Origin of the sequence: Microbispora oryzae, assembly GCF_017896165.1 — a bacterium.
Taxonomy (GTDB): domain Bacteria; phylum Actinomycetota; class Actinomycetes; order Streptosporangiales; family Streptosporangiaceae; genus Microbispora; species Microbispora oryzae.
In genome coordinates this window covers 57,672-104,792 of sequence record NZ_JAFCNB010000024.1, presented here as the reverse complement: position 1 = coordinate 104,792, position 47,121 = coordinate 57,672, and the positions used below count along the sequence as shown (strand labels likewise).

Genomic DNA, 47,121 nt, shown 5'->3' with positions numbered 1-47,121 from the left:
GTCACCTCCACCCCATCCGGCAGCGACACCTCCGCGAACAACTCATCCCCACGCCGCCACACCGCACGAACACCCTGAAACGCCGGCCCATACTCATAACCACGCTCCGCCAACGCCTCATAACCCCGCTCGACCCCCACCGCCACCGCACCCTCCGGCGGCCACACCCCCGCCCACCCCGCCACACCCACGACCGGACCCGACACGGAGCCGGCGTCGGCGGTAGAGGCGGCATCGGTGAGCACGCCGGACAGGTGGCGGGTCCAGCCCGTCTCGTGGTCGTCCTCCGGGCGCGAGTGGACCCGCACCGCACGAGCACCGGACGTGTCGGGCGGCTCGACGACGACCTGGACGGCGACCGCGCCCTTCCTGGGCAGCGTCAGCGGCGCCTCGAACATGAGCTCCTCGGCCAGTTCGCAGCCGACGCGGGCGCCGGCCTCCAGGACGAGGTCGGCCATGGCGGCGCCGGGCAGTACCACGGCCCCGGAGACCGCGTGGTCGGTGAGCCACGGCGTGGCGGCGACCGAGAGGCGGCCGGTCAGCACCGTGGGCCCGTCGCCGGCGAGGTCGACCGCCGCGCCGAGCAGCGGGTGGGCGGTCTCCTCCAGCCCCGCCTCGGAGACGGCGGCGGCGCGCGGGGGCGGCGCGAGCCAGAAGCGCTCACGTTCGAAGGCGTAGGTCGGCAGTGTGACGGCGCGCCCGCCGCGATACAGGGCGGGCCACTCGACCCCCGCACCGGCGGTCCAGGCCCGGGCCAGGCAGGCCACGAGCGCCTCGGCCTCGCCGCTGTCCCGCTGGTGGAGCGCGGCGACGACCGCGTCGCGGGTGACGCAGTCGTGCACCATCCCGGCGAGCACCGCCCGCGGGCCCACCTCGACGTAGACGGCGGCGCCCTCCTGTTCCAGCCGCTCGACCGCGGCGTGGAACATGACGGGCCGCCGGATCTGCTCCAGCCAGTACGCCGAGGTGGTCCAGTCGTCTTCCAGGACACCGGTGAGGCCGGTGACGGCGGCCGTCCGGGGCCGGTCGAAGGAGACCGCGTCCAGCTCCGCGGCGAAGCCGGACAGCATGGGCTCCATCAGCGGCGAGTGGAAGGCGTGGCTGACCGACAGCCGCCGGACACGCCGGCCCTGATCGCGCCACCGCGCGGCGGCATCCGTGCAGGCGTCCGCGGCGCCGGAGAGCACCACGGCGCGCGGTCCGTTCACGGCGGCGACGGCCACCTGGCCGCCCAGGCCCTCCAGGGCCGCCGCGGCCTCCTCGGCGGTCGCCTCAACCGCGATCATCGCGCCTGCCGTGGTGATCCCCTGCATGAGCCGGCCGCGTGCGGCGATGAGGCGGGCGGCGTCGGCGAGCGACCAGAGGCCGGCGACGTGGGCGGCGGCGAACTCGCCGACCGAGTGTCCCGCGACGGTCGTGGGGGTGAGCCCGAGCGACTCCAGCATCCGGTGGGCGGCCACCTCGAAGGCGAAAAGCGCGGGCTGGGTGTAGGCGGTCTCGTCCAGCAGGGCCGCCGCGGGGGTGCCGGGGGCGGCCCACATGACGGAGCGCAGCGGCCGGTCGAGGTGCGGGTCGAGCGCCGCCCACGCCTCCTCCAGGGCTGCGGCGAAGACCGGCGAGACCGCGGCGAGGTCGCGGCCCATCCCGGGCCGCTGCCCGCCCTGGCCGGTGAACAGGAAGGCCACGTGGGGCCGGTCGCCCGCCACGCCCTCGGCGGCCGCGGGGCCGTCGTCGGCGAAGGCGGCGAGCCCGGCCACGAGTTCCTCGCGGTCCCGGCCGAGGATGACCGCCCGGTGGCGGAACGCCGAACGGGTCGCCGCCAGGGAGTAGGCGACGTCGGCCGCCCCTGGGCCCTCTCCGGCGCTCTCTCCGGCTGTCGTGAACGCGTGCAGCCGCCGGGCCTGCCCGCGCAGCGCGCCGGGGGTGTGACCGCTGATCGGCCAGGCGAGCGGCCCGGCGTACGACTCGCGCACCGGTTCCGGCTCGAATTCCGGCTCGGGCTCGGGCTCCTCGATGACGACGTGGGCGTTGGTGCCGCTGATGCCGAACGACGAGATCCCGGCGCGGCGGGGCCCCGTCCCGCGCCGCCATTCAACGGCCTCGGTGAGCAGTTCGACCCGGCCCGCCGACCAGTCGACGTGGGGGGTGGGCTCGGCCACGTGCAACGTCGGCGGAAGCACGCCATGCTCCATCGCCTTGATCATCTTGATCACACCGGCCACCCCGGCCGCCGCCTGCGTATGCCCGATGTTCGACTTCACCGACCCCAACCACACCGGACGACCACCCACCCGATCAGACCCATACGTCGCCACCAACGCACGCGCCTCGATCGGATCCCCCAACGTCGTCCCCGTCCCATGCGCCTCCACCACATCCACATCCGCCGCACCCAACCGCGCATCCGCCAACGCCTGACGAATCACCCGCTCCTGCGCCGGACCACTCGGCGCCGTCATCCCATTACTCGCCCCGTCCTGATTGACCGCCGACCCCCGCACCACCGCCAACACCCGACGCCCATACCGCCGCGCATCCGACAACCGCTCCAAAACCAGCACACCCACCCCCTCCGACCACGCCGCACCATCCGCGGTCGAAGAAAACGACTTACACCGCCCATCCACCGACAACGCCCGCTGCCGGCAGAACTCGACGAAGGCGTCCGGGGACGCGAGCAGCGCGACGCCGCCCGCCAGCGCCAGCGTGCACTCCTCGTCACGCAGCGCACGTACGGCGAGGTGCAGCGCGACCAGCGACGACGAACACGCCGTGTCGATCGTCAGGGACGGGCCCTCCAGCCCGAGCGTGTACGACACCCGGCCGGACAGGACGCTCGGCGTGCTCGACGAGAGCAGGGTGCCCTCAAGGGCCGGGGGAACCGCGCCGTGCACGAAGCGCGACGAGTAGTCGTTGTACATGGATCCGGCGTATACGGCGGTGCGGCTGCCGCGCAGCGTGCCCGGATCGATCCCCGCCCGCTCCAACGACTCCCAGCACGACTCCAAAAACAACCGATGCTGCGGATCGGTCGCCAGAGCACTCCGCGGACTCATCCCGAAAAACGCCGCATCGAAATCACCCGCGTCATGCAGAAACCCACCATGCCGCGTATACGACTTCCCCACCGCATCCGGATCAGGGTCGAACAACCCCTCCACATCCCAACCCCGATCCACCGGAAACTCCGAAATGGCATCCCCACCCGACGCCACCAGATCCCACAAACCCTCCGGACTCGACACCCCACCCGGATAACGACACGCCATCCCCACCACCGCGATCGGCTCATGCCGCCGATCCCGATCCTCGGCCAGCTGCCTGCGGCTCTCCTTGAGCTCGACGGTGACCCGCTTCAGGTACGCGCGCAGCTCGTGCTCACTCGCCATGATCCGGCCCTTCCGACGTCGACCTCAGCGGCGACGTCATGATCCGGTTGTCGATCAACGCGAAGATTTCCTCGTCAGAGGCGGAGACGATCTCCGGGGTGGCGGCGCGCGGCCCGGCGGGCGCGGAGCCCGCGCCGGCGACGGCCGGATCGGCGCCGAGTCTGGTCAGCGTGTCCCGCAGGATGGTCACGAGCCTGCCGCGCACCCCGTCGTCCGCGTCGCCGGCGGCGCGGAGGATCGCCTCGGCCTCGTCGGCGACGGCGCGCAGCGCGTCCTCGGGAGAGGGCCGCTCGGGAGCCAGCGCGGTGTGCAGGTAGCCGGCCAGCGCGGTGACCGTGGGATGTTCGAACACCAGCGTCGCGGGCAGCCGCAGCCCGGAGTCCGCGGTGAGCCGGTTGCGTAGCTCGACCGACGTGAGCGAGTCGAACCCCAGCTCGTTGAAGGCCCGGTCGACGTCGATCCGTTCGGGGCTGTCGTGGGCGAGCACGCTCGCGACGTGCCCGCGCACCACGCCAACCAGGTGGGCCCGCGCCTCGGCCTCGTCGAGCGCCGCCATCCGGGCCGCCAGCCCGCCGATGTCGCCGGTGCCCGCGACCGCGCCGGATGTGTTCCCCTGTGTCCGTGCCGTTCGCGGTGCCGTAGGCGGCACGGCCGTACGCGCGGGTGTGGGCACCAGGCCGCGCAGCGGGGCGGGCAGCTCGCCCGCCTCCGCCCTGGCCCGCAGGCCGGCGCGGTCCCAGGCGGCCGCGACCAGCACCGGGCCGGGCGCCGCGAGCGCGGCGTCGAAGAGTTCGAGCGCCTTCTCCGCGGCGAGCGGGGCGACGCCCGCCCGGGCGAGCCGGGCGACGTCGGCGGGAGCGAGCGTCCCGCCCATGCCGGACGGCGCGTCCCAGAGGCCCCAGGCCACCGACACCGCGGGCAGACCCGACTCATGGCGGTCGAGGGCGAGGGCGTCCAGGAAGGCGTTCGCGGCCGCGTAGTTGCCCTGGCCCGAGGTGCCGATGAGCCCGGCGACCGAGGAGAACAGCACGAACGGTCCCACCGGCCGGTCACGGGTCAGCTCGTGGAGGTGCCAGGCCGCGTCGGCCTTGGCCGCGAGCACGGCGTCCACCTGCGCGCCCGACAGCCGCTCCACCACGGCGTCGTCGAGGACTCCGGCCGCGTGGACCACCCCGCCCAGGACGGGGATCGAGTCGAGCAGGGCGGCCAGCTCCGCCCGGTCGGAGACGTCGCAGGCCGCGACGCGCACCTGGACGCCCAGCGACTCGAGTTCCGCGGTCAGCTCAGCGGCGCCGGGCGCGGCCGGGCCGCGGCGCGAGGCCAGCACCAGCTCGCCCACGCCGTGCCGGGCCGCCAGGCGGCGGGCCACCAGCGCCCCGAGGCCGCCGGTCCCGCCGGTGACCAGAAACGCACCCGCCACAGCGCCAGACACAGAGCCGGAAGGGTCGGCGGGCTCGGCGGGGGTCCGCCGCTCGGCCAGCCGGGGTGCGGTGAGCCGTCCGCCGACGGCACGCAGTTGCGTCTCGCCCGACGCGACCGCCGCGGCGAGCGCCTCCCAGGAGGTGAAGCCGTCCGGCAGCTCCGCGAGCGCGAACCGCCCCGGCTGCTCGGACTGCGCGGAGCGCACCAGGCCCCACACCGCCGCGCTGGCCACATCTCCCGGCCGGGTCGCGAAGACCAGCCGGGCCGAGGCGAACCGCTCGTCGCCCAGCCACTCCTGGACGAGGTCGAGCGCCTGGCGGACGGCGTCGTGCGCCGCATACGGGAGATCGGCCGGGTCTCCGCCGCAGGGGGCGAGCACGAGGCGGGGGACCTCGCCCGCGCTGATCTCCGCCAGGGAGGCGAGGTCGTAGTAGCGGGGCGCGTCGAGCCCGGCGAGATCCGGTCCGGCGTCGAAACCGCCGTAGCCGACCACCGCCCACCGCTCCGCGCCGACCGGGGAGGGCGCCACCTCGGCCCACTCCAGGTCGTACGAGACGGGGGCGGCGCCCGCGCCCTTCGGCACGCGCCGCAGGGCGAGGGTCTCCACCTCGCCGAGCCAGGCCCCTGATCCGTCGAAGAGGGTGAGTGCGACGGCGTCACCGCCGCGCGCGGTCAGCCGGACCCGCAGGATCTCGGCGCCGCGAGCCGCGATCGTGACCCCGTTCCAGGCGAACGGCAGCAGGAGCGTGCCGGGGTCGTCGGCCGCGTCGAGCACGACCAGGTGCAGCGCGGCGTCCAGCAGCGCGGGGTGCACGGTGAAGCGGCCGGCGTCGCCGCGGACGGCCTCCGGCAGCGCCACCTCGGCCCACGCGTCGCCCGAACCGCCGTCCCGCCAGGCGGCGCGCAGCCCCTGGAAGGCCGGGCCGTAGCCGTAGCCGCGCTCGGCCAGCCGGTCGTAGAGGTCGCCGAGGTCGATCGGCTCCGCTCCGGGCGGCGGCCACTGAACCGATGCGCCGCGCACCGTGGAAGAACCGGTGGAAGAACCGGTGGGAGAACGGGTGGAAGAACCGGCGGCGGGGGCGGCGCCGAGAACGGCGGCCGCGTGCCGGGTCCAGGGCTCACCGGGGTCGCCGGCCGGGCGGGCGAAGACGGCCAGGCTCCGGCGGTCGTCCTCCCCCGGGCCGCCCACGGCGAGCTGGATCTCGGCCCCGCCCGTGTCGGGCAGGAAGAGCGGCGCCTCCAGCGTCAGCTCCTCGACCGCGACGCATCCGGCCGCCGCCGCGGCCTCCAGCGCGAGTTCGGCGAAGGCCGTTCCGGGCAGCAGCACCCGGCCGTCCACCGCGTGGTCGGCCAGCCAGGGCGCGGCCGTACGGGACAGCCGTCCGGACAGCAGCAGCCCGCCGTCGGCGGCCACCGGCACGGCGGGGCCGAGCAGCGGATGACGGGCATCCGACGGCCCGTCTCCCACGGGGTCGAGCCAGTAACGCGTCCCGTCGAAGGGGTACGTCGGCAGCGTGGCGTGGCTCGCGCGACCGGGGCCGAGCACGGCCGTCCAGTCCACGCCGGCGCCCCGCGTCCACGCCTGGCCGGCCGACAGCAGCAGGCGGCGGAGGCCGCCGTCGCCGCGCCGGAGGGTGCCGGTCGCGCCGCCCGGCACGCCCGCCGCCTCCAGGACGTCCTCGACGTGCCCAGCCAGCACCGGATGCGGGCTCACCTCGACGAAGACGGAGGTCCGCGCGGCCGCGGTCTCGACGGCCTGCCGGAACCGCACCGGATTGCGCAGGCCGGTGAACCAGTAGCCGGGCGTCAGTTCTCCGGCGTCGACGAACCGTCCCTCCAGCGAGGAGCAGAACTCGACGTCCGCGAGACGGGGGCGGATGCCGTCGAGAGCGGTCAGCAGTTCCTCGCGCAGCGCCTCGATGTGGGGCGTGTGCGCGGCGTAACCGATCGCCACCCGCCGCGGCTGGACGCCCGCGTCGCAGGCGGCGGCGAACTCGTCGAGGGCGTCGGCGTCCCCCGCGACCACGGAGCTGGCCGGGCCGGTGTCAACGGCGAGCCACAGCCGGCCGGCCCACGGCTCCAGCAGGGCCTGCGCCCGCTCGGCCGGGATCGACACCGCGACCATCCCGCCGATGTCGCCGAGCCGGGCCAGCGCGCGGGCCCGCAGCGCCACCACCCGGGCCGCGTCCTCCAGCGACAGCGCCCCGGCCACGCACGCGGCGGCGATCTCGCCCTGGGAGTGCCCGAGCACCGCCGCGGGCGCGACTCCCAGCGACCGCCACAGCTGGGCCAGGGAGACCATCACGGCGAACAGCGCCGGCTGGATGACCTCGGACCCGTCGAGGTCCGGAGCGACGCCGGCCCCGCGCAGCACATCGGTCACCGACCATCCGGTGTACGGGCGGAGCGCGGCGTCGCACCGTTCGATCGAGGCGCGGAAGACGGGACTCACCTCGAGCAGCCCGGCGGCCATCCCCGCCCACTGGGATCCCTGTCCCGGGAAGACGAACACGGGCCGGGCGTCCGGAGCCGCCACCCCGGTCGTGACGGCGGGGTGGGGGACGCCCTCGGCGACGGCGGCGAGCCCGGCGGCCAGTTCGGCGTGGTCCGCCGCGACCACCACGGCCCGGTGCGGGAACACGGCGCGCCGCGCCAGCGCCCGCCCGGCCGCGGCCAGAGCGGCCCTGACTCCGACCATGTCTCCGGCCTCGGCTCCGGCCAGGTCTCCGGCCGCTTCTCCGGGCACGCCTTCGGCCGCTTCTCCGGGCACGTCTTCGGTCTCGGCGGCGGGGCCCGCGATCTCCGCCGCGTGCCGGGCGAGCCGGGCTGCCTGGGCACGCAGCGCCGCGGCGCTCTTGGCCGAGAAAGCCCAGACGATCGGGGCTCCGTCGGCTGTGTCGCCTGTGTCCCCAATGCCGCCGGTGCCGCCGGTGCCGCCGTCCGGCGGCTCGATCTGGGGCGCGTTCTCCAGGATCACGTGGGCGTTGGTGCCGCTGATGCCGAACGAGGACACCCCCGCCCGCAGCGGCCGGTCGGCGGGGAGCCGCACCTCACGTGTCAGCAGCGCCGCCCCGCCTGACGCCCAGTCGACGTGCGGAGTGGGCTCGGCGACGTGCAGGGTCGGCGGCAGCGTACGCCGCCGCAGCGCCTCCACCATCTTGATCACGCCGCCCACCCCGGCGGCGGCCTGGGTGTGCCCGATGTTCGACTTGAGCGACCCCAGCCAGACCGGATCTCCGCCGTCGCGGGCCGCGCCGTACTCGGCGATGATCGAATCGGCCTCGATGGAGTCGCCGAGCCGGGTGCCGGTGCCGTGCGCCTCGATCGCGTCCACCTCGCCGGCCGTCAGCCGCGCGTCGGCGAGCGCGCGCCGGATGACCTCGCGCTGGGCCTGCCCGTTCGGAGCGGTGAGCCCGTTGCTCGCGCCGTCCTGGTTGATCGCCCCGCCCCGGATGACTCCGAGCACGTGGCGACCGTTGCGGCGGGCGTCGGAGAGCCGTTCCAGCAGCAGCATTCCGGCGCCCTCGGCCCAGCCGGTGCCGTCCGCGGCGGCGGAGAACGCCTTACACCGGCCGTCGGGGGCGAGGCCGCCCTGCCGGCTGAACTCCACGAACATGCCCGGCCGCGCCATGACGGTGACCCCGCCGGCCAGCGCGAGCGAGCACTCGCCGCGCCGGAGCGCCTGCGCGGCGAGGACGATCGAGACGAGCGATGACGAGCAGGCGGTGTCCGTGGTCATCGCGGGGCCGCGCAGCCCGAGCGTGTACGCGATCCGGCCGGAGGCCACGCTGAGCGCGGTGCCGGTCAGCAGGTGGCCCTCGACCGCTTCCGCGGGCCGGTCGAGCCGTGGGCCGTAGTCGGACGCCATCGCGCCGACGAAGACCCCGGTCGCCGAGCCGCGCAGCGAGGCCGGGTCGACGCCGGCCCGTTCGACGGCCTCCCAGCAGACCTCGAGCAGCACCCGTTGCTGCGGGTCCATCGCGAGCGCCTCGCGCGGGCTGATGCCGAAGAAGGCGGCGTCGAACCGGCCGGCGTCGCGCAGGAAGCCGCCCTGCCCGGTGTCGCTGGTGCCCGACCTGACGGGGCCGTCGGCGAACAGCGCGTCGAGGTCCCAGCCCCGGTCGGCGGGGAAGTCGCCGACCGCGTCGGCCGCCTCGGCCACCAGCCGCCACAGGTCCTCGGGGGAGGTCACCCCGCCGGGGTAGCGGCAGCCCATGCCGACGATCGCGATCGGGTCGCCGTCCGTACCTGACGGGCCGGACGGGCCGGCGACGGCCTGCTCGCCGGCGCCGGCGAGCAGCGCGTGCAGGTGGCCGGTCAGCCGGTCGGGCGTGGGGTGGTCGAACAGCAGCCCGGCGGGCAGGCGCAGCCCGGTCGCGGCGCGCAGCCGGTCACGCAGCTCCACCGCGGTCACGGAGTCGACGCCGAGATCCTTGAAGGTCCGGCCCGGCTCGATCGCCGTGGGGTCGGCGTGGCCGAGCACGCGAGCGGCGGCGGAAAGGACGAGCGCGCGCAGCTCCTCCCGCGAGGCAGCCGGGCCCGGGGGCGGCGAAACCGCCGGTTCCGCGCTCGTTTCCGGAGTGGCCGGCTCCCGGTCCGCCGTGGGACGCGGGGCGGCCGACGGCGCCGCCGAGCCGAACGTACGTCGCTGGAAGGGATAGGTGGGCAGGTCGGCGAGGCGGGCGCCGGGTTCGGTGCAGGGGCCGGACCAGTCGACGGGCGCGCCGCTCGCGAACGCCCGGGCGAGCGAGCGCAGGATCCGCTCCCGGCCGCCCTCACCTCGGCGCAGCGTGCCCACGACGGCCACGTCCGCGCCGTCTTCGTCGGCCGTCTCCTCCAGCCCGGCGACCAGCACGGGGTGAGGGCTGCACTCCACGAAGAGCCCGCAGCCGATTTCGAGCGCCGCCCGCACGGCCGGGGCGAACAGCACGGGGTGGCGCAGGCTGCGATACCAGTAGGCGGCGTCGAGCCCGGCGGTGTCCACGGGCTCGCCGGTGAGTGTGGAGACGAACGTCGTGGGCACGCTCACCGGGCGGATCGGGGCGAGGGCGGCGAGCACGTCGTCGCGGACCCGCTCCACCTCCGGGGAGTGGGAGGCGTAGTCGACCGGGACGAGCTTCGTCCGGTAGCCGTCCAGCCGGGCCGCCAGCTCGCCGAGGGCGTCGCGCGGCCCGGAGACCACGTAGGAGCGCGGGCCGTTGTACGCGGCCACGCCGGCCCGGTCGGGCAGTGCCCGTTCGAGGACGTCCAGGGGCGCGGCGACCGACATCATGCCGCCACCGCCGGTGATCGCGCCGATGGCGCGGCCGCGCAGCGCGACCACGCGGGCGGCGTCGGAGAGCGTCAGCGCCCCGGCGACGGTGGCGGCGGCGATCTCCCCCTGGGAGTGGCCGACAACGGCGTCAGGCTCGACGCCGTGCGCCCGCCACACCTCGGCGAGCGCCACCATGACCGCCCACAGCGCCGGCTGCACCACGTCGACCCGGTCGAGGCCCGGCGCCGCGGGCCGCTCGCGCAGCACGTCCATGAGGGCGAAGCCGGTGAACGGTTCGAGGGCCTGGGCGCACTCCTCCAGGCGCGCCGCGAAGACGGGCGACGACGCGAGCAGCTCGCCGGCCATCCCGGGCCACTGCGAACCCTGGCCGGGGAAGACGAAGGCGCGGCGCCCGCCGGTCGCGGCGCCTGTGACAAGGTCGTCGTGGGGGCGGCCGTCGGCGAGGGCGCGCAGCGCGTCCAGGCGCGTGCCGGGGTCGGGCCCGAGGACGACGGCGCGGCGCTCGAAGACCGCGCGGGTGCGCACGAGGCTCAGTGCGACGTCCGCCGGGGCCAGGTCCGCGGCGGCCGCCGCGAGGCGGCGCGCCTGCTCGCGCAGGGCCGGCTCCTCCCGCGCGGACAGCACCCAGGGCGCCACGTCGTGAGGGGCGGAGGTCTCTCGGGCGGCGGCGTCTGCGAAGGCTGTGTCTCGGACGGCTGGGCTCTGGGCGGCTGGGTTCTGTGCACCGCACGGCGCCGGGGGCTCGGCGAGGATGAGGTGGCAGTTGGTGCCGCCCATGCCGAACGCGCTGACGCCCGCGACGAGCGGCCGGGGTTCCTGCCCGTCGTCCCCCGGCCAGGCCCGCGTCTCCCGTACGACGCCGAGCCGCAGCTCCTCCAGCGGGATCTCCGGGGGCGGCGAGTCGAAGTGCAGGCTGGCGGGCAGTTCCCGGTGCTTCAGCGCGAGCACCACCTTGAGCAGACCGGCCGCGCCGGCCGCCCCCTCCAGGTGGCCGATGTTGGTCTTCACCGAGCCGACCAGCAGTGGGTCGTCCTGCGGACGTCCCGGGCCGTAGACGGCGCCGAGCGCCGCGGCCTCCACGGGATCGCCGGCCCGGGTGCCGGTGCCGTGCAGTTCGACGTATCGCACCTCGGCGGGCTCCACGCCCGCCCGCGCGCAGGCCAGGCGGATCACCTCCGCCTGGGCTGGGCCGCTGGGCACGGTCAGGCCCTCGCCGCCGCCGTCGTTGTTGACGGCGCCGCCGAGGATCACGGCGTGCACGACGTCCCCGTCCGCGAGGGCCGCCGTCAGCGGCTTCAGCACGACCAGGGCGCCGCCCTCGCCGCGTACGTAGCCGTTGGCGCGGGCGTCGAAGACGTGGCAGCGGCCGTCGGGCGACAGCGCGCCGAGCCCGGCGATCGCGTCGGTGGTATCGCCGAGCAGGTTGAGGTTCACCCCGCCGGCCAGCGCGACCGCGCTCTCGCCGCGGCGCAGGCTCTCGCAGGCCATCTCCACCGCCACGAGCGACGACGACTGGCCGGTGTCGAGGACGAGGCTGGGGCCGCGCAGCCCGAGGAAGTACGAGACCCGGTTGGCGATCATCGCGCGGTTGGCGCCGACGTAGGCGTGCCGGGCGGTCCCGGCGCCGCGCCGGTCCTGCAGGGCGGCGTGGTCGTTGGAGATCGCGCCGAGGAACACCCCGGCGGCGCTGCCGCGCAGGTGGGCGGGGGCGACGCGGGCGCTCTCCAGCGCCTCCCAGGCGAGCTCCAGCACCAGGCGCTGATGCGGGTCCATCGCCGCGGCCTCGTTGGGCGAGATGCCGAAGAAGGCCGCGTCGAAGCCGTTCACGTCCGCGAGGAAGCCGCCGCGGCGGTGCCCGGTGGCACCGGCCCAGCGGTCCTCGGGCACGTCGGTCACCGCGTCGGCGCCGCCGCGCAGCAGCCGCCAGAACGCGGCGGGATCGTCGGCCTGAGGGAGCCGGCAGGCCATGCCGACGACGGCGACCGCCCCGGGCCTCTCCCTCCCGGGCCCCTGAAGAGACTCTCCAACCATCAATGCGCCCACCTCAAGCCGGATTCGCGGAACGACGGTGAAGAAATTCGCTATTTCACGTCATTCGCGACTCTAATGACGACGGCCGATCCGGCACATGGAGGCGGGCTGGCACATTGTTACCGCCGCTATTTACCAGTGCCGCCTTCTTGACCCGGACGCGCGCGGACGCGGTGAATTGGCGGGACCGAGAAAAAGCCGCGAAGGGAATGACCATGCCGGTCGAGGCGCCGCTCAGCAACGGACAGCTGTTCAGTTGGCGCGACATCGAGCGGTATCCGGAGGACTGGCTGCACGAGGCGAATCTCCCGGCGACGTGGGACCTGCGCGGCCTGACGACGGAGCAGGCGACGGGCGCGCTGCGGCGGCTCATGGACCGGCACGAGGCGCTGCGCACCACCTACCACGTACGCGACGGGATCCCCTTCCAGCGGATCCACGACGACGCCGAACCGCCGATCGCGCTGGTCGACCGGATCGTCACCGACCCGACCGAGCACGAACGGACCAAGGCGGAGCAGGCGGCGGTGCCGTTCCCGATGGCCGGCGACCTCAACTGGCGGGGACTGCTGGTGAGCTCCCGAGGCGCCCCGATGTACCTGAGTCTCGTCTTCTCCCACCTGATCGTGGACCTGTGGTCCATCCAGCATCTGGAAGACCAGTTCAAGGCGCTGGTGGCCGACCCGCGGGCGACGGCCCCGCTCGGGCCGGCCCCCCGGGCGCTGGCCCGGGCGCAGCGCGCGGAGTCGTGGCGGCCCCGGCAGGAGCAGTCCGAGCGCTACTTCAGGGACGTCATGAGCGCCGGCCTCATGGACCGGCTGCCCACGCTTCCGTCGCGAGCCAGGCGCAACCGGCTTGAGCTCACGCTGCGCTCGCGCCGCCTGGGCGGGCTGGCGTCGCAGGCCGCGCGGCAGCACGGCGTCACCGCCCCCGCCGTCGTGATGGCGTTCGTCGCCGCGGGGCTCGCCCGCCATCTGGGCACCGCCGACGTCACGATGAGCCTGATGTCCTCCAACCGGTTCGCCCAGGAGGACCAGCACGTCATCGGCACGATGAACCAGCTCGTCCCGTTCGTCACCACGGTGGGCGAGGGGGCGACGCTCGCCGAGCACGTCCGGCGGCTGCACTGGGCCGGGGCCAAGTCCTACCGCTACTCCTGCTACGACTTCGACCGCGTCGCCGCACTGGCCGCCGAGCACACCGCCGGAGCCGGGCGGCGCCCGGACCACGACTGCTGGATGAACCACCTGTTCCGCGCGTGGTTCAACTACATCCAGATGGACCGGCGCCCGTCCGACCCCGCCGACCAGAGCCCCGCCGAACTGGTCTGGACACCCCTCGCCCAGCAGTACGGCCAGGCGTTCCGGGTGCGGGTCGCGGTGGAGAACGGGCAGACCAACCTGCACATGCTGGCCGATCCCGACGTCCTGCCCGCCGCCGCGATGACGGACATCTTCCGCACGCTGGCGCTGGGCGTGCAGCTCGCGGTGACCGACCCCGGCCGCCGCGTCGCCGATCTGTGGCGCGGCGCGGCCGACCTGCCGCCCTCGCTGTTTCCCCGCGAGATCCCCGAGCCGGTCGCGCGGGTCGCCGCCGCCGGTGCGGCCTGATCCCCGTCGCGCGCCGACGTCCCAGAGACGCCCTCCGCTTCCGCCCCCGTCAGGAGACGAGTCGTGGCACGCACGCTCTACCAGTGGTTCGCCGACTCCGCGGCGCGCTTCGGCGACGAGCCGGCCCTGGAGGTCGGCGGCGACGCCCTCACCTACGCCGAGCTGGACGCGTGCGCCGCGCGCCTGGCGTCCGCCATCGCCCGCGCCTGCGGCGGCCCGCCGCGGCGGGTCGCCCTGTACGCGTCCCGCGACGTCCTCGCGTACGCCGGTTACCTGGCCGTGCAGCGGCTCGGCGCGGCCGCGGTGCCGCTGAACCCCGCGATGCCCGACGCGCGCAACCGGGCCGTCGCCGAGGCGGCCAGGCCCGACATCGTCGTCGCGGGGACGGGCGGGCCGGTGCCGTCCGGGCTGTGCGCCCCCGTGCTGCGCGTGGACCCTGTGCTGCGGGCCGACCCCGTGCTGCTCGACCCCGTGCCGCACGGTTCCGGCGACGCCTCCGGCGGTCCGGGGCCGGTGGCGGCGGACCCCGACGACCTGGCGTACGTGCTGTTCACATCGGGCTCCACGGGTGTGCCCAAGGGCGTGCCGCTGCGGCATCGCGGCGTCGACGCGTACCTGTCGCACGTGATCCCGCGCTACGAGCTGGGCCCCGGCTGCCGGGTCTCGCAGACCTTCGACCTCACCTTCGACCTGTCCGTCTTCGACATGTTCGCCGCCTGGGGCAGCGGCGCCGCCCTGGTCGTCCCGCGCGGCTACGACCTGCTCAAACCGGTGTCGTTCGTGGCCCGCGAGCGGCTCACGCACTGGTTCTCCGTGCCGTCGGTGATCTCGATGGCCACGCGCCTGCGGCGGCTCACGCCGGGGTCGATGCCCTCGCTGCGCTGGAGCCTGTTCTGCGGTGAGCCGCTGACGCTGCGGCAGGCCGAGGCGTGGCGGAGGGCCGCGCCCGCCGCCGTGCTGGAGAACCTGTACGGGCCGACCGAGATGACCATCTCGTGCACCCAGTATCGGCTGCCCGAGGATCCGGCCGCCTGGCCGGCCACGCCCAACGGCACCGTCCCGATCGGCCTGCCGTACCCCGGGGTGGAGCACGTCGTGCTGGACGGCGACGGCGAGCCGGCCGAGGAGGGCGAGCTCTGCCTGCGGGGGCCGCAGCGCTTCCCCGGCTACACCGATCCCCGGGACAACGAGGGGCGGTTCGCCGGGGATCCCGGCCTGTCCCCCGATCCGGCCATCGGCGCGGGGCCCGCGGTCCCGCCGGAGCTGTGGTACCGGACCGGAGACCGGGTGGCCTGGCGCGACGGGGTCCTGGTGCATCTGGGCCGGCTCGACCAGCAGGTCAAGATCTCCGGGCACCGGGTCGAGCTGGGCGAGGTCGAGGCCGTGCTGCGCGGCCTGCCGGGGGTGGAGGAGGCGGTCGTGCTCGCGCTGCCGGGTGAGGACGGGGAGCCGGAGCTGCGGGCCGCCTGCACCGGTTCTTGCCTGGACGGGGTGACGCTGGCCAAGGGGGTGGCGGAGGTGCTGCCCGGTTACATGGTGCCGCGTACGGTCACCTCACTGGAGCGGCTGCCCCTCAACGCCAACGGCAAGATCGACCGGCGTGCCGTCGCCACCGCGCTGACCGGCTGAGGCGCCGGGGCCGGCGGACGACTCGCGGGCCAGGTCGGCGAGCCGTTTGAACCCGTCGCCGGGCTCGCCACCGGCGTCCACCGGCAGGTCGAACCCGGAGAACCCGTCGAGCCCGGCGAATCCGCCGGGCTCCGCGAATGGGGCGAAACCAGTGGACCCGGTGGGCCCAGTGGAACCATCGAACCCGGCGAACCCGGTGAACTCCGTGGTCTCCGTGAACTCCGTGAACTCCGTGAACTCCGTGAACTCCGTGAACTCCGTGAACTCCGTGAACACGGACAGGGCCCGCCACAGGGACCCGACGGTGGCGAACGTCTCCTCGTTGAACAGCTCGTCCGGCAGCGCGACGCCGTAGACGCCCTCGAGGTCGGCCAGCAACCGCACCACGCCCATGGAGTCGAGGCCCAGGCCGGCCAGATCGTCGTCGTCGGCCAGCTCCCCCGCGTCCGCGTACGGCAGATGCTTGCGGAGAATGCTCTGGAAGTGGTCCGGAATTTCTGACATCGTGGCACGCCCATCTGACCGAGGAATCCACTCCGTCCAGCATCCGGGAATGCCCGGAATCGGGTCAAGGCGAATAACTGGCAGCTATTCGCGGGTCCAACCTGCCAGCGGAACGCTGTTGTTATCGCGGGGCCGAGGGCGAACCCTTAATCGTATTCACGTGTAATTCGCCGGCGTGGAGGCCGAAGTGCCCGCTGTGAAGTCCGCGAACCTCTGCTGGGGTCAGCGCTACATGTGGCTGAGGGTCCACCGGCTCCCTCCCCGGCAGCAGCACGAGACGCACGTCGTGATGCGTTTCGCGATTCCCGAGGGCCTGACCCTCGCCGGGTGCCGCGCCCTGCTGACCCACTTCGTCCGCAGGCACGAGGCGTTGCGGACCACCTATCACGTGGAGGGCCCCGAGCAGCGGGTGCATCCGCCGGGTCCCTTCGCCGCCGTGGTCGCCACGACCGAGCGGGACGGCACCCCGGCGCCCGCCGAGGTGATCGACCGTCTGCGGACCGAGCCGTTCGACCTCGCGCACGAGTGGCCGATGCGGGCCTGCCTCATCACCCGGGGCGGCGCGCCCAGGCAGGTCGTGCTGGTCTTCAACCACCTCGCCGTCGACGTCTGGACGCTCGGCGAGTTCGAACGGGAGCTGGGAGCGCAGGCGACCGGCCTCGCCACCCGCCGCCCGGTGACGCCGCCCCCGGTGCGCCACCAGCCGGCCGACCTCGCCCGCTACGAGACGTCCGCCGACGCGGCCGTCACGGCGGCGGGCGCCCTGGCGTACTGGCGGGACGAGATCGCGCGGCTGCCGGCCGACCCGTTCGCCACCCGCCGCGCGCCCGCGCCCCCCATGGGGCCGGAACCGGGGCCGGAACCGGAGCCCGCCGGAGCGGCCGCGCCCCGGCCCCCGGCCGCCACGCACGCCACGCTGATCTCGCCGGCCCTGCTCGCCGCCGGGCGGCGGGTCGCGGCCCGCCACGGGGTGTGGCCGTCGCTGGTGCACATGACCGCCTACACCGCGATGACGGCGGCCTACACCGGCGAGGAGACGGTCAGCCATCTGGTGTTCGTCGGCAACCGCGAGTCCCACCCTTTCACCGACGTGCTGACCTGCATGTTCTCGCCCGTTCCGGTACGGGTGGACTGCTCGGGCGACCCGCCGTTCGGCGAGCTGCTGCGGCGGGCCGCCGCAGCGCTCGACCGGGCCAGGGCCCACGCGTACCTGCCGTACGACGAACTGGTCGAGCTGCTGTCACGGGAGGGCTCCCGCCGCGGCCGGGCAGTGCGGCTGGGGTCCGAGGTCAACTTCATCAAGCAGTCGGGCGAGGCGTACGGCGGCGGGCGCACGGCGCTCACGTGGCACCCGGCGCCCGAGGCGTGGGCCCACTACGGCGGCGACGCCTACCTGCGCGTGGACGAGTGGCCCGACGCGGTCGCGCTGTCGCTGCAGGCGTCCGCCGCGGTGCTGGACGCGGCGGCCGTCGAAGGGTTTCTGCGCGGGCACGAGGCCCTGGTGCTCGCCTGCGACGATTCCGCGGCCGAGCCGCGCGTCAGCGACGCCGCCGCGCTGGCCGCGTTCGCCCCCCGCGATTCCGGCGGACCGGCCACCCCGTCCGGGCGGGGTGACCGGAGCGACTGGACCGACCGGGACGGCGCCACCGCCGGGCCGGCCCTCACCGCCCTGACCGAGGCGGTGTGCCGGGCCAACGGCCTGGCCGCCGCCGATCCCTCGGGCAGCTACGTCCTCGCCGGGGGCCGCGTCCTGCGGATCCCGGGCGTGCTCGCCGACCTCGCCGCGCGCGGCTGGTCGGGGCTGTCCCTCGGCGACCTCGCCGGCCCCGCGCCGCTCGGCGCGCTCGCCGGCCGGCTCGTCTCACCATCGGCACTCATGCGACTCGGAGTGAAGTCATCATGAACCGCACACTCAGTGGAAGGGTGACCAGCGGTCACCGGCTCGTGTCCTCCGAGCGTGAGCTCCGTGAGGTGATCCGGCGGGAGCTTCCCGCCGGCGAGCTGGACGGCCTGGTCGTCATGGGCGGCCACTTCATGCTGTTCGAGGAGGAGTCGTCGGGACGGCTCGTCCCCGGCGTCATCGAGGAGCAGCGCGACGAGGTCATGCGCCGCCGCATCGAGGGCCGCGTCGGCGTCTTCCCCGGCTACACCTGGGACCTGTCGATCGATCTGGCCCGCTCCTACACGGCGGCCGGCGTCGACGCCCGGCTGCTCCTGCTGATCAACGACTGGCAGTACGTCCCCTCGGCCGGGCGGTCGGCGAGCGAGCTGCGCGCCGAGTTCTTCGCCGGCCTCACCGCGCTGCCTCCCTCCTACGAGGAGGCGCTGCGCGCCGCCGGCCTGCCGACCGACGTCGTCCTGCCGAGCCGCAAGCACCCGCTGGCGTTCCCGGAGACGTGGCTGAAGTATCGCTTCCAGAAGGCGGCCGACCGCTTCGTGAAGCAGGGGCTGCTGGAACGGCGCTACCTCGACGGCGCGCGGCACGACACCGAGGTGGCCTTCCTCGACGGCGACGGCAACTACCGCACGCTGATCAGCTGCGGCGTCACCGGCTGCGCCGGGGAGATCACCGAGATGATCTCGGAGGTGCACCGGGCCGGTCACCGGTCGATCCTGATCTTCGCGCCGGGCGAGTGCCTGCAGCCGGTCAGGACCGGCGTGGACATCGCGCTGAACCTCTACGAGCTGTCCGGCATGCGGATCGTCATCGCCGATCCCGGCGGCAGCGGCGAGATGTCCGCGGACGAAATCTACGGCAAGCTCGTGAACGTCTGCACCTTCCGGAGCTGACCACCATGAAGATCATCTACTTGGACGGCTGCGCCACCACGGCGGTCGACGACGAGGTGCTCGACGCCATGCTGCCGTACCTGCGGGAGGACTTCGGGAACCCGTCCTCGCCGCACGTCCTGGGCAAGCGGGCCCGGCGCGCGGTGGACGCCGCCGCCGCCTCGGTGGCCGCGCTGGTCGGGGCGGATCCGGAGACGATCGTCTTCACCTCGGGGGCCACCGAGAGCAACAACATCGCGCTGCTCGGCGCCTTCGCCCACGACGACCGCGCCCCCGTCAACGGGGTGTTCTGCCCGATCGACCACAAATCCTCGCTCGCGGTCGGCCGCGCGCTCGCCGGACGCGGTGTCGACGTCAGGACCGTGCCCATACGGCCCGACGGCCGGGTGGACCTCACCGGTCTCGCAGGCCTGCTCGACCTGCACACCCGGGTCGCGACGGTCGCCTGGGTCAACAGCGAGATCGGCGCCGTGCAGCCGATCGCGGAGGCGGCGGCCCTGTGTCACGAGGCCGGGGCGCTGCTGCATGTGGACGCGGCACAGGCCGCCGGCCGCATCCCGATCGACGTGCGCGCGGCGGAGATCGACACGTTGTCCGTCTCCGGGCACAAGATCCACGGCCCCAAGGGCGTCGGCGCCCTCTACGTGCGGCCCGAGATCCGCCACCGGCTGCGGCCGATCATGTTCGGCGGCGGCCAGTACGCGCTGCGCAGCGGCACGGTCCCGACCCATCTCGTGGTCGGCCTCGGCGCCGCCTGCGAGCTGGCGCTGCGGCGGCGGAACGACGACTGGAGCCGGGTCCGCCGGCTGCGCGCCACCGCGCTCGACATGCTGACGACCGGGATCGAGGGCGCGCGGGTGAACGGCGACCCGCATGGGGGCGTGCCCCACGTGCTCAACGTCGTGCTGCCCGGCGTGCGCGGCGAGAGCCTGGTCTCCAGCCTCCACGGGGTGGCGCTGTCCACCGGCTCGGCGTGCAACTCCGACTCCCAGGAGCCGTCGTACGTGCTGACCGCGATCGGGGTGAGCCCGGAGGACGCCAACAGTTCGATCCGGATCTGCCTCGACCCCCGGATGCCGCACGAGGATCTGGTGCGCGGGATCGAGCTGGTCGTCGAACGGGCGCGCGGCCTGACCGGTGCCGCGGCGGCACGCTGAGCGCCCCCCTGCGCTCGGCGCGGCCGCGCCGGCTACGCGCTGGGCAGGAACCGCCGCGCCGCCTGGACCCCGGCCTGGAACCTGCTCGTCGCGTCCAGGTCGCGCATGAGAGTCCCGATGTGCCGGCGGCAGCTGCGCACGGACATGCCGAGCTTGCGGGCGACCACCTCGTCGGTGTAGCCCTTGGCCATCAGCGCGGCGATCGCCTGCTGCAGGTCGTCGGCCACGTCGGCGTAGCCGAACCCGACGCCCTCCAGCGGGGTCGCCGTCTCCCACATGTGGTTGAACATGTCGAGGAAGAACTGGGCGATGCCCTGGTTGTGCACCCGCGCCACGCTCACCTCCTCCTCGTTCATACCGAACATGACCACCAGCGAGCGGTCGAAGACCAGGGCCGACCGCGGGATGTGGCTGAGCGTGTAGATCACCGCGCCCGCGTCGGTCAGGCGCTTGAGCCGCATCCGGGTCGCCACGTCGCCCCGGTTGCGGTGCTGGCAGATGATGCGGACGGCCACCCCTCTCGCGAGCAACGCGAGGAACGGCTCCACCAGGTCGTCGGCTCCGCCGGAGCCCGTCTGGAGCACGAGGACCTCTTCGCGGCAGGCGTCGCCGGCCGTCTTGAGGAACCCGCGGACCTCCATCGCGCCGACCAGGTAGTCGACCGCCGCTCCGGGCGCGGCCGTGACCGCCCCGGTCCAGTCGGGCTGGAACACTCCCACCCGCTCACGGATCTGGTCGATCAGCTCGCGCCGCAGGTAGATCTCCCGCTCCACCGAGGAGACCAGCGAGGCGGCGGCGAGCTGCGGGTCGACCGGCTCGAACCGGCGGCCCACGTCGTCGGCCACCCGCAGGAGCCGGATCTCCAGCAGGTGCTCCACCGCACGCGCCACTCCTGCAACCTCGACGCCGAGGTCGGCGGCCGCCTGCTCGATCCCGTCGATCGCGCCCCTCCGGGAGGCGTACCTGTACACGTCCGTCACGTAGTCACCGCCGGCGGCGAAACTGCCCGCGGACATCGTCGTCATTGTCATGGACTTACCCCCTTGCTATCGGTGATGCCTTCTTCCCTTTCAGGAGGCGGCCCGGGTGGTGCGGCCGAACACCACGAGGGCGCCGCCCAGCACCAGGACGGCCATCCCGGTGAGCACGGCGAGCTGCGGCAGCACGGCGGCGACACCGGCGCCGGGCCGCTCCAGCGCGAGCAGCGCGTCCATTCCCCAGGCGTGCGGGAACAGGTGACCGGCGGCGTTGATGATCGCCCCGGACGACTCGCGCGGCCACAGGCAGCCGCCGAGCATGCCGAGCACGACGCCGATCGGCGGCCCGATGGCGGGAGCCTGGTCGGGCGAGCGCAGCAGCGCTCCGACGAGGACCGCGGCGCCCGTCGCCACCAGCGAGAACGCCGCCACCACCGCGGCCACCGCCGCCGGATCGCCCCAGGTGACGCCGAACGCCACCGCGGAGATCACGATGATCAGCGCCGCCTGGGCGGCCGCCACGAGGAAGCGGGTCAGCACCTCGCCGAGCAGCACCGACCGCCGCCGCACCGGGGCGGTCAGGGCGCGCTGCAGGATGCCGATGCGGCGGCTCTCGACGAGGGCGGACGCGACCGCCATCGAGTTGATGAAGGTGAAGAGCAGCAGGTTGGCCGGGGCGGTGTAGGCGAACCCCCGCGGGTCGCCGGTGGCCGCCGTCGTGGCGGTGACCGCCACCCGGCCCGACTCCGCCTGCGCCCGCCGGACCAGCTCGGCCGCCCGCGTGGGAGAGGCCCCGGCGGCGGTCGCGGCGCGGGTGGCCTCGAGCACGGCCGCCACGCGGTTGACGGCCGCGTCGACCGCGCTGCGGGCCGCCATGCCGCTGCCGTTCATCTGCGTCATGATCAGGCGGACCCGGGAAGAGCCCGGCGTGACCACCACGCCTGCGGCCAGCGAACCCTCCCGCACACCGGACCGCAGCTCCGCCTCCCCGCCCATCCGGGTGACGGTCAGGTCGGGCCGCCGTTCCAGCTCGTCCACGACGGCGGCGGAGACGGGATCGGTGCCGGCGGCCACCACGCCGAGGGGCAGCCGGGACGATCCCGACGTGCCGCCGCCGAGCGCCATCCCGATGAAGACGATGGAGACGAACGGCATGATCACCATGAAGAACAGCCCGACCCGGTCGCGGGAAAGACGGCGCAGGTTCGCGGCGACCAGCGCGAGCACCGGCCGCGGCCGCCCCCGCGGCGGGACCGGTGACGAGGCCGGTGACGAGGGCGGGGACGGCGTCATCGGAGCAGTCCTTTCCTGAGGCCCCACACGGCCAGCCCGCCGGTGACCCCGGCGATCAGGCAGAGCGCCCCGATCGGCCCGGCGACGGCGGCCATGCCGTCGGCCCAGCCCATCCAGCCCGCCCGGTCCGCCCCGGCCAGCTCGGTCAGCGCCGTGGACGTCCAGGCGTTGGGGGTGAGCCGGGCCACCTCGCGCAGCGGCCCGGGAAGGGAGAAGAGCGGCACGAGGCTGCCGCCGAGGAACGCCATCACGAACGAGACCATCATCAAGGTCCCGTCGGCCTGGGCGTCGGTCCTGACCCGGCTCGTCACCAGCATGGTGATCGCGGTGGCCGCCAGGACGTGCGCGGCCAGCACGGCGAACACCGCCGGAGGGGAGCCCCAGGTCGTGCCGAAGATGAGCGTGGACGCGGCCCAGTTGAGGCAGGCGCCGGTCAGGGCCAGCGCGAACCCGACGGCCGCCTTGCCCGCCACGGGCACCCAGGCCGGCACGGGAGCCGCCCTGATCCGGTCGAGGGTGCCGTGCCTGCGCTCGGTGAGCAGCCCGCGCATCGACGCGCCGACCACGAAGAAGGCGAAGAGCGCGGCCATTCCCGCGCCGTAGTAGACGGACAGGTCGATCTTGCCGCCGGTGAGCGGGTCGTCGCCGAGCTCCAGCGCGGGCCCGGCGGCGCCGTTGCGCTCCACCAGGTCCTTGACGTCGTCGCCGGACACCCCGGCGAGCAGCGCGGCCCGCACGGCGAGCGTCCGGGCGTCGACCAGCGCCGAGATCCGGTCCACGATCGCCCGCGCCACGACCCCGGCCAGGGGCGACTCCGGCGAGGTGAGCACCCCGATCCTGCCCCCCTCCCCGGCCCCGACGCTCGTGCTGAACCCGGCGGGGAAGACGATCGCCGAGCCGATCGCCCCCGAGTCGAGCTCCCGCCGCGCCTGGTCCTGGCCGGGCAGGTCGCGCAGCGTCACGACGCCCCGCAGCTCCTTCGCCGACAGCAGTTCATGCCGCACCCCCGCAGGGAACTGGCCGCCGTCGAGGTCGACCATCCCGATGGTGGCCCGCAGCGGCGGATCGTCGCCGCCGAGGGCGAAGCCGAACAGCGTGGCCAGTGTGATGGGCACGGCCACCGCGATGACGACGGCGGTGCCGTCCCGCAGGCGGGCGCGCAGCTCCAGCGCGCTCACCGTCAGCAGGGCACGCCACGCCGCCGTCCACCCGCCGCGCCGCCTGCCACGCCAACCGGCGCGCCGCCCGGCCGGCGGCTCGTCGCCCAGGGCCGCGTGCTCCCCCGCCGGCGGCCCGGCGCCCACCGCGGCTCTCACCCCGGCTCCCACCCTGGCTCCCACCGTGTCTCCCATCGTCAGTCCCGCAGGCTGCTGCCGGTCAGGTGCAGGAAGGTCGCCTCGAGGTCGGGCTCGACGACCTGGGTGGCGGTGACGGTCGCGCCGCCCTCGACCGCCGTGATCAGCGCGGGCAGCAGGTAGCGGCCGCCCTCCGCGATCAGCCGTACGGAGGAGGGGCCGGTCCGCACCGCCTCGATCACGCCCTCGACCGCGCGCAGCCTGGCGAACGCCGCGTCGACCTCGCCGTCGAGCACGAGCTCGACGGTGTCGGCCGCGCCGACCAGCGAGATCAGCTCCTGGTGGGTGCCGTCGGCGATGATGCGGCCGTGGTCGATGATCGCCGCACGGTCGCAGACCCGCTCGATCTCCTCCATGTAGTGCGAGGTGTAGAGCAGCGCCATGCCGTCCGCGACCAGACGCTCCACCCCGTCGAGGATGGCCTTGCGGCTGTGCGGGTCGACGCCGACGGTCGGCTCGTCGAGGATCAGCACTTCGGGCCGGTGCAGGAGCGCGGCCCCGATGTTGATGCGGCGCTTCATGCCGCCGGAGTAGGTGCCGAGTTTGGCGTCCGCCCGGTCGGCGAGGCCGACCAGGCCGAGCACCTCCGCGATCCGCCCGGTCAGCTCGCGCCGGGGCAGGCCGTAGAGGCGTCCGAAGAAACGCAGGTTCTCGCGGCCGGTCAGCTCGGGATAGAGGGCGATCTCCTGGGGGACGTAGCCGATGCGCGCCTTGGCCGTGATCGGGTCGGCGGCGAGGTCGGTCCCGCCCACTCGTACGGTGCCCGTGTCCGGCCGGACCAGGCCGACCAGCATCGAGATCGTGGTGGTCTTGCCCGCGCCGTTCGGGCCCAGCAGGCCGTACGCCTGTCCCGGCGCGACGCTGAAGCCCACGTCGTCGACGGCGACGACGTCGCCGTACCTCTTGCTCAGCCCGGCGCAGGCGAGCGCGGGCACGGCCCCGGCCGTCTCGGCGTCCGTCCGGGTCCCCGTCGCCTCCGGCGCGTGGGTCGCGGCGCTCACCGCCGCCACCCCGTCGCCGCGCCGTCAGGCGGGCCGTCGGGCGGGTCGAGCAGCTCAGCCGGCTCGCCCTTGCCCGCCCGGTTGCCCGCGAAGACCTGCCGGGCGAGGTCGGCGCCGAGCTGGAAGTCGAGCGGGGTGTTACCGGCGATCCGGTTCCACAGCACGTGGTTGCCGAGCGCGTCGTCGCCGCCCCAGTCCTTGGAGGAGCCCATGACGAATCCGGCCCCCATGACCGAGGCGCCGGAGGGATGGTTGTCGTGGATGTCGTTGTCCACCAAGGTCACCCCGTGGGTCCCGATCAGCGCCAGGCCGACGCCGGAGATCGGCGGCCCGGCCGCGCCGAGCCCGCCGGGCTCCGCCCCGGCGGCCAGGCCGTTGCCGTAGAGGTCGTTGCCGGCGACCAGGCAGTCGCGGACTCCGCCCTCCGGTTCGCCCTCGTAGACCTGGTTGAGCAGCATGACGCCGATCGCGTTGCCGTGGCAGGCGTTGCGCGCCACCCGGACGCCGGAGGAGTTGTCGACGAAGATCCCGAAGGCGTTGGCGGACGACGCGTTGTGCTCCACGACCGAGTCGGAGGAGGGGCAGAAACTGAGCGCGATCCCGCCGTACTGGCTGCCGGAGGCGCGGCAGCCCACCACCCGGCAACGGGTGGACTCGCGCAGGTAGACGCCCCAGACCGCGTTGTCCACCGCGGTCACGTCCACCACCTCGACCCCGGCGGCCGAGTGGGCGTACACGCCCGCGCCGGAGAAGCCGCGCACGGTCAGCCCCTCGATCCGCACCCCGGCCACGGCCGGCCCGTGCACGGTGACCCCGCTGACCACGTCCGCCTCCGCGTCGTGCAGCCGGGGCACGTCGGCCGCCGCGCCGCCGCCGGGCACGAGCACGGTCCGCTCGGGGCCCGCGCCGGCCAGCGTGACGCCGCCGTGCCTGATCCACACGCTCTCGGCGTACGTGCCCTCCGCGAGCAGGATCCGGGCCCCCGGCCCCGCGGCGTCCACCGCCGCCTGGATCGACTCGCCGGGCGGCACCCGTGTCTCCTCGCTCATCGAGCGGCTCCTTCCCGGTCCCGTACGGGGTCGTCGCGGCCGGGTCCGGCCGCGCGGTAGATGATCGCCAGGGACACGACCAGCCCGTCGCCGCGTCCCCACCGGGCCGCGCCCGCCACGTCCGGCATGTCCGGCACGTCCGGCATGTCTGGCACACGCGCGCCGGACGCCGGGCGCAGCCGCGCGCCGGCGGCCCGCCCGCAGGCGCCGCGCACCGCGTAGCCTGCGGCGCCGGTCAGCTGCAGTCCCGTGGCCGCCGCGAGGTCCTCGGCCGCCTCGTCGAGCAGCCGGGCGGCCCAGCTCTCCGGCCGTTCCGCCACCGCCTCGAAGTCGTGCCAGGCAAAACCGGGGGGCCGGCCCCCCACGGCCTTGATCAGGCTCTCCTTCACAGAGAACGCGGCGCTGCCAGAGCCCGGGCCGCGCTCGGCCGGGCCGGTGACGACGCGGCCGAAGGTCTCCCCGCCCCTGGACACCGCCCGGTCGAGCCGGTCGGCCGCCACGATGTCCACACCCATCAGCACGGGTCCCACCAGCCCGGGTCCCATCGGCACGGGAGGCCCGCTCATGCCGGCACTCCGGCGCAGCGGCCGAGGAACGCCTCCAGGGCTCCGGTGTACTCGTCGGCGCACTCGACCATCGGGATGTGACCGCTGTCCTCGACGACACGCACCTCGTTGCCCGGGTAGTCGGCGAGCACCTCCAGCCACGGATCGAGCGGGGTCATCCGGTCGTGCCGTCCCCACACGTACATGGCGGGACAGGTGACCCGGTCGAGCGCCGGTCTGACCCGGTACGCGCGGGTGGCCTTGAGGCTCCTGGCCATGCTGACCATCGCCTCGGGACGGCGCAGCATCGTGCCGACCTCCTCCATCCGCTCGGCGGAGAAGAGGCTCCGCCCGCCGTGGAAGAGGGCCGCCACCATCCGTTCGCCGAACTCGTCGCCGAACGGCCGCACGCTGCCACGGCGGTCGAAGCTGAGGCCGACGTCGGGGTCGGCGGTCAGGCCGGGGGCGCCGCTGACCACGATGCCGCGGACCCGGTCGGGCCGGCGGCCCGCGAGGTCGATCGCGACCAGGCCGCCCAGCGAGTTGGCGCAGACGACGACGTCGTCCACCCCCGCGGCGTCGCAGGCCCGCAGCAGCGCGTCGCCCAGCCGCTCGATCGAGCCGGCCACCTGGCGGGGCAGCGCGCAGATCGCCTCGTTGGTACGCAGCACCGGCCAGCCCGCCCGCCCCAGCCGGGCGAACGGATGGTCCCAGATCCAGCCACCGGCGAACAGGGCGGACATGAAGGCCACGGCCGGCCTGCCGCTGTCGCCGGGCCGGTTCTCGGCGGTGAAGTCCATCATCGACGCTCCAGTCGGTCGGCTTCGGCACGGCCCGGCGGCCGGGCCGCGGGGTCAGAGCATGGGGGCGTGGCCGGGTTCCCAGCCGCAGGCGCAGGCCGCCCCGGTGCCCACGGCCACCACCGCGGCGCAGTCCGGGCAGCGGGCGTAGTCGCGGATGACGGAGGGCAGCCACACGCTCGTGTGGACGCGGGTGCAGAGCCCGCCCTTGAAGAAGCGGCGCACGGCCCGCTGGTGCGGGCGCGCGTGGACCGAACGCAGTGACTCGGGCCGGTCGAAGGCGGTCAGCGTGAACTTGCGGTCGCCGAGGTCGAAGGTGGACACGCCGAGGAAACCTCGGGCCGCGGCGAGCGACTTGACGATCTCCACGCTCAGCAGGTCGGCGTCGGCCGCCTCCGCGTCGTCGCGGATCTCCAGCCAGGTCAGGGCCAGCGCGCCGGGCCGTTCCGTCCGTCCGGTGGACACGCGGGCGCTCACCCCGAACTCCCTCGTCCCGTCGGCCTCGGGGAAGAAGCGGGCCCGGTAGCCGAGGGCCTCGGCCACCTCAAGGCGGTCGTAGCAGCGCCGCACATGGACACCGTCCCCGTCGCGGGTCACCAGGTCGGTGCCGCGCACCTCCACGGCGCCGCCCGTCGCGGGCATGCCCAGGTACGCCTCGCGGTGGCCGGCGCGCAACGTCCAGGAGACGGCCGCCGCGTCCGCGTCGCCGGTGATCACGTCCGCTGTCAGGCGCAGGTCGCGGAAGCGGGTCAGCACCGACGTCGCGTGCGCCCGCAGCCGCTCCCCCGTGAGCGGCCCGCCCGTGTCGGGGTCCGCGTAGGAGGCGATCCCCGCCGCGACGGCGTCCGCGTCGCCGGCGCACCACGCCTCCAGATGGTGCTGTGCGATCTTGCGCGCGTCCTCGTGCCCGCTGGGCCGACTGTGCCGACTGGTCATGTCACCGGTCCTCGTCGTCGTGCTGGTCCTCGTGCTGGTTGACGCGCTGGTCTGCGTGCTGGTCTGCGTGCTGGTCCTCGGGGAGGGCCGCGGAGAGCAGCGCCACGGCGAGCGCCCACTGATCGGTGTGGCTGATCGAGAGGCGGATCCGCTCGCCGGGCCGCTCAAGCGCGGCGAGGGAGCCGCCGAGCCGCACGGCCGGGGGGTGCCCGTCCCGGCAGGCCGCGGTGGCCCGGCAGGCCGGGGTGGGCCGCGGCAGCACCTCGACCCGGCCGAGATGCTCGGCGGTGGAGGGCAGGCCGAGCAGGCGCAGCACGGCCCGCTTGCCGGCCAGCCGTCCCGCCCAGTGCTGCAGCGCGGCGCCGGCCGACCTGACGCATTCGGCCGGGGTGTAGACGTCTTCCAGGCGCAGCCCGCCGAGGAGTTCGCGGGGGCGTGCCAGCCCCGCGTAGCCGACGACCGCGCTGCCCCACCGGTTCACGCGGCCACCGTCCTGGGGAGCCGTCTGAGCGTGCCGGGGTCGGCGAGGCTCAGGCACCGCGCTCCGGCCCGCCGGGACAGCCCGGTCAGCACCTTGCTGTCGCCCACCTCCACGCCGGGGGCGGTCTCGTCCACGACGGCGACCGTACGGGTCCACCGGACGCGGCCGGTCAGCTGCGCGATCAGCGCCTCACGCAGGACGGCGACGTCCGTGGTCGGCTCGCCGGTCACGTTGGGCACCACGGGGACGACGGGCGGCCGCATGGGCGAAGCCCGCACCGCCTCGGCCCAGCCGTCGACGGCGGCCGCCATGAGCGGGGAGTGGAAGGCGTTGCCGACCGCCAGCGTGACGATCTTGCTGGCCGCGGTGGCGAGCTCCGCAAGCCGGTCGAGCGCGGGCACCGCGCCGGAGACGACGACGTGACCGGGGGCGTTCTCCAGCGCCACCACGACCGGCTCTCCGGGCGCGGAGGCCGCCTCGGCCAGTTCCTCGACCCGGCCGACCGGCAGGCCCATCACCGCGCGCATCCCCCCGGTCTCCCCCACCCCGGCCATGAGGCGCGAGCGGGTCTCCACCAGGCGGACGGTGTCGGCGAGGCCGAGCACGCCCGCCGCGTGCAGCGCGGTCAGCTCGCCCACGCTGTGCCCGGCGACGACCGCGGGCGCGTAACCCTCCTCGTCGAGCACGGTCAGCGCCGCGAGGTTGCACGCGGTCACCGCGATCTGCGCGTGCTCCGTGGCGACCAGCCGGGCGAGCGGCCCGCGCGCGCACACCGGCGAGATCGGCCGCGACAGCAGCGCGTCGACCTCCCGCAGCCGGTCGTGCGCCGCCGGTCTGCGGCGCAGCCAGCCGCCCATGCCCACGCGGACCGTGCCCTGGCCGGGGAACAGGTAACCGAGCATGCCGAGCATCACGTCTCCCCTCCGTCCGCCCGCGCCGTCAGAGCCGGCGCCGCGGGCGCCGCTCCTCGTGGGCGGGGCGCTCGGTCCCGAGGAAGCCGAGCAGCAGCTTGTTGACCTGCTCCGGCGCGTCCAGCGGCAGCCAGTGACCGGCGTCCTCGACGCGTTCGTAGCGCCAGGGCCCCTTCACGTACTTGCCGGAGGCCGCCATGCCCTCCTCGAGCAGGGCCCTGTCGCCCGCGCCCCAGACGCCGAGCGTCGGCGCGAGCACGGGCGGGAACGGCCGCGCGGGCCGCAGTTCGGCCGCGGGCGAGCGGTTGGCGCGGTACCAGTTGAGCCCGGCCGTCAGCGCCCCGGGCCGGGCGAGGTCGCGCAGGTAGCGGTCGTAGTCGCCGTCGCGCCCGAATATCTCCTTGAGCAGCCGCCAGCCGTTGCGCCGCAGCAGCTCCTCGCTGACCCCGGGGAACTGGTACAGCAGCATGTACCACGACGCGGCCCGCTGCTCCAGGGACGGCGTGCTGAACACCCCGGGATGCCCCACGGACAGCACGGCCAGGTGATCGATCCGGCGCGGCATCAGGAACGCGTACATCCAGGCGATCGCGGCGCCCCAGTCGTGGCCGACGATGTGCGGCCGCCTGATCCCGAGGTGCATCGTGAGCGCGACGACGTCGTTGACGATGGTCTGCATGCCGTACGACTCGACGTCCTGGGGCTTGCCCGAGTCGCCGAAGCCGCGCAGGTCCGGGGCGATCACCCGGAAGCCGCCCTCGACGAGCGCCGGGATCTGGTGCCGCCACAGGTAGGAGGAGTCGGGGAACCCGTGCAGGAGCACCACGGGGTCGCCCTCCCCCTCGTCGACGTAGGCGATGTCGACGCCGTTGACGTGAACGGTTCTCTTCTCGGTCATGCCGTCTCCCTGAACAAGCGCTCAGCGAAGAACTCGCTGAAGCCGAACTCGGGTACGTCCTCGGGGGCGACCATGTTGAGCAGTCCGGTCACCTGGGCGGCGAAGTTCCTCGCCATCAGCCGCCGGACCCGCCGCCGCCGCTCCAGCGCCGCCGGGCCGAACTCCACGTGCAGCCGGCTGATGATCGAGGCGCCGAACGCCAGGCGGTCCAGCCGGAAGGAGCGCTCCTCGACGTACGGGTCGAACGCGCGGGGCGACCAGTCCGCGGTGGACAGCAGGATCTCGCAGACGATCCGGGAGTCCCGCAGCGCGCAGGACAGGCCGGTGCCGAGCACGGTGTCGGCGTTGCCCGCCTCGTCGCCGATGAGCACCACGCCCTCGGCCAGCGGCGGCCCCTCCGGCACGCTGGAGACCGACGGCCACACCGACAGCGGCCCGGCGGGGCTCGCCTCGGTGACGGCCTTGCCCTGGTCGGGCAGGCAGTCGAGCCGGAAGGCGGCCAGGAAGCGTTCGACGCCGCCGGGGCCGCGGTAGCGGTGCTTGTTGACCGTGGGGAAGTTTAGATAGAGGCGGGCCCGGCCGTACCCCTGAGGGAAGACCATGAACATGACGTCGCCCTCGGTGCCCATCGCCTGCACGTCGGGCGGCCAGCCGTCCAGGCCCTCGGCCATCATGCCGCCGCCCCAGTGGTGCATGGAGTTGCGCATGGTGATGCCGACCTGTCGGCCGACCGTGTTGCCCCGGCCGGTGGCGCCGATCACCAGCCGTGGGCGCAGCTCGTGGGCGCCCTCGGCGGTCTGGTAGGTCACGACCGGCCGGGGACCGGCTGTGACGGCGATCTTCGCGGCGTCCATGACGATCCGGGCGCCGCCCGCGACGGCCTGCTCGGTCATCAGGTCGCACACCGCGTGGTGGGGAAACGACATCGGACCGCCGATCCCGGGGATGAACCGGGTCATGTCGACGGCCTCGACCTCGTCGTCGCTCACCGACTCGTCCCAGGTCATCCACTCCCGGATCTCCCAGGCGCCGCCCGCGGAGAAGCAGTCGTCGACGCCGAGGCGCTGGGCCTCCCTGATGCCCCAGGGCGCCAGCCACTCGCCACGAACCAGGTCCCGGTAGGCGTCCTGTTTCTCCAGCAGCACCACCGACAGCCCCCCGGCGACGAGCCGGCAGGCCGCCGACGCGCCGGAGATGCCGCCTCCGACGATGACCACGTCGGGCTGCTCGGCCCGTTCCGTCACCTCTCCCACCTCTCCCAGTAGGTGCGCTCCTTGGCGCTGTAGCGGGCCGCCGGCCGGAACCCGGTGCCGACGGTGTAGGCGACCGGGATCATGCAGACCTGCGTGACACCGGACGGGATGCCCAGCAGCCGGCCGACCTGACGCTCGTGCGGCACGTGCAGGCACGTGATGGTGCTGCCGAGGCCGCGGCTGCGCAGCGCGAGCTGGAACGACCAGATGGCCGGGAAGATCGAGCCGTAGAAGATGCTCGCCCGCGTCTCGCCGTGCTGGACCAGGTGGCCGGGGTCGTCGGCGGCCTTGCCCGCCATCCGCGCGCGCCAGGCCGCGTTGATCGCCGTGATGTCCGGCGGCCGGCCCAGCACGCACGGGATGACCAGCACGGGGACCCGCGCGATCGTCTCGCTCAGCGCCTGCGCCGAGTCGTAGTTGCGGCGGGACTGCGCGTCGTTGCGCCGCCGCCCCGCCTGGGTCCACATGTCGTTGCGGTGAAACTGCCAGGACGTGCGGATCATCTCGGCCAGTTCGGCCTTGACCGTGCCGCCGGTGACGACGAGCCACCGCCAGTTCTGGTGGTTGTTGGCCGTCGGCGCCTGCACCGCGACCTCCAGCGCCTCCTCCACGACCTCGCGCGGCACCGGCCGGTCCAGATCGAGGCGGCGCCGTACGGACCGGGTCGTGGTCAGCAGCCGGTCGGTCTCGGTGACGTCGAACGGCCCCTCCCCGGCCGCGGCGCCGTCCCGGCGGGGCTCGCTCATAGCGCCCCCAGCAGGACCGCGCCGCGCACCGAGCCGGGTGCGGAGGTCAGCGCCACCGCCCGGCCGACCGGGCCGGAGAGCCCCCCGGGCCGGGTCAGATAGCGGCCGGGGTCGCCCGCGGCGGGAGCGGTCAGCCCGGTCAGCGCGGGCGCGACGCCGTCGCGCACCGCGAGCGCGGCCAGGGCGATGTTCATCGCCCCGGTGGCCGCCCGGCAGTCGCCGGTCAGCCCCGCCGAGCCGGTGAGCAGCCCGCGCCCGCCGTCCGGCCGTTCCTCCGCCATGGCGGCGAGCGCCGCCAGTACCGCCGCGGCCTCCTCGCCGTCCTCGGGCAGACCGGTCCCCGCGCCGAGGACCACGCCCGGAGGCTCGGGCGGCAGCAGGGCCATGCTGCGCGCCACCGGCTCCGGGCCGTCCGGGCCGGAGCCCGCGTGCCCGGTGCCGAGTACCCGCGCGTACGGCCGCCCGCCGCGCCCGGCGCAGTGCTCGGCCGACTCCACGACGAACGCCACCGCGGCCGATCCCGGCACCGGCCCGGCCGATCCCTTGTCGTACGGCACGGCCGTCCCCTCCGCCGGGCGGAGGGCCTCGTCGGCCGCCACGACCAGGACGACCTCGGCCTTGCCCGCGCGGATCATCTCCAGCGCGCAGTCAAGGGCGATGGACGCCGAGGCGCCGCCGTTGCAGACGGTCGTGGTCGGCCCGCGCAGCCCGAGTGTCTGGCAGACCGCGCCTCCGGTGGCGTTCAGCACCACGTTGGAGAAACTGAGCACGGCGGGCTTGTTCGGGTTGGCCGCGACGCTCTCGTCGAACCCGCCGGTGCTCTCGGCCGACCCGGCCGCGGTCGCGAAGACCAGCGCCACGTCGTCCAGCTCCTTGCGCGGCAGTTTCAGCCCCGCGTCCTCCCAGGCGAGGCGGGACGCGGCGATGGCCATCCGGGAGAGGCGGTTCATGTGCCGCCACAGCGACCGCGGCGCGAAGGTCCGTCCCTCCAGGGACGGCGTCCGACCGGCGCCGTCGCGGCCCGCGGCGATCGCCTCGGCGACCTCGTCGATACCCGTGCCCGCGCCGGTCACCGGGCCGAGCCCGGTGACGACCGCCTCGCGGTCGGGCAGTCCCCCGTGCTCATCCCCGTACTCACGCGGGCCGCGCGGCCGGGTCAGCACCAGCGACACGTTGTTGCCGCCGAACGCGTAGTTGTTCGACACCACGGTGTCGATGGGCATCTTCCGCGCCCGGTTCGGCACGAAGTCGAGATCGGTCACCACGTCGCCGAAGCCGATGGTGGGCGGCGCCACGCCGTGCCGCAGGGCGAGCACCGAGGCCACGGCCTCCACGGCCCCGGCCGCGCCGAGCGTGTGGCCGACGAACGACTTGATGCTGCTCGTAGGCACCCGACCGGCCCGCTCGCCGAAGACCAGCCGCATGACCTTGGCCTCCATGGCGTCGTTCGCCGGGGTGCCGGTGCCGTGGCCGCTGACGTAGTGGACGTCGTCCGCGGTGAGACCGGCGTCGGCGAGCGCCCGGCGCATCGCGCTGGCACCGCCGCGGCCGGTGGGGTCGGGCGCGGTCGCGTGGTAGGCGTCGGCCGACAGGCCGTACCCCGCGACCTCGGCGAGCGGCGTCGCGCCCCGGGCGAGGGCCAGGTCGAGCGGCTCGAGCAGCAGGAACGCGGCGCCCTCGCCGAGGTTCAGCCCGTCGGACCTGCTGTACGGCCGGCACGGGCCGGTGCTCAGCGCCTGCAGCCCGGCGAAACCTGCGTAGGTGCCGAAAAGCAACGGGTCGACGCCGCCCGCGAGGACGGCGTCGGCCTCCCCGGTGAGGATCTTGTCGCGGGCCAGCCCCACGGCGTTGCCGCCGGCGGCGCAGGCCGTCGAGACGACGATCCGCGGGCCGCCGAGCCGCAGCCGCTCCGCCACGACGTCGGCGGTGCGGTGCATGGGCTGGTAGCGGCCCGCCGCGTCGGGCGTGGCCTGGCACTTGCCCAGGATGATCCCGAAACGCTCCGGGGCTGGGCCGGCCTCCACCCCGCCGCCCAGGCCGTCCGAACCGTCCAAACCGGCCTGGCCCAGCGCCTGCCGGGCGGCGACAAGCGCCAGCCGGGCCGTGCGGTCGAGGGCCGCCTCGGGGCCCCCTTCCGGGAGCCACGCGTCCGGCACCTGACCCGCGAACCGGGCCGTGAACACCGCGTACGCCTCGTCCTCGACGGGGGTGAGGCCGCCCTGTCCGGTCGTGAGGCGCCGCCAGAAGTCGTCCGGGTCGCGGCCGGCGGCGCAGATGATGCCCAGGCCGGTGACCACGACGGGCCGCAGCGTCATGCTTGTCTCCTTCTCAGCCGGAAGCCGAGCCGATTACGGGGCCGATTACGGGGCCGGTTACGGGGCCGGCTGCCGGCCGGCGCCCGGCGGTCCGCGGCGATCAGATGATCGGGATGCTCCAGCTCTTGGGCACGACGTACGGGCTGGTCAGCGTGGTGACCTCGGCTCCGCCCACGGTGAGGTCGAGCCCGGCGGCGGCGAGATCGCGGTCGACCCGGGCCAGGCCGAGCGTGGCGTCGAGACCGACGCTGTGCACGGCGTAGACGACCTCGCCGACGTCCTGGCCGCCCGCGAGCACCCGGGTGCCGGGCGCGGGCACGCCCTCCGGGCCGGTGAAGCCGACGACCCGCCGCCCGCCGCCGTCGGCGAACGCGGCCAGCGTGGCCTCCCGGCCGACGAACGCGTCCTTGGTGATGTCGATCAGCCAGTTGGCGCCCATCTCGACGACCGTCGCGCCCTCGCCGGTCTCGTGACGCGGGACGGGCTGGCGCACCTCCAGCATCGCCAGCTCCAGCGCCTCCTGCCCGGCCGGGCTCGCGTGCTCGAGCGCCAGGCTCCACAGCTCCGCCGCGGCGTCCGCCGGCACGATCATCTGGTAGCCGTACTCGCCGGTGTAGCCGGTTCGGGCGAAGACGATGTCCGTCCCGTTCCAGGTGGCGTCGACGACCGACTCGAACGGCAGCGAGGCCAGCTCGGGGTCGATCAACCGGCCGACCACGCCCCAGGCGTACGGGCCCTCCAGCCCGATCACGGCGAGGTCGGTCCGTTCGGTGATCCGCACGCCCTCCTCGCCGAGCCCGCGGAGGTGCTCGCACAGGCGCGTGCCCGCGCCGGCGGAGCTCTCCAGCAGGACGCCGTCCTCCCGGCCGAACGCGAGCACCTGGTCGACGACCCGTCCGGTGTCGTCCAGCACGAGGCTCATGGTGCAGCGGTCGGAGGTGAGGTACTCGACGTCGCGGGCGAGCACCCGCTGGGCGAACTCGACCGCGGCAGGCCCGGTGATCTCGATGAGCCGGTGGCCGGTCAGGTCGACGACGACGGCGCGCTCGCGGAGCGCCCTGTACTCGTCCGACAGTGAGGAGAAGCGCAGCGGGACGGCCGTGTCGCCCACGTCGCCGAAGACGGTGCCCTCCGGATGCACGGTCGCCAGGTCACTGGCCATGGTTCACACCTTTCGCGTGGAACGTTGACTCGCCGGGTCGGCGATCGTGAGGTTTCCTTCGGCGGCGACCTGGCCGTCCACCCGGGCCGACACGCGGTACTCGGCGAAGCCGCCGCCGCCCGCCGTGCGCTCGGCCGTCAGGGAGAGCTGGTCGCCGGGGACGACGGGGCGCCGGAAGCGCATCGACCTGACCCCCGCCAGGTAGCTGATCTCGCTGGCCCCGGCGAGCGCGAAGACCACGCCCGCGAGCTGGGCCATGGCCTCGATCATCACGACGCCGGGCAGCACGGCCTCACCGGGGAAGTGGCCCTGGAACCACAGCTCGGTCCCGGACACGTTCTTGACAGCCGTGCCCTTGACCCCCGGCTCCACCCGGATGACGCGGTCGAGCAGCAGCATCGGCCAGCGGTGCGGCAAAACGGCCCGGATCTGGTCGTGGCTGAGCCCCGAGACCGCGGCGGGCGCCTCGGCGACCGCCGCACCCGTCAAACCCGTCATACCCGGGCCCGGAGCGCCGGGTTGACCTCGTCGGCCAGGCGCGACACCGAGCCGAAGACCGCCATCTCGCTGTCGTAGAGGGCGACGCCGAACTCGGCCTCGATGGCGACGTACAGTTCGAGCACGTCGAGGCTGTCCAGTTCCAGCCCGCGGCCGAAGAGCGGCTGGTCGTCGGTGATCCAGTCGGGCTCGATCTCCAGGTCGAGCCGCGACACGATCATCTTCTTGATCTGTCCGCAGGTCTCCTGCCGGGCGGCGGCCCGGGCGCGCAACTCGTCGATCGTCATCGAATCTCCTTGGTCAGCCAAGGCCGCCCCCGTGGGCGACCACCACCGAGCCGGACATGTACGAGGCCCGCTCCGAGGCGAGGAAGCTCACGATGGAGGCGATCTCCTCGGGCCGGCCCATCCGGCCGAGCCGGATGCGTTCCTCGTACTGCTTGCGCAGATTCGAGGGCACCCGGCGGGTCATGTCGGTCGCCACGAACCCCGGCGCCACCACGTTGGCCCGCACCCCGTGCGGGGCCGCCTCGTTGGACAGCGCCTGGGTGAAGGCGATGATCGCGCCCTTGGACGCGACGTAGTTGGTCTGGCCGGGGAAGCCGCCGTCGATCCCGCTGGAGGAGGAGATCGTGACGATCGCCCCGCTCCTCTGGTGCCGCATCAGCTTCAGGGCCTCCCGGCACGTCAGGAACGTGCCGATGAGATTGGTGTCCACCGGCCCGCGGAACTGGTCCAGGCTCATCGTGATGAGATACCGGTCCAGCGTGATTCCGGCGCTGGTCACCAGCACGTCGAGCCGGCCGTGGTCGGCCCGCACGCCCTGGAAGAGCCGCTTGACCTCCTCCTCGTCGGTGACGTCCGCGCGTACGGCGGCGGCACTGCCGCCCTCCTCCCGGATCCGGGCCACGACCTCTTCGGCGTCCCGTTCCGACCGTGCGTAGTTGACGACGACATGGGCGCCCTCCCTGGCCAGGTCGAGCGCGACGGCCTGGCCGATCCCGCGCGAGCCGCCCGTAACGACGGCCACGGAGCCCTGGGCAAAAAGCATCAGCGTCTCCAGGAAATAGGAAACCGCAAGATGAGTTATCTGGATTTATGTCTGCAAAGCTACTGAGCGGCGACATCATCCCTGTATCACGCGGTTATCCATTCATCGGCCGCTCATTGACCGCGCCGGGCGTCGTATATGACTGTGACATCGTGAAAAGAATCGACGTGGACGTTCTGGTCGTCGGCGGCGGACCGGTCGGGCTCTGCATGACGATCGAGCTCGCCCGGCACGGAATGTCCACGCTGCTGGTCGAGCGGCACTCCGGGACGTCCGTCTTCCCGAAGGCGCGGCTCATCAGCACCCGCACGATGGAGCTGCTGCGCGCCTGGGGTCTCCAGGACGAGGTGGAGAAGGCCGGCATGCCGCGCGAGGACTACCTCGCCGTCGGCGTCGGCACCACGCTGACCGCGGGCGACTTCGTCAGGTCGGCCGCGGCGCTCGCACGGGACGCCCCGCACAGCCCCACGTACACGTGCCTGTGCTCGCAGGACCTGCTTGAGGTGATCCTGCGGCGGCGCGCCGAGGCGGAGCCGTACGCGGACGTCCGGTTCGGCGCCACGATGACCGCCCTGCTGCCGGGGCCGGACGGCGCCCGGGCGGAGATCTCCTGGCGCGGCGGGGATGCCCTCGTGACCTGCCGATACGTCGTCGCGGCCGACGGCAGCCGCAGCGGCGTCCGGGAGGGCCTCGGCATCGCGGCAGAGGGCCCGCCGCCGATAGGCCACATGATCAGCATCATGTTCGAGGCCGACCTCGGCTTCCTCCCGCCGGAGCGTCTGGCCGCCCTGTCGTTCCTCCGCGATCCGCCCTGCGCGATCGAGGCGGTCGACCACCGGCGGCGCTGGATGCTGCAGACCGGCTACGACCCGGAGACGGGCGGCAGCCCCGCCGACTTCACCGAGGAGGCCTGCCTGGCCGCCGTGCGGGCGGCCGTCGGCGTGCCCGGCCTGCCGGTCGCGATCCTCGGGGTCATGCCCTGGCTGCAGCAGGCCAAGGTCGCCACCGCGTTCCAGAGCGGCCGCGTGTTCCTGGCCGGCGACGCCGCGCACGTGGCGACCCCGCAGGGTGGGTTCGGCATGAACTGCGGCATCCAGGACGCCCACAACCTCGCCTGGAAGCTCGCCGCCGTGTCGCGCGGCACGGCCGGTCCGGGGCTGCTCGACACCTACACGGCCGAACGGCGCCCGATCGCGGCGCGCACGGTCGAGGAGAGCCTGCGCAACGCGCTGATCACCTTCCGCATGATGGAGGGGGCGCTGTCCATGGACGAGGCCATCGACCAGCAGGCGGGGCGCCGCAGCTGCGAGGGCCTGGTGCTCGGTTTCCACTACGAGTCGGCCGCGGTGGTGCCCGACGGCACCCCCGTCCCGGTCACCGGCGACCCCTACCGCGCCTACCTTCCGACGGCCCGGCCCGGCCATCGCGCGCCGCACGTCTGGCTGACCGGCGCCGACGGCCCCGTGTCGACGCTCGACCTGCTGGGGCCCCGCTTCACGCTGATGTCCCCGGCGGGCGCGGGGTGGCCGGAGCGGGCCGCCGCCGCCACGCGCCGCACCGGCGTGGAGATCGCCACCGTCGAAATCGGCGCAGAGACCGGCGCGGGGATCGGCGCGGGGATCGCAGCCGAGACGGCCGCGGAGACGACCCCCGGGATCGCCGGAGGCCGGGCCGGTGGCGTCCCGCTGACCTCCCCCGACTGGGCCGGCGCGTACGGCGTGGCCGAAGCCGGCGCGGTGCTCGTGCGCCCCGACGGTCACGTGGGGTGGCGGACGGCCGGGCCCGCGCCGGACGACGCGCTGACCGGCGCGCTGGAGTCGATCCTGGCCAGGAACCGAGCCGGACACTGAACCGGACACTGAAGCGGACACTGAAGCGGACACTGAAGCGGCCGCTGAACGGTAGCTGTGCCGCAGACTGTGCCGGGAGCCGGGATCAGGAGCGCGAATATCAGCGCGGGATTCCGGAACCCGGGTTTCAGGGGCGAGGTTTTCAGGAGCGGGGCCGGGCCGCGCCCGGCACGAGGGCGGCGGAGCGGGACTGCAGGCGGGCCGCGCCCAGCCGCAGCGACAGCGGGCTGCCGCACGAGGTGGTCACCAGGTCGCTCACCAGCTCGGTCACGGCCTGCGGGCCGAGTGCCGTCCCGGCCGGTCCGACCAGCATCCCGGCCAGCTCCCTGGCCACGTCGTCGCCGAGCGGCGGCACGAAGACGCGGTGCGCGCCCTGCCGGGCCACCAGGTCGTCGAGCGGCCGGGCGCTGGTGACGATCACCCGGCAGGCGGGGCCGCCCGGCAGCAGCGGCCGGGCCTGCGCGGCGTCGCGGACGTCGTCCAGCACGACCAGCAGCCGTCGGCGGGCCGTACAGCTCCGGTAGAGCGACACCTTCTCGGCGTGGTCGTCCGGAATGTCGGGGCCCGGCACACCGAGCGCCCGCAGGAACCGGTCGAGCACGGTCGCGGAGCCGTCCTCGGCCATGTCGGCGAACAGCTGGCCGTCGGGGAACCAGTCGATCCGGGCGTGTCCCCAACGAAGCGCGAGCGTGGTCGTGCCCACACCTGCGGGGCCGCTCAGGATCATCGTGCCCGGCCGGGCCGTCTCCGGATCGGGACGGAGCGCGGCGTCCAGCGCCGTCAGTTCGTCCGCCCGCCCGACGAACGGCAGGACCTGCGGCGGAAGCTGGCACGGCACCATTTGTCCGGCCCGCGGCCGGGGCGCGGACGCGCGCATCAGCACCGACTCGTCCCTGAGGATCTGCTCGTGCAGCCGCCGCAGCGCCGGGCCTGGCTCCAGGCCGATCTGTTCCAGCAGGTGGCGCCGGGTCTCCTGGTAGGTGCGCAGCGCCTCGGCCCGGCGGCCGGCGCGATACTGCGCGAGCATGAGCTGGGCCCGGGGCCGCTCCCGCAGCGGCGACTCCGCGACCAGGGCGAGCAACTCGGGGATGACCTGGTGGTGGCGGCCCAGCTCGATCTCCAGGTCGAGGCAGGTCTCCAGGGCGTCCAGGCGGACCTCGGCCATCCGCGCGGCGTCGTAGCCGAGGCCGCGGATGTCCTCGAACGGCTCTCCCTGCCACAGGGCGAGGGCCTCGCGCAGCAGCAGGACCGCCCGGTCGCGGTCTCCGCCCGCGGCCTCGCCGCGCGACCGGGCCACCAGCGTGGTGAACCGCCCCCAGTCGACGCTGTCGGACGCGGCCCTGAGCAGGTAGCCGGGGCTGGAGGTCTCGATCACTCCCGCGCCCAGGGTGCGGCGCAGCCGCGAGACGCAGATGGCGATCTGCCGCCAGGCGCTGCGCGGCGCGGCGTCCGACCACACGGCCTCGATCAGCCGCTCCACGCTCATCACCCGGTTGGCGTTGAGCAGCAGGCTGGCCAGGATCACCAGCTCCCGGTTGGCCCGCATCGGCAGCTCGACGCCGTCCTTGAGCACCGTGAGCGGACCCAGCACGCGGAACTCGAACACGGGCCGCCGGCCCGGCCCGGCCGTCCCGCTGACCATCACACCGGCCGTCCCGCCGACCATCGCGCCGTCCATCAGGCGGCCCTGGCCAGACGCCGTTCGAGCTCGTCGGCGGCTCGCGCGGCTCCGCCCGACGCCAGGATCTCCCGGCGCATCCGCGCGGCACGGCGCCGTACGGACTCGTCCGCGGCGACGGCGAGCACCGCCTCGGCCACCCGATCCGGGGTGAGACCCACCGGGTCGAGCGCGCGGCCGAGGCCCAGCTCCTCGATGCGGCGGGCGGGCGGGCCGTTCATCGCCGAGGTGGGGACGACGACCAGCGGGCAGCCGTGCGACAGGGCCTCCATGACCGTGCCGATCCCGCCGTGGGTGACGGCCACTGCGGCGTGGCGCAGCACGCTGACGTGCGACACCCAGCGGTGCGGCTCGACGTGGGAAGGCAGCGGCCCGAGGCCGGCGAGGTCGACGCCGTCGGCCAGGGTGACGACCGTGCGCCACGGCAGCCCGGCGAGGCCGCGCGCGCAGGTCCGCAGCAGGGCGGGCCGCTCGGCCGCCGCGGTGCCGAACGACAGCAACGCGATCGGCAGCCCGTCACCCGGCGGCCGCCAGTCGGTCAGGAACCGGCGTTCGCCCAGGCAGGGGCCGACAAAGGTGAAGCGCTCGTCGAAGGTGTCGCCGGCGAACTGGAAGGCGCGCGGCAACGTCACCAGATTGGAGTCGGGCACCTCCCACCACAGCTCGGCCGGGTCGGCCGTGATCCCGTGGGCGGCGGCGAGCGCCTCGATCCGCGCCAGCATCTCCCCCACCCACCCGGGCAGGTCGCCCGGCCCGGAGTCCGGCCCGGAGTCCGGCCCGGCGTCCGGCCCGGCGTCCGCGCCCGCGTAAATGGAGCGGAGGAAGGAGAAGTGGGCGTTGGACGCGAAGACCGGGACGAGCTGGGTCGCCGGCACCCCCCAGACGCGGGCCAGGATGCGGCCGGCGTGCAACACGGAGGTGTCGTAGACGATCACGTCGGGGCGGTCGACGGCGAGGCCGGCCACCCGCTCCAGCATCGCGCCGCTCTCGTCGAGCAGGAGCGCCAGCAGGCCGAGCGCGTCGTCCTCCAGCTCACGCACGTGCGCCGCCCGGTAGACCGATTCGTACGTCAGCGCGGTCGCGCCCGCGCCCTCCACGAGGGGGGCGGTGCTCGGCGCGGTGAGATAGGTGACCCGGTTGCCCCGGCGGGTCAGTTCGGCGACCACGGCGAGGGTCGGAATGACGTGACCGTGATCTGGGTGGCACAGGAAGAAATAATGCCCCGCCATGACAAGCCTCTCGGCCGGAATGCACGTCCTGTTTATGGCGGCCAATCTAGTGAACGCCCCGAGAACGCAGCACCCCTTAGCTCCCCTAACGTACGGGCCCGATTTCCTAGGGGTTCCACCGGCCCGCCGGCCCGCGCTTATTGTGACTCCGGAGCCTCAGGGAGGACGACCATGCCGACGCGCGTCTGGGACTATCTGCCGGAATACGAGGCGGAGCGGGACGACATCATGGACGCCGTCGAGACGGTGTTCCGCTCGGGCCGCCTCATCCTCGGTGAGAGCGTGAGTTCGTTCGAGGCGGAGTTCGCCGCCTATCACGGCGTGCGTCACTGCACGGGCGTCGACAACGGCACCAACGCCGTCAAGCTCGGACTGCAGGCGCTCGGCGTCGGCCCGGGCGACGAGGTCGTCACCGTCTCCAACACCGCCGCGCCGACCGTGGTCGCGATCGACTCCGTCGGGGCGACCCCCGTCTTCGTCGACGTCGACCCCGCGACGTACCTCATGGACGTGTCGCGGGCCGAGGCCGCGATCACGCCCCGCACCCGGTGCCTGCTGCCGGTCCACCTGTACGGCCAGTGCGTGGACATGGCCCCGCTGGAACGGCTGGCCGCCGAGCGCGGCCTGGTGATCCTTGAGGACTGCGCGCAGGCGCACGGCGCCCGCCACCACGGCAGGCCGGCCGGATCGATGGGCCACGCCGCCGCCTTCTCGTTCTATCCGACCAAGGTGCTCGGGGCGTACGGCGACGGCGGCGCCGTCATCACCGACGACGCCGACGTGGACCGGCGGCTGCGGCGGCTGCGCTACTACGGCATGGAGGACGTCTACTACGTCGTCGAGACCCCCGGGCACAACGCCCGGCTCGACGAGGTGCAGGCCGAGATCCTGCGGCGCAAGCTGGGCCGCCTGGACCACTACCTCGCCGCCCGGCGGGCGGTCGCCGCGCGCTACGCCGAGGGCCTGGCCGGCACCGACCTGGTGCTCCCGGTCACCGCCGAGGGCAACGAGCACGCCTACTACCTGTACGTCGTGCGCCATCCCCGCCGCGACGCGATTCTGGAGGCGCTGCGCGCCCACGACATCCACCTCAACGTCAGCTACCCGTGGCCGGTTCACACGATGTCGGGCTTCGCCCACCTCGGACGGCGGCCGGGGAGCCTGCCGGTGACCGAGTCGCTGGCCCGGGAGATCTTCTCGCTGCCGATGTACCCCTCGCTGCCGGCCGGCCTGCAGGAGAAGGTCATCGCGGCGCTGCGTTCGGTCCTGTAGCCCGCGCCCCGCGTGGGGGGTCAACCGACGTACTCGGGCAGCAGGCCCAGCGCCGCCGCCTCGGCCAGGGTCGGCGCGGCGCGGTCGCGCTCGGACAGCACGTGCGGCGTCCCCGCCGGCAGCGCCAGCCCGATCTCCTCGTCGTACACCGACAGCGTCAGCTCGTTCTCCTTGCGGTATTCGGTGGACAGCAGGTAGCAGACCACCGTGTCGTCCTCCAGCGCGGCGAACGCGTGACCGGCGCCGGGCGGCAGATACACCGCCCGCGCCGTGTCGCCGGCCAGCTCCACGGCCTCCCAGCGGGCGAACGTCGGCGAACCGACCCGCAGATCGACCACCATGTCCAGCACCCGCCCGGCCGCGCAGTACACGTACTTGGCGGTCCCCGGCGGGACGAGCGTGTAGTGAACCCCGCGCACGACGCCGCGCCGCGACACGTTGCGGCTGACCTGCGCGACGGGGAACAGCGGCCGGCCGACCGCGGCCGCGAACGCGCCCTCCTGGTACGGAGAGGCGAACGTGCCGCGGTCGTCGGGGAAGACCTCGGGAACGAACTCGTAGGCGCCCGTCACGGCGAGCCCGCGGTGCTGCACTGAACGACTCCTTCGTCCCGGCGACCTCAGGCCCGGACGAGGTGAACGTCCGGGACGTAGAGGATCCACGTGCCGCCCGCCTCGCGGAAGGCCGTCTCCTTCGCCATGATCTCCTCGGCGTGGTTCCACGCGAACAGCAGCGCGTAGTCGGGGTAGGGGTCGGCGAACGCCTCCGGCCCGCGCACGGGGATGTGCGACCCCGGGGTGAGCCGGCCCTGCTTGGCCGGCGTGGTGTCGGAGACGAACCTCACCAGGTCGGGGCCGATCCCGCAGTAGTTCAGGACGGTGGCGCTCTTGGCCGTGGCGCCGTAGCCGTACACGGTCGCGCCGCGGTCGCGCAGACCGGTGAGCAGCCCGACGAGGCGGTCGCGGTTGGCCGCGACCCTGGCGGCGAACGCGCGCAGCGTCTCCGGGTCGCCGAGCCCCGCGGCCTCCTCCGCCGCGACCAGTGCGTCGACGGCGGGCGACACGGGGCGCGCGCCGCGGCGGGCGAGCGTGTAGCGCACCTCGCCGCCGTGGACCGGCAGGCGCTCGACGCCGACGAGGTCGAACCCGTGGCGGCGGGCCATCAGCCGCACCGAGCCCGCGCGGAAGAAGTAGAAGTGCTCGTCGTAGATCTGGTCGAACGACGTGCGCTCGACGATGTCCCCCAGGTAGGGGTCCTCGAACACGAACACGCCGTCGGGGCGCAGCAGCGTGTCGACGCCGCTCATGACCGAGTCGAGGTAGGGGATGTGGCACAGGGTGTTCGCCGCGTAGATGACGTCGGCGGGCCCGTGCTCGTTCAGGATGGCCTCGGCCGTGCCGGCCTCGAAGAAGTCCTCGCGCACCCGCACTCCCCTGGCGGCGGCCAGGCGGGCGACCCCGCCGGACGGCTCGACGCCCAGATGGCGCACGCCCGCCGAGGCGACGGTCTCCAGCATGGTGCCGTCGTTGCAGCCCAGCTCCACGACGAACGGGTCGGGCCCGGCCAGCTCGGTGGCCAGCAGACGCCGGGCCAGGGACCCGAAGTGCGCCCGCATCACAGCCGAGCCGGAGGACAGATAGGGGTAGTCCTCGTGGAACATCCGCTCCCGCGGCACCTCCTCAAGCAGCTGCGCCATCGAGCAGCTCTCGCAGATCCCCACGGCGAGGCGGAAGAAGTACTCCCCGGCCGTGTCACCCTGCCCGTCGCCCTCCCTGTCGCACGGCGCGACGAAGGCGTCCGAGACGGGCTGGCTCCCGAAGTCGGCGAACTGCTGGAGACGGCCCGAACAGATTCGGCACGCCATGCGACCCTCCTCAGGTAGCGGACCGGCGGTAGCGCACCCAGACGTCCCCGGTCCGCACGTAGCCGGTGAGCCGCACGGTGACGCCGTCGGGCGCCAGCGGGACCGGCGGGCGGTTGTGGACGGCGCCCAGCCGCAGCCGGACGACCTCGTCGTCGCGCACCCGCCAGCCGCGCGGGACCACCACGATGACGTCGCCGAACCAGGAGCTGATCCCCACGTCGAGGACGACCTCGTGGTGCGGGCAGTCCGCCTGGGTGAAGTCGATCCGCACCCGGCCCCACCGGCCCGCCCTGGCGCTGAGCGTGCGCGGGACGACCCACCGGCCCACCTGCGCGAGCCGGCCGCTGACCGTGTGAAGCTGCAGCTCGGCTGAGTATTCGGCCGGATATTGGGTGGGCGTCCGCACGACGGGCCTGACCGGGGCCGCCGTCACGGCGTCTCCCGGCAGGTCGGCCACGATGCCGTCCAGGTCGCCGAGCGTCCGGGCGGCGTACACCCGGTCGATCCGCTCGTTCAGCTCCTCCAGGGAGATGCGCCCCTCGCCGACCGCGACACGCAGCTTCTCGGCGACCCTGTCGCGGTCACGGTCACCGGCTCGCACATCGCGATGATCGGTCATGGCGTCCACGGTAGAAGGTTATGAAGCCGCGCGCCCCGCGAAGAACCCTTATCCTCGGCGCCCCCGCGGGCCCGGAGTTACGGGGCGGCAAGGGGTTGGCCGCGGCCGGCCCCGGTGGCAGCGTCGGCGGTGACGGACCACCGTGAGGAGCCTGCCATCGACGTTCACGACTGGCTCCGGGAGGTGGCCGGGCACACCTTCATGCAGGTGACCCCGCTTCCTCTCGAGCAGCTTCCGGAATGGCGCGAAGACCGGGCGACGGGACGGTTCCACCATCGGAGCGGCAAGTTCTTCACGGTCGAAGGACTCGACGTGCGCCGCCCCGGCGGTCCCGTGCCCACCTGGTCCCAGCCGATCATCAACCAGCCGGAGACCGGCGTCCTCGGCATCCTGCTCAAGCGGGTGGGAGGCATGCCGTACCTGCTCATGCAGGCCAAGAACGAGCCGGGCAACCCCAGCGGGCCGCAGGTGTCGCCGACCGTCCAGGCCACGCGGAGCAACTACACGCGGGTGCACCAGGGGCTGCCCGTGCCGTACCTGGAGCATTTCCTGGACCGCCGCGGCCGGGTCCTCGCCGACGTTCGCCAGTCGGAGCAGGGCGCGTGGTTCTACCGCAAGCGCAACCGGAACATCGTGGTGGAGGTGGGCCCGCACATCGAGGCGGTGGAGGGTTTCCGCTGGCTCTCGCTGCGGGAGGTGTACGAGCTGCTCGCCGTCCCCGACCTGGTCAACATGGACGCGCGCACCGTCCTGGCCTGCCTGCCCGTGCAGGCGGGGGCGGGCGGCCGGGAGGGCTTCGCGGCTGACCTCGCCCGGTCGCGCGACCCGCGGGCGGGGGCGCGGCACGGCCTGGGCGAGATCCTGAGCTGGCTCAGCGACATCCGCTCCACCGTGGAGATCCACACCCGGCCGAGCCGGCTCGACCTCCTGCGCGGGTGGCGCCGGGCGGAGGGCCGCATCTCCCATGAGACCGGCCGGTTCTTCGACGTGATCGGCGTCCGCGTCGAGGCGTGCGGCCGTGAGGTGGCCGAGTGGAGCCAGCCGATGATCGCCCCCGTGGGCACCGGCCTGGTCGCGTTCCTGGTGCGCCGGATCGACGGCGTGCTCCACGCCCTCGTGCACGCCCGGGTCGAGCCCGGTTACACCGACGTCGTCGAGCTCGCGCCGACCGTCCAGTGCACCCCCGGCAACTACGATCACCTGCCGGCCGCGGCCCGCCCCCTGCTCGTGGACGAGGTGATGGCCGCTCCGCCGCACCGCATCCGGTACGACACGATGCTGTCGGAGGAGGGCGGACGTTTCTACCGCGCGCGCAACCGCTATGTGGTGGTCGAAACGGACGAGGACCCGCTGCCCGGACACCCGTCCTTCCACTGGGTCGCCCTGCACCAGCTCGACGAGCTGCTGCGGCACAGCTACTACCTGAACGTGCAGGCGCGCACGCTGAACGCCTGCCTGCACAGCCTGACCCACGCGCGGGAACCGGTCAGCGCAGGCGCTCTATGACCGCGCCGAACGCCTCCATCGACGAC

General features: G+C 74.2%; 35 protein-coding genes (1 of these 35 cut by a window edge). 8 read left to right on the top strand and 27 right to left on the bottom strand.

Annotated features, from left to right (window positions below; all coding sequences use genetic code 11):
- Together JOL79_RS29565 and JOL79_RS29560 are read right to left on the bottom strand one after the other, a co-directional pair.
- Positions 1-3,389, bottom strand: a 3,389-nt coding sequence (locus tag JOL79_RS29565; protein ID WP_210159192.1) for a type I polyketide synthase, incomplete at its 3' end; no start/stop codon positions are given.
- On the bottom strand, positions 3,379-12,117 hold the full coding sequence (locus tag JOL79_RS29560; RefSeq protein WP_210159191.1) for a type I polyketide synthase: 8,739 nt from the start codon (positions 12,115-12,117) through the stop codon (positions 3,379-3,381). The genes JOL79_RS29565 and JOL79_RS29560, both read right to left, overlap by 11 nt.
- Before the next feature lie 215 nt (positions 12,118-12,332).
- Here JOL79_RS29560 and JOL79_RS29555 point away from each other — a divergent pair, with 215 nt between their 5' ends.
- Together JOL79_RS29555 and JOL79_RS29550 are read left to right on the top strand one after the other, a co-directional pair.
- The gene (locus JOL79_RS29555) at positions 12,333-13,727 is read left to right on the top strand and encodes a condensation domain-containing protein (RefSeq protein WP_210159190.1); all 1,395 of its coding nucleotides are present in this window, start codon (positions 12,333-12,335) and stop codon (positions 13,725-13,727) included.
- Between the two features lie 63 nt (positions 13,728-13,790).
- Positions 13,791-15,356 (top strand): amino acid adenylation domain-containing protein, encoded by a 1,566-nt coding sequence (locus tag JOL79_RS29550; RefSeq protein WP_210159189.1) that lies wholly within the window; start codon positions 13,791-13,793, stop codon positions 15,354-15,356.
- Here the strand turns inward: JOL79_RS29550 and JOL79_RS29545 are convergent.
- Entirely contained in the window at positions 15,282-15,860 is a 579-nt protein-coding gene (locus JOL79_RS29545; RefSeq protein WP_210159188.1) for a phosphopantetheine-binding protein, read from the bottom strand. The genes JOL79_RS29550 and JOL79_RS29545 overlap by 75 nt on opposite strands.
- 187 nt (positions 15,861-16,047) lie before the next feature.
- On the opposite strand from JOL79_RS29545, the gene JOL79_RS29540 reads away from it, so the two are divergent.
- From JOL79_RS29540 to JOL79_RS29530, 3 genes are read left to right on the top strand one after another with little or no spacing between them, the layout of a single operon-like run.
- Positions 16,048-17,763: a condensation domain-containing protein gene (locus tag JOL79_RS29540; RefSeq protein ID WP_210159187.1), complete on the top strand. Its 1,716-nt coding sequence runs from the start codon at positions 16,048-16,050 to the stop codon at positions 17,761-17,763.
- Positions 17,760-18,650, top strand: coding sequence for a hypothetical protein (locus JOL79_RS29535; RefSeq protein ID WP_210159186.1), 891 nt, complete (start codon positions 17,760-17,762; stop codon positions 18,648-18,650). The genes JOL79_RS29540 and JOL79_RS29535 overlap by 4 nt, the downstream gene beginning before the upstream one ends.
- Positions 18,651-18,655: 5 nt before the next feature.
- On the top strand, positions 18,656-19,807 hold the full coding sequence (locus JOL79_RS29530) for a cysteine desulfurase family protein (protein WP_210159185.1): 1,152 nt from the start codon (positions 18,656-18,658) through the stop codon (positions 19,805-19,807).
- Between the two features lie 32 nt (positions 19,808-19,839).
- Here JOL79_RS29530 and JOL79_RS29525 read toward each other — a convergent pair whose 3' ends face one another.
- The 18 genes from JOL79_RS29525 to JOL79_RS29440 all read right to left on the bottom strand — a co-directional run bounded on the left by JOL79_RS29525 (position 19,840) and on the right by JOL79_RS29440 (position 37,077).
- Complete coding sequence (locus tag JOL79_RS29525; RefSeq protein WP_210159184.1) at positions 19,840-20,838, bottom strand: hypothetical protein; 999 nt, start codon at positions 20,836-20,838, stop codon at positions 19,840-19,842.
- Between the two features lie 39 nt (positions 20,839-20,877).
- Positions 20,878-22,077 carry an ABC transporter permease gene (locus tag JOL79_RS29520; RefSeq protein WP_210159183.1) on the bottom strand — a complete coding sequence of 400 codons (1,200 nt, stop codon included), beginning with the start codon at positions 22,075-22,077 and terminating at the stop codon, positions 20,878-20,880.
- Positions 22,074-23,393, bottom strand: a complete 1,320-nt coding sequence (locus JOL79_RS29515) for an ABC transporter permease (protein WP_307848804.1) — start codon at positions 23,391-23,393, stop codon at positions 22,074-22,076. The genes JOL79_RS29520 and JOL79_RS29515 overlap by 4 nt, the downstream gene beginning before the upstream one ends.
- Positions 23,394-23,431: 38 nt before the next feature.
- The gene (locus tag JOL79_RS29510; protein ID WP_307848803.1) at positions 23,432-24,433 is read right to left on the bottom strand and encodes an ABC transporter ATP-binding protein; all 1,002 of its coding nucleotides are present in this window, start codon (positions 24,431-24,433) and stop codon (positions 23,432-23,434) included.
- On the bottom strand, positions 24,430-25,482 hold the full coding sequence (locus tag JOL79_RS29505; protein WP_210159182.1) for a right-handed parallel beta-helix repeat-containing protein: 1,053 nt from the start codon (positions 25,480-25,482) through the stop codon (positions 24,430-24,432). Before JOL79_RS29505 ends, JOL79_RS29510 begins: the two co-directional genes overlap by 4 nt.
- Positions 25,479-26,048 (bottom strand): holo-ACP synthase, encoded by a 570-nt coding sequence (locus JOL79_RS29500; RefSeq protein ID WP_210159181.1) that lies wholly within the window; start codon positions 26,046-26,048, stop codon positions 25,479-25,481. Before JOL79_RS29500 ends, JOL79_RS29505 begins: the two co-directional genes overlap by 4 nt.
- Positions 26,045-26,830: an alpha/beta fold hydrolase gene (locus JOL79_RS29495; RefSeq protein ID WP_210159180.1), complete on the bottom strand. Its 786-nt coding sequence runs from the start codon at positions 26,828-26,830 to the stop codon at positions 26,045-26,047. Before JOL79_RS29495 ends, JOL79_RS29500 begins: the two co-directional genes overlap by 4 nt.
- 51 nt (positions 26,831-26,881) lie before the next feature.
- Positions 26,882-27,763 carry an ester cyclase gene (locus tag JOL79_RS29490; protein ID WP_210159179.1) on the bottom strand — a complete coding sequence of 294 codons (882 nt, stop codon included), beginning with the start codon at positions 27,761-27,763 and terminating at the stop codon, positions 26,882-26,884.
- A 1-nt stretch (position 27,764) separates the two neighbouring features.
- Complete coding sequence (locus tag JOL79_RS29485) at positions 27,765-28,244, bottom strand: holo-ACP synthase (RefSeq protein ID WP_210159178.1); 480 nt, start codon at positions 28,242-28,244, stop codon at positions 27,765-27,767.
- Positions 28,241-29,155: an ACP S-malonyltransferase gene (locus JOL79_RS29480; RefSeq protein ID WP_230985700.1), complete on the bottom strand. Its 915-nt coding sequence runs from the start codon at positions 29,153-29,155 to the stop codon at positions 28,241-28,243. The genes JOL79_RS29485 and JOL79_RS29480 overlap by 4 nt, the downstream gene beginning before the upstream one ends.
- A 28-nt stretch (positions 29,156-29,183) precedes the next feature.
- Entirely contained in the window at positions 29,184-30,053 is an 870-nt protein-coding gene (locus JOL79_RS29475; RefSeq protein ID WP_210159177.1) for an alpha/beta fold hydrolase, read from the bottom strand.
- Positions 30,050-31,297 carry an FAD-dependent oxidoreductase gene (locus tag JOL79_RS29470; RefSeq protein ID WP_307848802.1) on the bottom strand — a complete coding sequence of 416 codons (1,248 nt, stop codon included), beginning with the start codon at positions 31,295-31,297 and terminating at the stop codon, positions 30,050-30,052. The genes JOL79_RS29475 and JOL79_RS29470 overlap by 4 nt, the downstream gene beginning before the upstream one ends.
- Complete coding sequence (locus JOL79_RS29465; protein ID WP_210159175.1) at positions 31,294-32,052, bottom strand: nitroreductase family protein; 759 nt, start codon at positions 32,050-32,052, stop codon at positions 31,294-31,296. The genes JOL79_RS29470 and JOL79_RS29465 overlap by 4 nt, the downstream gene beginning before the upstream one ends.
- On the bottom strand, positions 32,049-34,367 hold the full coding sequence (locus JOL79_RS29460) for a beta-ketoacyl-[acyl-carrier-protein] synthase family protein (protein WP_210159174.1): 2,319 nt from the start codon (positions 34,365-34,367) through the stop codon (positions 32,049-32,051). The genes JOL79_RS29465 and JOL79_RS29460 overlap by 4 nt, the downstream gene beginning before the upstream one ends.
- Before the next feature lie 100 nt (positions 34,368-34,467).
- Positions 34,468-35,529, bottom strand: coding sequence for an aminomethyl transferase family protein (locus tag JOL79_RS29455; protein ID WP_210159173.1), 1,062 nt, complete (start codon positions 35,527-35,529; stop codon positions 34,468-34,470).
- 3 nt (positions 35,530-35,532) lie between these two features.
- Positions 35,533-36,027: a 3-hydroxyacyl-ACP dehydratase FabZ gene (fabZ, locus tag JOL79_RS29450; RefSeq protein ID WP_210159172.1), complete on the bottom strand. Its 495-nt coding sequence runs from the start codon at positions 36,025-36,027 to the stop codon at positions 35,533-35,535.
- On the bottom strand, positions 36,024-36,314 hold the full coding sequence (locus tag JOL79_RS29445) for an acyl carrier protein (protein ID WP_210159171.1): 291 nt from the start codon (positions 36,312-36,314) through the stop codon (positions 36,024-36,026). The genes fabZ and JOL79_RS29445 overlap by 4 nt, the downstream gene beginning before the upstream one ends.
- A gap of 13 nt (positions 36,315-36,327) precedes the next feature.
- Entirely contained in the window at positions 36,328-37,077 is a 750-nt protein-coding gene (locus JOL79_RS29440) for a 3-oxoacyl-ACP reductase family protein (protein ID WP_210159170.1), read from the bottom strand.
- A gap of 152 nt (positions 37,078-37,229) precedes the next feature.
- On the opposite strand from JOL79_RS29440, the gene JOL79_RS29435 reads away from it, so the two are divergent.
- Positions 37,230-38,927, top strand: a complete 1,698-nt coding sequence (locus tag JOL79_RS29435; protein ID WP_307848801.1) for an FAD-dependent monooxygenase — start codon at positions 37,230-37,232, stop codon at positions 38,925-38,927.
- Positions 38,928-39,069: 142 nt separating this feature from the next.
- Here JOL79_RS29435 and JOL79_RS29430 read toward each other — a convergent pair whose 3' ends face one another.
- Together JOL79_RS29430 and JOL79_RS29425 are read right to left on the bottom strand one after the other, a co-directional pair.
- A complete protein-coding gene (locus JOL79_RS29430) occupies positions 39,070-40,605 on the bottom strand; it encodes an AfsR/SARP family transcriptional regulator (protein WP_210159169.1) in 1,536 nt (511 codons plus the stop codon).
- Positions 40,605-41,834 carry a macrolide family glycosyltransferase gene (locus JOL79_RS29425; RefSeq protein ID WP_210159168.1) on the bottom strand — a complete coding sequence of 410 codons (1,230 nt, stop codon included), beginning with the start codon at positions 41,832-41,834 and terminating at the stop codon, positions 40,605-40,607. The genes JOL79_RS29430 and JOL79_RS29425 overlap by 1 nt, the downstream gene beginning before the upstream one ends.
- A 171-nt stretch (positions 41,835-42,005) precedes the next feature.
- Here JOL79_RS29425 and JOL79_RS29420 point away from each other — a divergent pair, with 171 nt between their 5' ends.
- Complete coding sequence (locus tag JOL79_RS29420; protein WP_210159167.1) at positions 42,006-43,106, top strand: DegT/DnrJ/EryC1/StrS family aminotransferase; 1,101 nt, start codon at positions 42,006-42,008, stop codon at positions 43,104-43,106.
- Positions 43,107-43,126: 20 nt separating this feature from the next.
- Here the strand turns inward: JOL79_RS29420 and JOL79_RS29415 are convergent, their stop codons facing one another.
- From JOL79_RS29415 to JOL79_RS29405, 3 genes are read right to left on the bottom strand one after another with little or no spacing between them, the layout of a single operon-like run.
- Positions 43,127-43,699, bottom strand: coding sequence for a dTDP-4-dehydrorhamnose 3,5-epimerase family protein (locus JOL79_RS29415; RefSeq protein WP_210159166.1), 573 nt, complete (start codon positions 43,697-43,699; stop codon positions 43,127-43,129).
- 26 nt (positions 43,700-43,725) lie between these two features.
- A complete protein-coding gene (locus JOL79_RS29410; protein WP_210159165.1) occupies positions 43,726-44,970 on the bottom strand; it encodes a class I SAM-dependent methyltransferase in 1,245 nt (414 codons plus the stop codon).
- A gap of 10 nt (positions 44,971-44,980) precedes the next feature.
- Entirely contained in the window at positions 44,981-45,589 is a 609-nt protein-coding gene (locus JOL79_RS29405; protein ID WP_210159164.1) for a DUF1707 SHOCT-like domain-containing protein, read from the bottom strand.
- 129 nt (positions 45,590-45,718) lie between these two features.
- Between JOL79_RS29405 and JOL79_RS35675 the strand changes: the two genes are divergently transcribed.
- Positions 45,719-47,095: an NDP-hexose 2,3-dehydratase family protein gene (locus JOL79_RS35675; protein ID WP_307848800.1), complete on the top strand. Its 1,377-nt coding sequence runs from the start codon at positions 45,719-45,721 to the stop codon at positions 47,093-47,095.
- Here the strand turns inward: JOL79_RS35675 and JOL79_RS29395 are convergent.
- Positions 47,076-47,121, bottom strand: partial view of a TIGR03621 family F420-dependent LLM class oxidoreductase gene (locus JOL79_RS29395; protein ID WP_210159163.1) — the end only. Its footprint extends 791 nt past the window's final position; the window shows 46 of its 837 coding nt (coding positions 792-837); its start codon lies beyond the right edge, outside the window; its stop codon occupies positions 47,076-47,078. The genes JOL79_RS35675 and JOL79_RS29395 overlap by 20 nt on opposite strands.

What these genes read in the sequence shown, in the direction of transcription:
- JOL79_RS29560 (WP_210159191.1), bottom strand. Translation starts at nt 12,117, where the DNA reads ATGGTTGGAGAGTCTCTTCAGGGGCCCGGGAGGGAGAGGCCCGGGGCG.
- JOL79_RS29555 (WP_210159190.1), top strand. Translation starts at nt 12,333, where the DNA reads ATGCCGGTCGAGGCGCCGCTCAGCAACGGACAGCTGTTCAGTTGGCGC.
- JOL79_RS29545 (WP_210159188.1), bottom strand. Translation starts at nt 15,860, where the DNA reads ATGTCAGAAATTCCGGACCACTTCCAGAGCATTCTCCGCAAGCATCTG.
- JOL79_RS29535 (WP_210159186.1), top strand. Translation starts at nt 17,760, where the DNA reads ATGAACCGCACACTCAGTGGAAGGGTGACCAGCGGTCACCGGCTCGTG.
- JOL79_RS29530 (WP_210159185.1), top strand. Translation starts at nt 18,656, where the DNA reads ATGAAGATCATCTACTTGGACGGCTGCGCCACCACGGCGGTCGACGAC.
- JOL79_RS29525 (WP_210159184.1), bottom strand. Translation starts at nt 20,838, where the DNA reads ATGACAATGACGACGATGTCCGCGGGCAGTTTCGCCGCCGGCGGTGAC.
- JOL79_RS29520 (WP_210159183.1), bottom strand. Translation starts at nt 22,077, where the DNA reads ATGACGCCGTCCCCGCCCTCGTCACCGGCCTCGTCACCGGTCCCGCCG.
- JOL79_RS29505 (WP_210159182.1), bottom strand. Translation starts at nt 25,482, where the DNA reads ATGAGCGAGGAGACACGGGTGCCGCCCGGCGAGTCGATCCAGGCGGCG.
- JOL79_RS29500 (WP_210159181.1), bottom strand. Translation starts at nt 26,048, where the DNA reads ATGAGCGGGCCTCCCGTGCCGATGGGACCCGGGCTGGTGGGACCCGTG.
- JOL79_RS29495 (WP_210159180.1), bottom strand. Translation starts at nt 26,830, where the DNA reads ATGATGGACTTCACCGCCGAGAACCGGCCCGGCGACAGCGGCAGGCCG.
- JOL79_RS29490 (WP_210159179.1), bottom strand. Translation starts at nt 27,763, where the DNA reads ATGACCAGTCGGCACAGTCGGCCCAGCGGGCACGAGGACGCGCGCAAG.
- JOL79_RS29480 (WP_230985700.1), bottom strand. Translation starts at nt 29,155, where the DNA reads ATGCTCGGCATGCTCGGTTACCTGTTCCCCGGCCAGGGCACGGTCCGC.
- JOL79_RS29475 (WP_210159177.1), bottom strand. Translation starts at nt 30,053, where the DNA reads ATGACCGAGAAGAGAACCGTTCACGTCAACGGCGTCGACATCGCCTAC.
- JOL79_RS29465 (WP_210159175.1), bottom strand. Translation starts at nt 32,052, where the DNA reads ATGAGCGAGCCCCGCCGGGACGGCGCCGCGGCCGGGGAGGGGCCGTTC.
- JOL79_RS29460 (WP_210159174.1), bottom strand. Translation starts at nt 34,367, where the DNA reads ATGACGCTGCGGCCCGTCGTGGTCACCGGCCTGGGCATCATCTGCGCC.
- JOL79_RS29455 (WP_210159173.1), bottom strand. Translation starts at nt 35,529, where the DNA reads ATGGCCAGTGACCTGGCGACCGTGCATCCGGAGGGCACCGTCTTCGGC.
- fabZ (WP_210159172.1), bottom strand. Translation starts at nt 36,027, where the DNA reads ATGACGGGTTTGACGGGTGCGGCGGTCGCCGAGGCGCCCGCCGCGGTC.
- JOL79_RS29445 (WP_210159171.1), bottom strand. Translation starts at nt 36,314, where the DNA reads ATGACGATCGACGAGTTGCGCGCCCGGGCCGCCGCCCGGCAGGAGACC.
- JOL79_RS29440 (WP_210159170.1), bottom strand. Translation starts at nt 37,077, where the DNA reads ATGCTTTTTGCCCAGGGCTCCGTGGCCGTCGTTACGGGCGGCTCGCGC.
- JOL79_RS29430 (WP_210159169.1), bottom strand. Translation starts at nt 40,605, where the DNA reads ATGGACGGCGCGATGGTCGGCGGGACGGCCGGTGTGATGGTCAGCGGG.
- JOL79_RS29425 (WP_210159168.1), bottom strand. Translation starts at nt 41,834, where the DNA reads ATGGCGGGGCATTATTTCTTCCTGTGCCACCCAGATCACGGTCACGTC.
- JOL79_RS29420 (WP_210159167.1), top strand. Translation starts at nt 42,006, where the DNA reads ATGCCGACGCGCGTCTGGGACTATCTGCCGGAATACGAGGCGGAGCGG.
- JOL79_RS29410 (WP_210159165.1), bottom strand. Translation starts at nt 44,970, where the DNA reads ATGGCGTGCCGAATCTGTTCGGGCCGTCTCCAGCAGTTCGCCGACTTC.
- JOL79_RS29405 (WP_210159164.1), bottom strand. Translation starts at nt 45,589, where the DNA reads ATGACCGATCATCGCGATGTGCGAGCCGGTGACCGTGACCGCGACAGG.